Genomic DNA, 57671 nt, shown 5'->3' with positions numbered 1-57671 from the left:
TACTTTTAGAGCGGCCGCTGTTGAGCAACTGAAAGTATGGGGGGAACGTAATGGTATCCCTGTGATCGCTCAACAGACCGGAGCTGATAGTGCCTCGGTCATTTTTGATGCTGTCCAGGCGGCTAAAGCCCGTCATATGGACATCCTCATTGCCGATACAGCAGGGCGGCTGCATACCCAGGGAAATTTGATGAATGAATTGAAGAAAATTAAGCGGGTTATCCAGAAAATTGATCCTTCCGCTCCTCATGAAACGATGTTGGTACTGGATGCCAGTGTGGGGCAAAATGCTTTGAATCAGGCACGCCAGTTTAATCAGGACATCGCCATTTCTGGTATTACCATGACAAAACTTGATGGCACGGCTAAAGGTGGGATATTATTTGCCATAGCTAACGAATTAAGGATTCCATTTCGTTATCTCGGAGTGGGTGAGGGTATAGAGGATTTAAGACCCTTTGATGCGGCACAATTTGTCAGTGCAATATTTGAAAATGATTATATTCAATCAAGTCAGTAAGCGTTATCCGGGAGGCTTCGAAGCATTAAAGCATGTCGATTTTGTCCTGGAAAATGGTGAGATGGCTTTCCTGACGGGGCATTCTGGAGCAGGCAAAAGTACTTTGTTGAAGTTAATTGCCCTTCTTGAACGACCCACCTCAGGACAAATTATTGTTAATGGTACTCGCCTTAATCAATTGCAAAAACATGAAATTGCAGCCCACCGAAGTCGTATCGGAATTACTTTTCAGTCCCCTTACTTACTAAACGATCGTTCAGTATTTGAAAATGTTGCTCTTCCTTTATATATCCAAGGATTGTCTTATCCCATGATAATTAAACGCGTGCATGCTGCACTGGATATGGTTGGGCTTCTTGTTAAGGAAAAAATGTTGCCCTTCCATTTGTCCGGCGGTGAACAGCAAAGAGTTGGGATTGCGCGAGCTGTTGTTCATAAGCCTTCATTATTGCTGGCCGATGAGCCTACCGGTAACTTGGATCCTAAATTGTCAACTGAAATCATGAATTTATTTGAACAATTCAATCAGGTCGGCGTCAGTGTATTGGTGGCAACGCATGATTTGGCATTGATTGCCGGTAAAAAACATCGCATCGTCATGCTTAAGGAGGGATGTTTATGTTAAATACCCTCCGTTCATTATTTTCCTGCCATTGCAAAGCGGCAAGCCACAGCCTGAGTCAATTGTGCCAAAAACCGTTTTCAACCTTCATGACCGTGTTTATCATTGCTGTTGCTATAACCCTGCCTACATTGTTTGGCGTGTTTATCGACAATATGGGTCGTCTGACCCAAAGCTGGCAACGTAATGGAAATATTTCCTTGTATTTAAAAACCACTCTTTCTGAGGCAGAACAACAGGCTGTTTTAACGCGTGTGCAAAATATGCCCGGAGTTGGACAAGCCACCCTGAAATCAGCCGATAAGGGTTTGCAGGAATTAAGTCGACAGGAAGGAATGCAGGACATTATTCGTTATCTGCCAGCTAATCCCTTACCAGCAGTTGTTGAGGTTGTTCCGGCACTTGCCGTTCATTCTCCTGCCCAAATAGAAAAACTTTACCTTCAGTTGAAAGTAGAGCCAGGCATTGAACTGGCAAAGCTTGATTTGCAATGGATCAATCGACTGTATGCCTTGCTTGATTTAGTTGCAGATGTGGCAAACGCTTTTATTCTCATGTTATCTTTGGCGGTGATCTTAATTATTGGCAATACCTTAAGACTTTCGCTTTATCATCAGCGCGAGGAAATTCAGGTATTAAAATTAATAGGAGCTACGGATCCTTTTATTCTTAGACCTTTTTTATACGCTGGTATTTGGTATGGCTTAGGAGGAGCTGTTATTGCTGTTTTACTCGTTAATATTTTTATTCTCAGCCTGGGAATAGCTGTTAACGCATTTATCGGCACTTACCAAATGAGCTATCCATTTTATGGAATGTCAATAAGACAAATTTTGTTCGTGGTGATTTTTGCTTCTATACTGGGTTGGTTCGGTGCTCGTTTGTCAGTGAAACGTCAATTAACCCTGATTGAACCTTATAAATAGTTTTAGCGTGGAACTTTAAGTCAAGCCAGGCATTTCTTGTCTTATTCAGGGCAAGTATGATTTTGCCCTGAATATTTATTATAAAAAGACGTTTCAGAAGTTGCATGAATATTGTATAATTTAGGATGATCTAAAAACCTGTTATGAAGTGGATAACCGGAGGAAGAAAAATGAGTCAACAATTGCAACTTGCTGCAATGAACCTGCCCATAGGTAATCTTGACGCATATATTCACCGCGTGAATCAGATTCCTTTGCTATCAGCTGAGGAAGAAATTGATTTTGCCCAGCGCTTTCATGCACAGGGAGACATTGAGGCGGCTCGAAGGCTGGTTCTGGCTCATTTGCGTTATGTGGTTCGCGTGGCTCGCGGTTATCTGGGGTATGGCCTTCCTTTAAGCGATCTGATTCAGGAAGGAAATATTGGCTTAATGAAAGCGGTAAAGCGGTTTGACCCAACCATGGGTGTGCGTCTTGTTTCCTTTGCCGTTCACTGGATTAAAGCCGAAATACATGAGTTTGTATTGCGCAACTGGCGAATTGTAAAAATCGCTACCACAAAGGCTCAGCGCAAATTATTTTTTAATCTTCGCAACATGAAAAAGCGGCTGGGTTGGTTCAGTGCAGAGGAAGTGGATGCTGTTGCCAGAGATCTGGGGGTTAGTCGTGAAGATGTACTACAGATGGAGCAACGGCTCAATGTCATGGACTCACCTTACGATGCGCCAGATGCCGGCATGGAGGAGGCTTTTAAAGCTCCGGAACATTATCTGCACGATGCCAGTCACGATCCTGCTGTGTTACTGGAGAAAGAGAACAGTGGTGAAGAAGGTCGGGAACAGTTAATGCAGGCTTTTGAACGCCTGGATGAGCGCAGTCAGGATATATTACAGCAACGTTGGTTAATTGAAAACAAAACCACCCTTCACTCTCTGGCCGAAAAATATGGTGTTTCCGCTGAAAGGATACGTCAGCTTGAAAAAAATGCCATGAAAAAGCTGCGTACATATATGGAAGAAGCCGCAGTATAGCGTACTATTTCACATCCTGAACGAAATCATTCTGAAAAAATACTCAAAGCAGCCATTAGATAACATTTTGCTGCTTAAGAATGATTTTGTTCACTACTCGCCTTCCTTAATAACAGCCTATCTTTATCATCCGCAAAACTTCAAACCTTTAAAATCTAAAACTTTCTATTTAAAAATTCACTTGCATGTTGTTCAACACGCTCATCCAGCAAAACACTGACATGTGTGGCATCTTTTAGCATTTTTAATTCGCCATGATGGTAATTTCTGCAAAAGATGATCGATTCTTTCGGGTGAACGGTAAGATCTTTTTCACCGTGGATGCAAAGGAAAGGGATTGTCCTGCCTTGAACAAGAAAATTCTGCAGTCTTACCAGGCGAGGATCAATGTCGGCTTGTTGATAAATCACATCGCGCAGACATTGGAATCCGGCTCCATTTAATTTGAATCGTCTGGCAAGACGATGAACGGGAGAACGCATACGTGTAGGAGAGGCAATCAAGATGAATCGTTCTGGCGTATATTTCAGTTGCCAGTCAGGTAGTTGACCAGCCAGATTCAAGGTATTCAACAACATTGAGCCTCCAAATGAATGACCAATGACGGCATAAAAAGGTCCAAATTGATTGATAATATTTTTCAAAATAAGCACAGCATCAGTCCATGGAAGTTGAAATCCCTTAGCTTCACCATGTGCAGGAAAGTCTGGGATATAGACATCATAACCCTGTTGATGCAAAGTGTGCGTTAAGCGGATCATATAGGCTGCTCGCGACATCCATCCATGAGCAATAAGGATTTTTTTCGCTTGCGGGCGGTGTGCTTGGGCAAAATGATGAATGATATGATGACGAGGGTATTGTTGATGGATGGCTTCACTGCGTTTATCCTCAAAATATTCGCAGGCTCTACTGGCAAAATGACGATATTGTTTTTCCACGGGTAAATGAAGGGGTGTAATAAATAATTGATAACAAAGTTGAGCGTGAAGAAAGTTTCTTGCTTCAGTAATGGTTGTCAACATAATTAATTTCCTTCGGACTATATTTTTTAGCTTAGACGATCAACCGACATTCCGCACCCGTGTCCTTTTTTTGCTAAAAATTGAGTAAATTTGAAATACAAACGACCACTTTCTCGCAGCTAAACCGCACCATCAGCACAAAATTAAATCAATTTTTATCTAAAAATACTATGATGATGAATGTCGGCTCAAGACGAAAAAGCCTGCTTGTCCCGGGACTGGATGGGAGTTCCTGCATAAAACAGGTTGCGAGGCGTGACATATAGGAATAGACTGATGATTTTTCACCAGACTTCTTTCGAAATTCTATTGGAAAGAAGAGTGGCTTTGTCGATACGGTGTCTGATCTCATATACTGAAGGGTATACTGTGGTTCAACGCTTCGTTTATCTTCTGCGACAGGTTTTGAAAGAAAACGGTTGAAGGTCAGCTCGATATACAACAGCAATTGACATCGCTGATGTCGAGCCCGATTATTTTGATTGATTTTGGCGTAAAAAGCTTTGCTTTTTACGGGATAAGATTCGTTTTGCGATATCAAAGGCACGAATACCTTTGATGTTAAACTCACCTCATGTCAACTTAGGGAATAAAAACATGCACACTTCAAATTTTGTTTATCATCACGGAGCACAGCCTATGCATGGTTTTCTGGCCTACGATGATTCTCATAGAAAAAAACGTCCGGCGATATTGGTTATTCATGATTGGAGTGGTAGGAATGAATTTGCCTGCAAGAAAGCGGAAATGTTGGCGGATATGGGTTATGTGGGCTTTGCCGTCGATATGTTTGGTGAAGCTCGTTTGGGTGAGACCTTGGATGAAAAAAAAGGCTTGATGCAGCCTTTAATTAATGATCGGGCTTTATTACGAGAGCGCATTCAGGCGGCTTTGGATACGGTTAGGGAAATTCCCGAAGTGGATAGCCAGCAAATTGCTGCCATCGGATTTTGTTTTGGTGGACTTTGTGCGCTTGATTTAGCAAGAAGTGGTGCTTCAATCCAAGGGGTAGTCAGCTTTCATGGCTTGCTAAATAAGCCTGAAAATCTTAAAACAGAAACCATCAAGGCAAAAGTTTTAGCGCTGCACGGTTATGATGACCCCATGGGAAAACCAGAGCAGGTGAATGAATTCTGTAATGAAATGACTCAGGCAAAAGCTGACTGGCAGGTTCATATGTATGGCCATACCCAACATGCATTCACCAATCCAAAGGCAAATGATAAGGATTTGGGAACGGTGTATGATGCGGTGGCGGAAATGCGTTCCATGCAGTCCATGCGAAATTTTTTAGCTGAAATCTTTGCCTGACAATCCATCCATTTTAATTTGCCTGGCTTAAGCGAGAGAAAACTCTATATTCTTGATGGTTAGCGAGTGAGAACAGTAAGTGTCCCGTTAAGCGCTTACTGTTTTTTCCAGATGCTTGCATCATACGTCCGATGGATGGCCTCTATAGTGGATTAAGTCGTCTTGGCTACCCAATGAGTAATCATAATGTGAAAGAGGAAAATATAGTTGAGCAGGCTCATCTTGTTGTTTCTCTGCTTAAGCTCTGATTAATCGGAACGCTATATGGTGGTATCAGCCACAAGAATCTATCTTATTACTTGAATGAGTTTTCTTTTAGATTTAATCGAAGAACATCCTCTTCACGAGAGGAGCTTTTCCTTCGACTAATAGAGCAAGCCGCTTGCGATTGATCCAGTGCCGGCAAAATCGTTAAACACTATATGTAGTGGGTAAGTTAGCCAACTGCATACCCACGAAAAGGATAATAAATGGTATCATTTATATTCAAATAGGACGAATTATTAAAACCATCTTGGTTAAAAAATAAATTCGCATTTCTACTGTGAAAGATTTTATTGATCAATTCTAAACAGGTTAAGAAACAGTCAAAAAAAGCTTATTTTTGTTCAGATGAGAGTGCATTTTATTTTCTTTCTGGTTTATATAAGATCTTTTCGATCCGATAAAAAACCTAATTAACGTGAATTCGATGTAACTGTTTAAGGATTATCCTGCAAAGAGAAAATATATTGAAAACCCAGACCTTTTGTGATCTTATTTGTTTTTTCTAAGAACAGTAATAGGATACAAGAGGCCTGGAATGGATAAGTTAGTCGAATTATTCTGTATTGTCGATGATTTTTGTCAAAAGTTTTTACCAATCTTTGAGCAGCAACTTATAAATATTTCAGGCAAAGTCAGGAAGAAACCCTGTAGCCTGTCTATGTCCGAAATAATGACGATAGTGATACACTACCACCAATCCAATTATCGAAACTTCAAAAGCTATTATTCTTATGTTTTGCAGAAAGATTTACGTCCCTATTTCCCAAAACTGGTCAGCTATAGCAGAATGACTGAGCTGATGCCATCTTGTATAGTGCCATTAACGGCATTTTGCCACAATCAATCAAAGACTCTAACTGGCATTTATTTCGTAGACTCAACCCCTATTGAGGTCTGCCACGTTAAAAGAGCGCAACAGAATAAAACATTTAAGGGGTTAGCGGAGAAGTCCAAATCAACTATGGGATGGTATTTTGGTTTTAAACTTCATTTGGTGGCCAATGATAAAGGTGAGCTAATGGCTTTTAAAATAACCTCAAGCCGAACAGATGACCGAACGGTTGTGCCCGATTTAAGTAAAAATCTGTTGGGTAAAATGATTGGAGATAAGGGATATATTTCCCAAAATCTGACCGAGAAACTTGCTGAAAGAGGCTTGCAACTACTGACCAAAGTCAGAAAAAATATGAAGCAAAAAGTGCTCGATGCCTTTGACAAAGTCCTGTTGAGAAAAAGAGCCATTGTTGAATCTGTTATTGACCAATTAAAAAATATTTCAAATATCGAACACTCAAGGCATCGTTCTGTCTTTAATTTTATGGTCAATATCTTGGCTGGTTTGGCAGCTTATGCACTTAAGCCAAAGAAACCTTCCTTGAATATTGAAAAAACATTCGTGGCTGTCGTTTGACCAGTTATATCGAATTCACGTTAATTAATTCCAAATTCTAGTGCGGAATATCGGTTGTTTTAAAATATGGTTGGTTTTTACGCGAATCAACAATGCCTTAAGTCAGAACAGATTTTTTAAAACGCCTTGTATCCAAAATGCATTCAAAAATGTCGCTATTACGACAACCCGATAATGTTCAACAAATAATCGAATGGTATAATAAATGAATTAGTAAATGTAAGAGGTAAGCGAATGGATGCTAAGGATATTTTAAGCCAATATAATGAAGCTCAAGCACTATTTAGACAAATATATGGCGAAGTCACACAAAATCAAAGTTCTTTAATTGCCGACGATTTCGATTTCCAAACCTTCATGCCAGCATTACACTCTGTAACCTTATCAAATGATGGAAAGTTCAACATATCTCAGATACAACACATGCTTAAAAGCATTAAACGAATGGAGGATTTTATATCTAATAACAACAGGATTGACTTTAAAAGAGAAGATTATATTGTACTTTGCAAGTTACTTGACGATTTACAATCAAACTTATCTGACCTTTCTGGATTTAAAACTCCAAATCTACAATTTGAAGGATTTGCACTCGGGGCAGATGAGCCGAAGAAAGAAAGAAAATTAGTTAAAATGAAATATAATTCATCAGTCCCATTTAACAAAAAGCGGACGGCGCTAAATGGTTTTAATGCCGCAAAGGATGGTGTAAATATCGCGCTAAAAGGAAAAAGTTTGTACAACAATATTGATCGGATTCTGACGGACACCTTAAATCTTATTGACGAAGAAACAGTGGATAATAATACTCTAGGGGTTGGATTTTTAGCATCTACCGGCACCGGTATCTTAATTGAACTATATAATCTTAAACCAAGATTAATGGGACTGGAAAGACTGCTGCAGGCCGAAATTGATGATAATAATGAAAAGGCTCAAGAAGTTATAAAGTTAGTTCGATATTTAATAAATATTGGACATACCTTTATGGCAATTTTTGAAAAAATTGAAAATATTGCCAAGCTGCCATTTAACTTACCACTCAAGGAAATTTTACCTATTATTGGCCTGATGTCTAATATTTGTGGTTTAGCCTTAACTATAATGGACTTGGTAACGATTATTCATGAGATGGACAAGTACGGTGCTGTAAAAAGCCAATTGCAAGCGCTTGAAGATAACTACCCAGAGCTACTTTCTTGTGAACGTGATGTTTATTTTCTCGATAAATATCTTGAAAATTTAGATAAAAAATATTTTGAAAAACTAATAGGATTGTTCAAAAATATTTTTGATACTTCTGCCAAAGTTTGTTTAATAGTTGGCAATGTTAATCCATTAATTTCAGTCACTGGCCCTGTGGCAATAGGTGGAACCATACTTTCCTTGCTTGGAAGTATTTCACAATTGGGATTGTCCTTGCAGAGGAGAATTAAAAATGATGAAAATATTATTCGCTATAATCAGTGGAAAATGGAAAACAAATTTCAAACCCAGAAACAAAAAATTATTGGAAGATACGCTGATATATTATCATGCCATATCAGAAATCCAAATTATTTTATAGAGACAGAGCAATGGGATGTGTTAAATTTCATTTATCAGATGCGAAGCATGACAACAGCAGATGTTGTCATTGAATTATTAAGCAACTCCACTGAAAATAGCGGATCAAATAATATAATCAGAATTTTAAATCAATTAGCTGAGCAACAATGTTTGGGTATCAATGATGATTATCCATTGGTAGATATAATTATTGATGGGCTAAACAGGTTTGATTTTAAAAATAAAGAGGAAATTATAGACTTTATCGTTGATATTGATTTTTCCAATGGTATACAAAAAATGATAGATGAGGATGTATCTGGTTTAATAGAGCTTTTAAGTGCCCCACAGACGGTTGCTTGTTTGTTGGAAGCTGATATAGAAGACCATGATAATATGGATGTTACTCTGCATAGTCCTATTAATTCTCTTGTTACAAAAGGGTTTAATAAGCTAGAAAGCGCCTCCCGTGCGGTGCAGAGCTTTTTTAATCAAAATAAAAGAGAGAAGTATATACCATTAAAGACTTGTTTAGAACTGGAAACCAGAAAACCACATGGTGAAAATGACCCTCTAAATGAGGCTACAAAGTTACTGAATGGGACAAACTTCAGATTATATAGGTAAAATTTCAACTTTAAATGAAAGATTTTCCAAGTCTTTTTTGCCTCCCAAGGGAAGATTAAGGTTTTTTTGAGCGAATCGACAACAAGAATCTAGATTTAATCGAAGAACATTCTCTTCACAGGGGAAGCTTTTTCTTCGACTCATAGAGCAAGCGCTTGCAATTGATCCGGTGCCGGCAAAATCGTTAAACACCATATGTAGTGGGTAGGTTAGCCAACTGCATACCCACGAAATTTTAAATAAAATATTCATTAATCTCATATAAACTGCTTTAAAAACTCCAAAATGCATCCAGGTCGGCTAAAAAACTGTGTTACATATGATGAGTTTTTCAGCTAAAAAAATTGCAGTAAATACTTCAATATAAAAAAGTAGAAAAGTGCTACGCAATGCTGCAAGTTTTTTGACATATCGGCTTAATCTTTTTTATTAAAGCAGTTAGACTATGCATTATTTTAAGTTGCAGGAAAATCGTTTTGGCTAATAAGTTACCTCAACACATTGCTATCATTATGGATGGTAATGGGCGTTGGGCTGAAAGTAAAGGCCTTGCACGCATTGAAGGCCATCGTGCTGGCATAAAAACTGTTAAGGAAATAGTGCGGGTTTCTCTTGAAAAACGTATTTATTGCTTAAGTCTTTTTGCCTTTAGCAGTGAGAACTGGTCCAGACCCTATGAAGAAGTGAGTTTTTTAATGCAATTGTTTCTTGAAGTTTTGAATCATGAGATGGAGGAATTGCATCATCAAGGGGTCTCTATTCGTTTTACCGGAGACAGATCAGCCTTATCAGACTCTTTACAACAGCAGATGAAGCACGCTGAATCTCTGACGGCAGATAATCAAAACATGATACTGAATGTGGCTGTAAATTACGGCGGTAAATGGGATTTGCTTAATGCTGCTAAAAAAATAATTACCGCTGTCAATAACGGTGATTTGAGAATAAGTGAGTTGAACGAGGAAGTGTTTGCGCGATTTCTGGATACCGGAGATTTGCCGGAACCCGATTTGTTTATCCGCACCAGCGGGGAGCTGCGTATCAGTAATTTTTTTCTTTGGCAGATGGCTTATACAGAGCTTTATTTTACAGAAGTACACTGGCCGGATTTTACAGCCGCAGAGTTTGAAAAAGCCTTGCAGGCTTATAGCAAACGACAGCGCCGCTATGGACGGTTATCCGAAGTTCTGATTGATAACAAGGAAAATGTTCATGCTTAAATATCGTTTAATTACTTCCCTCATACTAGTGCCCTTGATTTTGGCTATACTTTTTTATGCCGGCCCTTGGTTTTTGCTCGGCATTGTTTTTATTATTTTGATGATGTGCGGCTGGGAATGGACTAGATTGATTGTTATTAAACAAATGTTTTATCGAATTCTATTTATACTCCTGTTGGCCTTATCGTTTTGGGCATCCAGCCAATGGTATAATTACTGGTTGGCAGCAGGCCTATGCATGTGGTTTATCATATTGTTCGCTGTTTTATCTTATCCTTCCTCGGAAAACATCTGGGGGAAAAAGAGCGTGGTCAGTATTTCAGGTTTAATCCTTCTGCCTTTGTTTGTACAAAGCCTGATAGGGCTTTATCAATTGCCGGAAGGAAAATGGCTCGTGTTGTATTTATTGTTATTGATCTGGGCTGCTGATATTGGCGCTTATTTTGCTGGTAAGCAGTGGGGTGGGCATAAACTGATTCCGCGTGTCAGTCCTGGTAAGTCCTGGGAAGGTGTTTTGGGTGGCTTGAGTTTAGTTGTTCTCGTTTCTCTTTGCGGTTATTTTTGGCTAAAACCTGAACCAGTTTGGCTTTGGATTGTTTTGGCTCTAGCCATAGCCTGGGTTTCTATTTTGGGTGATTTATTTATCAGTATGTTGAAGCGGCGTTGTCAGTTAAAAGACACAGGCGCGCTTTTGCCTGGCCATGGGGGAATACTTGATCGCCTGGACAGTTTAATTGCCGCGCTCCCTTTTTTTTATTTCGGTTTAACCCTGTTTTCATTTAGGTTTTAAGATGCTATCAGCGCTATTTTATTTCTTACTCGCCTTATTATTACTGGTGGTTATTCATGAGTACGGCCATTTTCAGGTGGCTCGCTGGTGTGGCGTAAAAGTACTGCGTTTTTCCTTTGGTTTTGGCAAAATACTTGCTAGCTGGCATGATAAAAAAGGCACGGAATATGTCTGGTCTTTGTTTCCATTAGGCGGTTATGTCAAAATGCTTGATGAAACGGAAGGGGAAGTCAGAGAAGAGGAAAAACATCTTGCATTTAACCGGCAACCTATGTGGAAGAAGATTGCCATTGTTGTGGCGGGCCCCTTATTTAATTTTCTTTTTGCTTTTTTGATGTTATGGTTGGTTGCAATCATCGGTATCAAATCGTTAGCTCCAATGATTGAGGCAGTAACACCCGGCAGCATTGCTGAAAAAGCCGGACTCTCAGCACAACAGGAAATCATTGCCTTAAACGATGTCCCTATAAGAAGCTGGCGTGATTTTCAGTATGCCATAATGCCTTATATAGGCTCTGAAGATAACCTTCGATTAACGGTAAAATCTTTGAAGAACGGTGAGAAAACCTCCTTGATATTGCCTCTGGCCGATTGGCACTTAGACAGTAAAAAACCTGATTTATTGGCCAGTTTTGGCCTTATACCCTTTATTCCTTCTATCCCGCCTGTGATCGGTGAAGTTCTTAAGGATACCCCGGCTGCCAATACTCCTTTGAAGATCAATGATGAGATCGTGGCTGTCGATGGAAAACCCATAGAGGATTGGTTAGAGCTGGTGCGGTACGTTAAAGAGCATCCAAATGAAACCATCCAACTGAAGGTGAAGCGGGATGGTCGTTTGTCTTCTTTTGCGCTTACCATTGGGAGTAAGAAGATAAATGGCAATCAGCAAGGATTTCTCGGATTGAAATCCAAAAAAGTGGATTGGCCTGAAAATTGGCTCAGGATACAACGTGAATCAGTTCTCGACGCTATTCCTGTGGCGATGAATCAGACCGCACATTTAACCGGTGCGACGCTCACTTTAATCGGGCGATTAGTGATGGGGGATATATCGTTAAATAATATCAGTGGGCCTGTTGGTATTGCCAAGGGAGCAGGAGACTCTGCCCGTAGCGGTATTGTATATTATTTTTCCTTTCTCGCCTTGGTCAGCATCAGTTTAGGGGTGTTAAATTTACTTCCTGTGCCTATGCTGGATGGTGGTCATTTACTTTTCTATGCCATCGAGGCCATTCGAAGAAAACCTTTGACGGATGAATTTAAGGCGGCAGGAATTTACACTGGATTAATATTGTTGGTTGCTTTGATGTTGGTAGCGCTGGTCAATGATATTTCGAGATTGACTTATTAACTTATGAGTTATTAGTCCTTTTTTATCAGACAGATAGCCTTGGATTATTAACAAAAAGCGTTCACTTTGTCTAAAGCTTTTCTTGACAGAGGCTGGAAGTTACTATAAAAGGGTTGCAAATTTTTGTTATGATCGAATCCTTTTTAGCTTCGATGATACTCGCAGTACTGGATGTAAAATAATAATGAAAACAATCAGCAGAAATTTTGTTTTGGGGGTATGTTGTTCTACAGCCCTGGCATGGTCAACCCAGATTTCAGCCGCAAATGGCTTTGTTGTCAAAGGAATAAAAGTAACGGGTTTACAGCGTATCAAAACAGGTACAGTATTGAACTATATTCCCGTTCAGGTCGGTGAGGAGATAGGGCCTGAATCTACTGCTCAAATCATTCGCGCGCTTTATGAAACGGGGTTTTTTCAATTGGTCACTCTTGAGCGTCAAGGGAATATTCTTATTGTGCGTGTGGTCGAGAGGGCGACCATTGGTTCGGTCAATGTTGTTGGTAATTCTGAAATTCCCAAGGATAAAATGAAGGAATTACTCAAGCAATTGGGTTTGGTAAAGGGTCGCGTATTTCAACGCTCATCCCTGGAGCGTTTGGAAAAAGAACTGAAGCAGGCTTACAATGCACGGGGTAAATATAATGCTCGAATTACTTCTTCTGTAACCCCGCTGACAGAAAACCGAGTGTCTATCCAGGTGACCATTTCCGAAGGGCGTGTTTCACGCATTAAAGAAATAAAAATCATTGCCAACCGTGATTTTACCACCAATGAATTGCTGTCCCAGCTTAGCTTATCTTCCAGCGGCCTGTTGACCTATTTTTCTAAAAAAGATCAATACACGAAAGAAGGGATGGATGCTTCCCTTGAAGCATTACGCTCCTTTTATCTTGATCGTGGATATTTGAAATTTAATATTGTTTCTTCACAGGTTTTGTTGTCGCCTGATAAAAAAGATGTCTACATTCATATTCATATTGAGGAAGGACCACAATATCGGTTTGCCGGTTATGAGGTGATTGGCGATAGAGTGTTACCCAAAGAAAAACAGGACTCTTTGATCCAAGTCAAAAAAGGCGACGTTTTTTCCAGAAAAAAAGTAACTGAAAGTATTTCGGCGATAGGTCTTGCTTTAGGCGATAAAGGCTATGGCTTCCCTGCAATCAATGCCGAACCACGTATTAATGAGCAAGATAAAACCGTTTTTATTACTTTTATTGTCCAGCCAGGACGTCATGTGTATGTTCGCCGAATCAATTTTCATGGAAATACAAAAACCGGTGATTATGTTTTGCGTAATATCATTCGTCAGGATGAGGGTGCGCTTTTATCCTTACATAACATTAAAGAATCTGAGCGACAATTACGCTTGTTAAGTTATTTGAAAAACATTGATATTAAAACCAACCCGGTACCTGGTACCAATAACCAGGTTGATCTTGATGTTAAAATGGAAGAAGCTCCCTCTGCTGAGGCAACGGCTTCTGTCGGCTACGGCACCAACGGGCCACAGTTTAATGCCTCTTTTAATCAACGTAACTTTATGGGAACAGGACGCTCAGTAGGCTTAGCGTTCAATGCCAGTTACTGGGGACAGAATTATTCTTATAACTATTACAATCCTTTTTATACCAAAACCGGCATAGGACGTGGTTTCAATCTTTATTACCAGCATGTTAATCCTAAAAAGGAACTTGATGTCAGTACCTACACTTCCAATAGTTTCGGTGGTGATGTCAATTACAATATTTTATTGAGCGAAAAAAGCAGTCTCCAGCTTGGTTTTGGATATCAAGATCTGGATATTCGGTCCACAGGAAATGTCCCGCAGATTCAAAGCTTTGTGGCTCTCAATGGAAACCGCTTTCACCAGATTCGACTGACAAGCGGCTGGAATCGTAACAGTTATGATCAATTTCCTTACCCAACAAGCGGAATAAATCAGCAGGCTACAACATTACTTGCCTTGCCTGCCGATTCTAAGTCATTAAAATATTATAAAGCATCCTACCAGGCTCATTTATTCTATCCTTTGACGCAGGGTTTTATTCTTTCTCTGTTGGGTAATATTGCCTATGGAAATACCTTTAATAATCAAGGCTTACCTTTTTACGAAAACTATATGGCAGGGGGTATTGCGCAGCCCGGCCAGGTTCGAGGCTATGACAGTTTTTCATTGGGACCTCAGGATAGCTTTGGTAATTCTCTTGGGGCAAATTTTTTGGTGAATGGCAGCATTGGACTTGTTCTTCCTTATCCTTTAAGCCGTGATACAATTCGAACAATGGCCTTTGTCGATGCTGGAAATGTATTTGCCCGCGGCACACCGGTTATACTACGGGGAACATCCGCAGGACCTATGCGCTATTCAGCAGGCTTATCAGTGGAATGGCGTTCGCCTTTCGGTCCTTTAGCATTTAGCCTTGCTAAGCCTTTAAATAAACAGCCCACAGATATGGAACAGATTTTTCAATTTGCACTGTCTTCAAGTTTTTAGGAGAGTTATTTCTGCTTGACACATTTTTTTTCCCAGCGCCTGTTTAGGGTCTGTGGAAGCGTAAGATAAATAAACGATGAAGTTCTTCCATGGTATATCGTATGAGCTTTAAAATATGCTAGCATGTATGGGCGGCGCGAGCAGCCATAGACAGCGGTTAAAACGTATTCATTACAACTGCTGCTGTGTAACTTTTTATCTCGGAGAAAATTATGAAGCGATTAAGTTTGTTGTTTATCGCATTGGTTTTAAGTTTTAGTGGAACCAGTGTTTTTGCTAATTGGTCAAAAATAGGTGTTGTGGATTTACAAAAAATCATTCAGACCTCCCCACAAATGAAAAATATTCAGGAAAAACTGGAAAAGGAATTTAAACCTCGTCGTGATAAATTGGTTTCTATGGAGACAGAATTAAAAAATGACATGGAAAAATTCAAACGCGACGCATCCGTAATGAGCGAGGCGCAAAAGAAAGAATTGCAGACGAAAATCATCGATGCTCAAAAGAAGTTTGAGCGCGAAGGCCAACAATATCAGCAGGAATTAAGTACCGCCCATAATAAAGCGATGGAAGGATTGTATAACAAAGTGCGTGATGCGATTGCCAAAGTCGCAAAGGATCAAAAATACGATCTTATTCTGCAGAAAGATGCCGCTCCCTATAGCGTACAACAATTAGATGTGACGGATAAAGTCGTTGAGGAAATCAGCTAAGCCTGCGGTTTTATCGTGCTGACTTTAGTGCAACTTTCTGAGCACTTGGGAGGCGAATGGCAGGGAAACCCTCACATTCAACTCACAGGCGTTGCCTCGCTTTCTCAAGCCACATCCGAGGATGTGGCTTATTATGATAATCCTGTGTTTTACCCTCTTTTGCAGTCGACGAAGGCGGGTGCGGTTATCGTTACCCCTCATCAAATGTCAGTATGCCCCCGCAATGCTATTGCTGTTTCTAATCCTTTTCTGGCCATGGCTGCAGCAGCAGAACTCTTACTGGCTTCTCCCTCGCATTTTACCGGTATTCATCCAAGCGCCAAAATTGCCGAGTCAGCAATTTTAGGTAAAAATATTGCTATAGCGGCCAATTCAGTGATTGAGCATAACGTGCAATTGGGCGATAATGTCAGGATTGCTTCCAATACCGTTATTGAAGCTAATGTTTGTATTGGTCAGGGATGCCAAATAGAGAGTGGTGTTTTTGTTCGTCGAGGAACTCGCATCGGCCAAAATGTCCGAATTGACTCTGGCACGGTTATTGGTGCCGTACCTTTCAATTTTTCCAAACAACAAGGAGTGTGGAAGGCTGGACCTGCCGTTGGAGGGGTCGTTATTGCAAACTCGGTAAAGATTGGCGCCAATACAGTGATCGACAGAGGTTCTCTGGGGGATACTTATCTGGCCGAAGGTGTATGTGTGGATAATCTTGTTCAGATCGCCCATGATGTGCTGATTGGTGCTAACACGGCAATCGCAGGATGTGCAGCGATTGGGGCTCACACTCAAATCGGTTCGGATTGTATCATTGGCGGAGCCAGTTCTATAGCAGCCTATATCAGGCTTGCTGACAATGTTGTCATCAGTGGTATGTCAACGGTTGCTAAAACACTACACAAATCGGGCGTATATACATCAGGAACTCTGATAAGTGAGCATCGGCACTGGCGAAGAAATGCAGCAAGATTTCGTCGCCTGGATGATTATATTGAACGGCTGAAAGCCTTGGAAAAAGATAAGATGAGAAAAAAATGAATGAACCAGTAGATATTATTAAAATTCTTGATTTGATACCGCATCGTTATCCATTTATTCTGGTGGACAGGGTTCTCGATTATCAAGAGCTCAATTATTTAAAAGCCATTAAAAATGTGACGATCAACGAACCTTTTTTTGAAGGTCATTTTCCAGGTAATCCTATCATGCCCGGAGTACTGATGTTAGAAGCGCTGGCTCAGGCTTCAGCTATTTTATTCAGTCTATCTCATACAGCAAAAGAGGGGTATGAATTTCTACATTTCTTTGCCGGCATTGATAATGCCAAATTTAAACAAATAGTGACACCCGGTGATCAGTTGCGTTTAGAAGTGCAATTAGTGGGTCAGAAAAGGGATTTCTGGCGAATGCACGGGGAGGCTTATGTGGGTGATAGACTGGCCTGTTCAGCTGACTTGTTAAGCGCAACAAAGGAAATTAAAAGTGATAAGTAAAAACGCAATCATTCATCCTTCAGCCAAACTTGCCAAAGACGTAATAGTAGGTGCCGGAACCGTTATTGGGGCTGACGTGGAAATCGGCGAAGGCACCTGGATTGGTCCTCATGTGGTGATTGAAGGACCCACTGTCATTGGTAAGAATAATAAGATCTTTCAGTTTGCCTCCATTGGTGATGAGCCGCAGGATATCACTTATCAAGGGGAACCTACCCGCCTTGAGATTGGAAATAACAATGTCATTCGCGAATATTGCATGATTAGTCGTGGCACGGTGAAAGGCGGAGGCGTTACAAAAATTGGAAATCATAATTTTTTAATGGCTTATTCTCATATCGGACATGATTGTATGGTAGGAAATCATATCATCATGGTGAACTACGCGGCTTTATCAGGTCATGTAATTTTGCATGATTATGCCATTATTGGTGCTTATGCGGCTGTTCATCAATTCTGCCATGTTGGCGCTTATGCTTTTATTGCCCGTGCAACCTATGTCACTAAGGATGTTTTACCTTATGTCATGATTGCAGGGCATACGACATCGGCTTGTGGAATTAATACCGTAGGTCTTAGACGTCGGGGATTTTCCTCTTCTGTGATTGATCAACTGAGAAGAGCTTATAAAATCATTTTTCGCAAGGGCTTAACGGTGCAACAGGCCATTATGGAACTGGAGCTTATGCAGCAGGAGTGTCCTGAAATTGTGCCTATGATTGATGTATTAAATCAATCTACACGCGGCATAGTGAGGTGAATATATGCTCACGCCCTATGGTGCTGTAGCATTAGGAGGCGCGCTCGGTGCAATTTGTCGGTACGTAACGAAAACAGGGGCGCAGACATTTTGGGGAATCTATTTTCCCTACGGGACGCTTATTGTCAATAGCCTCGGATCTTTTATTGGCGGGCTCTTACTTGCAGTGCTTTCTGACCGCTGGAGTGGTACAGAGGGCGCGCGTTTGTTCATTTTTTCCGGTTTTCTTGGTGCATACACGACGTTTTCCAGTTTTGCCATGGAGTCATTGTTGATGTTTGAAAAACATCAATGGTTTAAACTGTGCATGAATGTTCTTGCGAACAATGTCGGAGCGCTGTTTATGGTGTATTTAGGATGGCAGTTGGGCAAATACATACGATAAATAGAATAAATCATTGCAAAAGGTAGATTATGCTAAACAGTCAATTAATGCGAGATGAACCTCACTGGGTTGCCGCTCAATTACTGAAACGAGGATTTAAGTTTGATGTACAATCCTTCCAGAAGCTTGAGGAAAAACGCAAAACTCTGCAAGTCGCAACGCAGGCATTGCAGAATGAACGTAATCAACGTTCAAAAGCCATAGGTCAGGCAAAAGCTCGAGGTGAGGACATCTCTTCCATGCGAGAAGAAGTTAGTCGGATTGGCGATGAACTGGAACAAAAAAAATTAGAGTTGGATGACATTCTTCATCGGCTTGATGACCTCCTGTTGAGCCTGCCTAATATTCCACATGAATCTGTGCCTGTAGGACAAGATGAGAATGGCAATCAAGAGATTCGCCGTTGGGGAGATATCCCTCATTTTGATTTTTCCCCTAAACCTCATGATGAGTTGGGAGAAAAGCTTGGACAGATGGACTTTGCATTAGCCGCTAAAATCACCGGTAGCCGTTTTGTGGTGATGAAGGCTGAGTTGGCAAGGCTGCATCGTGCTCTAATCCAGTTTATGTTGGATATCCATGTGGCGGAACATGGATATCAGGAAATCTATGTGCCTTATATTGTCAACGCTGAGAGTTTACTGGGAACAGGGCAATTACCCAAGTTTGAAGAGGATTTGTTTAAGCTTACGGGCGAGCATGGCTATTATCTGACATCTACCTCAGAGATTCCAGTCACCAATACAGTCCGTGACACAATACTTTCACCCGATGTTCTCCCTTTGCGCCATGTATGTCATTCTCCCTGTTTTCGCAGCGAAGCAGGTTCTTATGGAAAAGATACTAAGGGCATGATTCGCCAGCATCAATTTGAGAAAGTCGAACTGGTATGGATAAGCAAACCTGAATCTTCTTATGAGGCATTGGAACAGCTGACGCATCATGCTGAAATCATCTTGCAACGGCTAGAGTTGCCTTATCGCGTCGTGGCACTTTGCACTGGAGATTTAGGTGCGGGCTCAGCCAAAACCTATGATCTGGAAGTCTGGCTGCCCAGCCAGAACACGTATCGCGAAATTTCCTCCTGCTCAAACATGGAAGCTTTTCAGGCTCGCCGTATGAAAGCAAGATTCCGCAACCCCGAGACTCAGGAAATTGAACTGGTCCACACTTTGAACGGTTCTGGCCTGGCTGTAGGACGCACCTTTGTGGCAATCATGGAAAATTATCAGGATAAGGAAGGCAATATCCGTATTCCCAATGCTCTGCGTCCGTATTTATCTGGGCTGGATATAATTCGGATCTAAAGGTTACGCGGGGCTTTACATGGTCGGAGTGACAGGAATTGAACCTGCGACCCCTGCCTCCCGAAGGCAGTGCTCTACCAGGCTGAGCTACACTCCGATAGTGATCTGTAAGTGCTCAGCCCTGCTCGATAAACGGCAATTTTGGTCCATTTTGAAGAAAATTTAACTAAAAAGTGCTTGCATAGGTCAATCTCGATTTTGTGAATTTTTTCCGCTTACGAATCACCGCAGCACCCGTCTATTTATCAAAATACAGTGTTTTCTAAGTCTTTGATAAATAATAAGATTGGCCTTTTTTATGGACCTCGTGGTCAAACCACAGGGATTCGTAAATTTTTCACAAAGTTGTGCGGTCACTATGCTGCGCTTTTTTAGCGAAATTTTCTCGCAACTTGAACTCAAATCTGTCCGTTTTTGCTATCGTTAACATAGGGTTGAGCTACTAGTGATCTTTAATAAAAATCACAAATTTTTTAGCCTTCACGCACTTATAAGTAATATTAAATAATATAATTTTGCGTTGACGTATTATAACATAGCATTATGGTTAATGCTTGCGATCAATGGCAAAATTTGCTAAATCAATCAGAGCCGTTTTATACAGAGATTCAGGAAGAACAGCTAAAGCCGTCAAGGCTTTATCTATCTCTTCTCTGGCACATTGATAGGTAAATTCTATGGCTTTGGTTTCTTTAATGGCCTGATGTATTTCTGGCAGGTATTTCAGGCTTCCTTCTCGCAGACTTTCTTTAATATGTTCCTGCTGTCTGGGCGTTCCATTTTTCAGTGCATGAAGCAATGGAAGAGTGGCTTTGCCATCGGCCAGGTCATCACCAATATTTTTACCGATGGTTTCAGCATCAGAACAATAATCAAGGGCATCATCAACGAGTTGGAATGCATTACCTAGGTGTAATCCATAGGAATAGAGACTGTCGATGGTTTCCTGATTTTTATGGGTCAAATGAGCTCCAATGCAGGCTGCAGCGGCAAACAAGAGTGCCGTTTTTGCTTTTATCACATCCAGGTATTCGTCAAGGCTTAAAGATGAATTGTGGCGGTTTGCCAGTTGCTTTACTTCGCCACAACTGATTTGATGTGAGGTGTCTGCAAGCAGTTTCAATATCTCGCTTTTACCCACTTCCACCATCAACTGGACCGATTGCGTAAATAAATAATCACCGACAAGAATACTTGCTTTAGAGCCCCATATGCTGTTTGCCGTTTGCCGTCCACGTCGCAAGGTTGACTCATCAATGACATCATCGTGCAAAAGAGTGGCTGTGTGGAAAAATTCAACCATCGCTGCCAGGGTAATATGATCCTTTCCCCGATAATTACAGGCATGACTAGACAGTAAAACCAGAAGTGGGCGCAGTCTTTTTCCTCCGCTTTGAACAATGTAATGAGACAAATCGTCTATTAAGCCGACTTGGGATTGAATATGGTGGATAATGAGTGCGTTCACAGCATCAAAATCTTCGCTGACCAAGGATTTAATTCGGTCAATTGTCATTGCATGCTCCCTGGATTTGAAATTACAGCATGCTAAGATGCAGCGCTTTGAAAGTCAAGTCTGAAGAATTCAGGCTCAGCTCCCCTCCCTCAAACGATCAATGTTTCACAGATTCATCTTTTTTACTTTTTATACTTTTTCAAGTTAAGCTAACGACATGTGTATTGAGGAGCTTTATGGCATCAAGGTTTTATACGTTAAAACGAAAATGCATAACATCTCCATCCGCCACTACATATTCTTTTCCTTCCAGACGTAACTTTCCGGCTTCTTTTGCTCCTTGTTCTCCTTTATAACGGATGAAATCCTCATAGGAAATCACTTCAGCGCGAATGAAGCCTTTCTCAAAATCGGTGTGGATGACGGAAGCTGCTTGCGGAGCGGTTGCTCCTTTTGGAATCGTCCAGGCACGAACCTCTTTTACCCCGGCAGTGAAATACGTCTGTAAACCTAACAGTTCATAACCTGCGCGAATCACTCGATGCAAGCCAGGTTCTTTCAACCCCAGCTCGGCCATAAATTCCTGACGCTCCTCCTCATCAAGTTCAATTAACTCCGACTCAGTGGCGGCACATAAGGCAACCACACTCGCCTGTTCATCTTTTGCCAGTTGAGTGACTTGCTCGAGATAGGGGTTATTTTGGTAACCATTATCATCGACATTGGCAATATAAAGCACAGGTTTCGCCGTAAGCAGGAAGAGGCGGCGAATCAATGCATTTTCTTCAGGCGTCAGCGTTAAGCTGCGAACCGATCTGCCTTCATTCAGATGATTTTGTACCTTCTCCAGAGTTTGCTTTTCAAACAGGGCTTCCTTATTACCGCTTTTGCTTTGTTTACCGGCCTTAAGGATGGCTTTTTCAAGGGTTTCCATATCAGCAAGGGCAAGTTCAGTGTTAATGACTTCAATATCAGATAAAGGGGCCACCTTGCCTTCCACATGGACAATATCAGCATGTTCAAAACAACGCACCACGTGGGCAATAGCATCCGTTTCACGGATGTTAGCCAAAAACTGATTTCCCAGACCTTCACCGCTTGCTGCCCCTTTGACCAGTCCAGCTATATCTACAAATTGCATCGTGGCGGGTACGGTTTGTTGGGGTTTTACAATTTCGCTCAGTTGGTCTAGTCGCGGATCGGGAACAGTGACAATACCCACGTTAGGTTCAATGGTACAAAAAGGATAATTTGCTGCATCAATGCCTGCCTTTGTCAGTGCATTGAATAAAGTTGATTTGCCGACATTGGGTAAGCCAACGATTCCACATTTAAACCCCATATAATTAACCTCTAATGAAACGGTGTTGGTTTGAAAACCTAACTGTTAAGCTGATTCATTGCTTCAGCCATATCTCCACCAATGGCTGTTGGCATTACAGCAAGGCCGCGATCAATGGCATCGACGATAAGTTGCCTGTCATGAACGGAAGGTTTACTGAGCACATAGCTATGGACCAAGTCCTTATGGCCAGGATGTCCAATGCCTATTCTCAAACGATGAAAATCATTACTGCCCAATTTATTAATAATATCTCGCAAACCATTGTGTCCGCCGTGACCGCCCCCAGTTTTAAGTTTAATACGTCCTGCGGGTAAATCCAGCTCATCATGGGCTACTAGAATTTCATGTTCTTTGATCTGATAAAAATGACTCAGAGCCTGCACTGGCTGCCCACTGTGATTCATAAAACCCAGGGGAATGACGAGTTTACAGGATGTGTGATTAAGGTTTAATTCAGTCAATTTACAATGAAATTTTTTTTCGGCTTTAAATTGAAGGCCATTATGCTGCGCAAGAGCTGCAACAAACCATCCTCCAGCATTATGACGGGTATGTTCGTAGGCTGAGCCTGGATTCTGTAATCCGATGATCAATTTGATGGCAGGCATATTCATTTACTGGTTTTATGAGTCAGCAGGAAAGAGAAGTAATCCCTCTCCTGCTCCTATGACTATGGTTTGTACCGATGTCCCTGTTTATTATTCAGCACTTTCTTCAGCTTGTTTATCACTGGCGATGCTCTCTTTTGCAGCGGCTTCCACTTTCTCTTCTTCAGCAGCGGCTTGCTCTTCTTCTATTTCTTCCATAGAGGCTTTAGGCATATGGATACTGGCTACTGGCAGATCATGACTATGGTCACTCACATCAACGGTTAGCTCTACTCCTTTAGGCAACTTAAGATCTGAAAGATGAACCACATCATCAATGGCAACGTTTGCCATATCAACTTCAATGTATTCCGGTAGATATCTTGCCTGGCAACGAACTTCTACTTGAGTCATGGAGTGAGTGAGAATGCCTCCTGCCTTAACGCCTTTTGCTGACTCCTCATTAATAAAATGCAGAGGAACCATTTTTTCAAGGACATATTTTGCTGAGACACGTTGCAAATCCATGTGAAGAATGACGGGCTTGTAGGGATGTCGTTGAAGATCTTTCAAAATCACCTGCTCCGCTTTGCCATCCACTTTCAAGTCAAATACACTGGAATAAATACTTTCGGTCTCCAATGCCTTTAAAACTTTTTTATGCGTTAAATGAATAGCGACAGGCTTTTTATCTCCGCCATATAAAATACCAGGGATTTTATCTTCAAGACGACGCAGGCGGCGGCTCGCACCTTTCCCCATGTCGGTTCTTGTTTCTGCTTCTAATGTAATGGTTGACATATAAAACTCCAAAAAAATTAAGTATAAGGATATGTAAAATACCGGCAGCAACTTTTTTCACCTTATCCTATATGTATACCAAACATGATATCAATTGAAATTATGAGGTATAAAAAAAAACCATCACGCTTCCGGCTTGCGATCATGCTTGGTTTAGCTCGCGACCAAGCTAAAAATATCTCCACTAAAATGGTGAAGGGCGGCAAATTATACAATATTTTAAAATCAACTTGAAGTCATCGCGGTAATTTCATAAAATATGCCACTTTGTTAAATTCATGAAGCCATACGGCAAGCTGGAGAAGAGTTATGTATGCGGTAATTAAAACCGGCGGTAAGCAATACCGCGTAAAAGAGGGTGATGTGCTAAAATTAGAATCATTACCTGCCGAAATTGGCAGTGAGGTGAGTTTTCCTGAAATTCTGATGCTGGCTGATGGCGATAAAATATCCTGCGGCTCCCCTTTTGTAGCAAAAGCTACGGTGAAGGCAGAGGTTCTTGAACAGGGTCGTCATAAAAAAATAAAAATCATTAAATTCCGTCGTCGAAAGCACCATATGAAACAGATGGGTCACCGACAAAATTATACAAAGGTAAAAATTACCTCAATCAGTCAATAAGAGGACATAGCAATGGCTCATAAGAAAGCAGGCGGCAGCACGCGCAATGGTCGTGATTCAAATCCAAAGTATCTCGGCGTGAAACGATTCGGTGGCCAATTTGTCAATGCCGGTGAAATACTGGTCAGACAACGTGGTACACGTTTTCATGCAGGCAAAGGTGTGGGTTGTGGGCGTGATCATACTTTATATGCCTTGAAAGATGGTTTAGTTCAATTCGTCGTAAAAGGTGAAAAGAATCGTAAATATGTGAGTATCCTTGCAGATAAGGAAGAAACGGCTGCAAATTAGAATTAGATCCTTCTTAGATACATCCCGGAGCTATCCTGGACAAAAAATGGTGCTCTTGGTTACACTATGTTTTTATCAAGAGTACCATCAGTCCTCAGCCCTGTTCGGGAAACGACCATATTTGTTCCATCCTGCGAGAAAACTTCACTGTTCACATAGGTAACTATGCTGTGCTTTTTTAGCAACGTTTTCTCTTAACCTAAACTCAAATCTGGCCGTTTGTGATGCCGTTAACTTAGGGGGTTGGGCTAATACAGGATACCAGTAACCCATGTGGTGCAGTACAGTTTTGTTACCGATTCGAGTATATTTGCCGTTTCAAAACTCAGTTTACGTGGGATAAATGAGCACTTGAAATTGCAAAATATGTCCATAGATGTAAACGAAGCTCTGTAACATGAGTTCCCCTTCTAAATATTTAGGTTGCCCATGAAATTTGTAGACGAAGCCCTCATTAAAGTAGAAGCCGGACATGGTGGCTATGGCTGTTTAAGCTTTAGGCGAGAAAAATACATTCCCCGTGGTGGACCGGATGGCGGTGATGGTGGCGATGGAGGAAGTATCTATTTTGTGGCCAGTCATGACTTGAATACATTGGTGGATTTCCGTTATCAGCGTCATTTTAAGGCAGAAAACGGTCAACCTGGAATGGGGAGTAACCGTACCGGTAAAAAAGGCGACGATTTATACATCAAAGTTCCTGTTGGCACCATGGTTTTCGATGCGGACAGTGGCGAGCTGCTGGCAGATATCCACAAGCCTGAACAGCCTGTGCTGATTGCCAAAGGCGGCTTTCATGGCCTGGGAAATACTCGTTTTAAAAGCAGCGTTAATCGAGCGCCGAGACAAACCACTCCAGGTACGCCTGGTGAGAGCAGGCATCTGCGACTTGAATTGCGTGTTCTGGCAGACGTTGGTTTATTAGGCCTGCCGAATGCCGGTAAGTCCACGCTTATACGCGCTGTTTCCAGCGCCAAGCCGAAAGTGGCTGACTATCCCTTTACCACATTACATCCGAATTTAGGCGTAGTACGTGTTTCATCACATAAAAGCTTTGTGATGGCTGATATTCCAGGATTAATAGAGGGGGCGGCCAGCGGAGCAGGATTGGGGCATCATTTTTTAAAACATCTATCGCGAACGTGCATTTTATTACATGTCATTGATATCGCACCGATTGACGGTAGTGACCCTGTTGAAGCGGCAAAATCCATCATTAACGAACTGTCTGAATACAGTACTGATTTGCTGCAAAAGCCCCGTTGGTTGGTATTAAATAAAATTGATACAATAACCGATGAAAAAAACCGTCAAGACCTCGTCAAGAGTATCATTGAGCGTTTGCACTGGAAAGACCGGGTTTTTGAAATTTCGGCCATCAACGGCGAAGGCACTCAAAAGCTTTGTTATTCACTGATGCAATTTATCGATGAGATGAGAGAGGCGAAAGCATAACCATTCTGTGCTATATGGTATAACCAGCGGGCTACGGTAAGGAATCTGATGCATCTCCACCCCTGCATCTTCCTTCGTTTGATAGTGAATAAACATCTTGCTTTTACCTCCGTAGGCTTGCTCTTGCCAGTATTCCCCAAGACCGGTTAGATGAAAACGGAAGTCTGGAGAGTCGTTGTCTTCATAAAACTGAACATAAGAGTAACTCGCTGGCCGCTGGATCAATGTTTGTAAATGTCCTCCTGTGACCTCGTCGATAATAGCCACTTGAATTTTTTCTTTGACCAGTTTTTCATAGAGGATTTCAGAGGCTTTTTTATCTGGTGGAGAAATAAGATAAGGATGCAATAAAGGTTCTATGCGCTTTTTTACCGTGTGAATGAGTTCTTTTTTGCAGCGTACCTTAAATTCAATATATGGAACGTCAAGGCGATAACCGGTCTGGCAGTCAAGATCAATTAGCGTATTGTCCAGTTTTTCAGCAATTTCACTTTCGGGTAAGCCAAAAATGAGCCATTTGCTGATTTCTTTTAAACTTTTTTGCCTTTCCTGTAACAGGGGAAGGATGTAATGATTAAACATGGGTGAGCATTCGCGCGGAGGGCCTGGCAGAAGAATGAATAACTTATGGTTCCAATGACCATAACAGCCCATGGCTGTTCCCAGCGGATTAGGAAGCAATTGGGCATCATGAGGAAAAAGGGCTTGTTGACGATTTCCTGGAGTCAGAGGAATATCACCACGTTGCAATATTTTTTGCACATGTTCGATGGCCTTATGATGCTCTATTAAAGGTTGTCGGATGGCTTTTGCGAGAGCAAAACGAGTGCGGTCATCGGATGTTGGGCCTAACCCTCCTGTTATGATGATAATATTATGTTCCTGTTGTAAATAGTTCAGGCAATTTATAAGATCCTCTTCTTTATCACCGCAGGAAAGGTGCATCCCTAGCGAAAAACCTTCTGAGCTTAAGGCACGGGCAATGTAATGGCTGTTGGTATTTAAAGTATCACCGTGAACAATTTCGTCGCCGGTGGCTAATAAGGCAATGCTCATGGTGTAGGTTCCAAGGCAATTCTTCGTGTTTTTTCAATGTGTGCCTGATTGGGATTGAAAAGGATACCCCATAAGGCTACAGGTTTATTTTGACCCATTAAATAGCGCCCATCAACCAAATGCAAAGGATTTTTTTGGGCAACGATCAAATAACCGTCAGTGAACCAGTTAAAAATATTAAAATCGCGTAAAAGTGTCGGTGAATTTTTAACAAATGAAGGTAAGTTTTGACGATGAAAGGCAGAAAATTTACCGATTCTGTGGATACGTACACTTTGGAACAGCGGTGTATGAATTTTTACAAAAACAAAATTATCTTCCCCGGTTTGATAAAGCCCATGCCAGCGTGTTGAACTTGCCAAGGTTGGAAAAGCGCGTGCTTTTCGGATATTGGAGTTTTCTTTTTCGCTCTTTCGATAGATGGCATGAAGGGCACGCTGATGCTGAATCGTATTGAAAGCGATAAAGAGAGCAGCAAGAATCAATCCGATAAGAACACCTCTTCGCTGATTAAAAATAAGTGTCCAGCTTAAGCCAATGGCAAGAGGAAAGGTAAAAAAAGGATCCACGATAGATACAATATCCAGACTAAGGCGTTGATGGGAAAAGGGCCAGAAAAACACCGTGCCGTAACTCGTTAAGATATCCAGGGGGGCATGGGTTATATAACCAATGAAACTGGCCATGAAAATCAATCGCCAGTTCGAACGAAACGGTTTGAATAACCATAAAATGGCGGCAACAATAAAGGCACCTATTGGTATAAAACATAGGGCATGAGAAAATTGTCGGTGATAAATTAAGAACAATAAGGGATCCGTTTTGCTTTGTATCAGGATATCAAGATCCGGTGCCATGGCTGAAAGCCCACCTACAATCCATGCCCGCTTTTTATCGTAAGAAAACAATACGGCTTCGGATGTGGCGGCTCCAAGAATTCCCTGGGTAATGGGATCCATCTTATGCTCGATGCAGAGTCATTTGTGGGAAAGGAATATCGATGTTTGCTTTATCAAATTCCATTTTAATGTTTTCCTTCAATTCATTTTTAACAGTGGAATTATCGGTTGTTTTCGTCCAGCACATCAGTTTCAATTCAATGGCCGAATCGGCAAAATTATTGATGATAACCTGCGGTTCAGGTTGGGCAAGAACTTTTTCATGGACACCGGCCAATTTAATAAGCAGATTTTTTGCCAGATTGATATCTGTGTCATAAGAAACGCCAATAAGTATATCGGCACGTCGTGTAGGCAGCCTGCTGAAATTGGTGATAGCGGATTTGATCAAGGTTTCATTGGGAAGTCGAATCAGTGTATTATCGGCAGTTCTGATTTTTGTGGACAGGAGATCAATGGAGTCTATGTTTCCTGTCATGTTGTTGACTTCAATGAGATCGCCGACCTGAAAAGGGTGCTCAATCAGTAAAAAAATTCCGCTGATGAGATTGGAGGCTGCTGTTTGAGAAGCAAAACCAATAGCTACGGTAAATATACCTGCTGCCCCAAGCAGTACGCCCAATTGAAAGCCAATTTGATGTAAGGCGGATACCAGAAAAAGAATGAATAAGCCATAAAAAATAACACGTCTTAGGAGCATTGCCTGGTGACGGGAAAGCCGTTTAAGCATGGAATTTTCAGAGAGAATGCTCAACCATTTAGCGAATAAAAAGCCTGCAAGAACAAGAAAAAGAGCATAAACGATTTGTATCCAGGTAATGTCCTTCATCATTTCCATAACTCTGTCTCCTTTAAAGATTTACAGCCCTCATTCCACACATGTCGTGATTTTGTTTGATTTTTTAGCTAAAAAATTTGGTGCGGAATCTCAGTTTCAGTCAATTTTACCTGGTGTTTTTCTTTGCCTGGAAAAGGGTAATTGCTTAAAAAATGCTGCAAATCTTCAGGTGTACCAAGCCCCCACATTTTATCCACGGCATAGGCTTTAAACTTCATGCCGTCAGCAACGGCTTCATTATAAACAGGAGCAACATAAAACTCATTATTGACCCGAATATTCTTGGAAATCATTTGTTTGGCGTAATGGACATAGTCCTTACCATGAGACCAATAATAAATCCCTACTGTGGCTTGATTGGAAATGACTTCTTTTTCTCTGAGTATTGTTACATTACCGTGTTCATCCAGTCGAACATAACTCCATTTTGGATGAGTGTTTTCAAAAGTAAGGATGCCGCCATCGACATTAGGCGCATTCATAGCATGAAAAAATGCACCACTTTCCCACTCGACAAACTGATCGGAGTTGGCAATGAGCAGAGGGGCTTCTGTATTGATATATGATTCAGCAAGTAGAGTGCTGCAGCAGGCTCCTTCCGTTACACCTTCAGTAATGATAATTTTACAGCCTGGGGCAATAATTTTCAGCATGGATTCAAGATTATAAGTTTCATAATGATCCCGCCTGACAATAAAAATAAATTGGGCCTGAACATTAAGATTCTCCACCACCAGTTGCACCATGGGTTTTTCACCGATGCTAATCAAGGGCTTAGGGAAAGTGAACCCAGCATTGACAAAACGGCTGCCAGCTCCAGACATGGGAATTAAGACATTAAGGCTGTCATCATGCCATTTCAGTGATTTTATTTGTCGGTTCATCTCTGAGTATATCTTGTCGATACATACTTCTGCAGGGCTTTTGACCGCACAGAGGTTGGCTCCTGATGAAAGGGCGGCGGTGCGGCCCACATAGGAATCCTCAACGATTAAGGTTTCTTTAGGAAGAACTTTTTCCTTAATCATTGCTGTCCAGTACATCTCTGGATGAGGTTTTGCGGAGGCTACATCTTCATTTGAGAGAAAGTAGTCAACATAAGGCATCAGTTCCATCTTCAGTAAAATAAGCTTGATGGTTTCTCTAATGGAGTTGGAACAGACGTAGATTTTCAAACCGTCGGCTTTAAGTTGTTTGAATAAGGCTGTGATTTGTGGATCGGGTTTAAGCAGTTCGTCAATCACCTGAAAGGTGAATTTTTGTTTTTTTTGCCAGATTTTTTCATGTAAGGCTGTATCCAGCCCCCGCTCCTTCGTTAACATTTGCAGTTTACGTTTTGTGCTTAAGCCATCGTATATTTGCAAATGCTCTCTTTTACTGATAACAAAACGCTCATCAATGTCCGCCAAGGCACGGTTAAGAGCGACATAATGATGCTCCCGCGAATCCACCAGTACGCCATCCAAGTCAAACAACACCAGTTTTATACTCATTCACTGACTCCTGTAGATATAGCCTTGGTAACGCATGTTACGCAGCTTCTAAAAAATACTGCGCTGCGTATCATGAGTTGGTAAAAAAAATGGATTATAACAAGATAAAATAGCCAGCGAAAAGAAAAGAATCCACAGTCCTCATCTTTTACGGTTTTTCATACAATATTTTATTAAGGCTGGATTAGAGCGATAGATGATGTATCTTGAAAGAAAACATTCCTGTATCGAAGGTTTAGCCATATAAAAGATGCTTCTATGCTTTTATATAGAACTCGTGTTATTTATATAATTAAATATCAGTACATGCATTAAGTCGGGGAGGATTTATGGAGTTTGTCAGTCGATATGTAGCGCATCGTCCCGATGAGCAGGGTTTTGTTCGGTACTCAAAACAGGAAAACCGGGTTTGGCAAATTTTGTTTAACCGACAGATGGAATTGCTGGAAGGAAGAGCGTGTAAGGAATATATGCAAGGTCTTAAGACGCTGGAATTGTCAGCGGAGCACATTCCGCAACTTCCTGAGGTGTCCAAACGGTTGAATGCAATGACGGGTTGGAAGGTTGAGCCGGTAGAAGCTTTGATCTCGGCGCGTGCGTTTTTTGAATTATTGGCAAAAAGAAGTTTTCCTGCGGCGACCTTCATTCGCAGTGAAGAAGAGCTGGATTATGTGAAAGAACCAGATATATTTCATGAAATTTTTGGCCATTGTCCAATGTTAACGGATCCGGTTTTCGCTGATTTTGTTCATAATTATGCAATGAAAGTGTTGGGCTTTTCCGAAAAAGATTGGCCATTGCTGCAGCGGCTGTTCTGGTTTACGGTAGAATTTGGTTTAATCAAAACATCCAATGGACTGCGGGCCTATGGCGGAGGGATTTTATCTTCTATCAGCGAGACGGTATATAGTGTGGAAAGCGAAATACCTTTGAGGGCGTTGTTTGAGCCGGTGGCTGTTTTTCGTATGCCTTATCGGATAGATAGGCTTCAACCTGTTTATTTTGTGATTGATGATTATCAAGCGCTTTACGATTTTGTATTGTCTGATATTGCTTCCTTGATGGAGCGAGCAAGAGAGTTGGGAGAGTTTCCTCCTTTTTTTCCTGTGGACCCGGATAATCCTAACATTCATATTCGAGCTTGTTAAACAGAGTCTTATACCTTGTGCACTACATTGCTAATCAAGGTAAATCTGCTATTTTTATAGTGAATAGAGTTGAAAAATATCGAAAATCATTTTGCAGAAGGCATATTGTAAAGCTTTGTGACTCCTGCTAACATCATTCAACTTTATTTGTTCATTGACTTTGTTGTCAAGGAGCATGATTTGATTAAAGTGTTAATTGTTGATGACCATGCTCTGGTTCGGATGGGTATTCGGCGATTATTGGAAGATTTACCTGATGTTGAGGTCGTAGCCGATGCTGAAAGCGGCGAGCAGGCCTTGTTGTTGGTTAAAAAACATTCGCTGCGCGCCATGGAAGGCTGAAAGCCGAGGCGCGTAGTCCGCGATAGGCTGCGATTTTTTTAAACAGCCCGAAGGGATGTTAAAAAAATCTTTCTGCAGCCGTTAAGTCATTGGTGAAGGCGTACGCTTTGCTCGTTCAGAGCAAACGTGCCGTAAACAGGACGCTCGCGGCCCAAACACTTCGCGCGTTGGCGAGTCGATTTTGGGGACTTGGATGTCCCAAAATCTTTCATGAGGTAGCGCGACTCTTGTTCCGGATGTGCTTCTTCTCGACATGAAAATGCCTGGTATTGATGGTTGGGAAGTGACGCGGCGCTTAAAAAAAACCAATCCTGCCATAAAAGTTATCGCAGTAACGGCGATGAGTACCGAACCTTTGCCTGCCAGAATTTTACAACTTGGAGCCATGGGATATTTGACAAAAGAGTCTGGGGCAGAGGAAATGGCTTCTGCCATTCGTACGGTCGCCAAAGGCAAAAAATACCTCAGTGCTGAGATTGCCCAGAGAATGGCGATAAACAGCCTTCAAGAGCGGGGTTCTCCTTTTGATCGTTTGTCTGAACGAGAAATGCAAGTCATGCTCATGATAACAAGCGGCATGAATGTCCAGGAGATTGCTGAACGTTTGTTTTTAAGCTCTAAAACCATTAATGGTTACCGATATCGCATGTTTGATAAACTGGAAATCACTAATGATGTGGAACTGACTTATTTGGCGATGAAACATCGCATCATTGAACAACCGATTGATTTTCAGGACGAAAACTGAGTGCTGTGAGCGCATTCTCATTTGTTTTGTTCTCACTGCTAGAGTGCTATATGATTTAAATGGGTACTGCCTGAAGGGTTTGGTTTAAATTTAAACAATCTTCCTCTATATCGAATTCCCGCGTCTTGACTGCTATCAAGTAGCGGGGATTCGATCCCTAAAAAAATGGCTAAAGTCGAGTAAATGACATGGTGTTCCAACACCATTCTTTTTAATATTGAAAGATGAAAAAACAAACTGTCGATTTAAATCGATTTATCCGCGGATTAACCACAGAACCTGGCGTGTACCGGATGCTGAATGCAGAAGATGTGGTGTTGTATGTCGGTAAAGCTTCTAATCTGAAAAAACGAGTTAACAGTTATTTTACGCAAAAAAACCAATCCGCTAAAACTCGCTCCCTAATGAAACAAGTAATGCGTATTGAAGTTTCTGTGACTCGCAGTGAAACGGAAGCTTTATTGCTGGAAAGCAGTCTTATTAAACATTTGCGGCCCAAATATAATGTGCTTTTGCGTGATGACAAATCTTATCCCTATATCCGGGTAACGGATCATCCTGAATTTCCTCGCATGGAGATTTTCAGGTCGAAAAAAAAACCCTTAAAAGGCCGGTTTTTCGGTCCCTACCCGAATGTTCTTGCGGTTCGTGATACTTTAAACACCATTCAAAAGGTGTTTAAAATTCGCAATTGCAGTGACAGTTATTTTAATGCGCGTTCCCGTCCTTGTCTGCAATATCAAATCAAGCGCTGTACGGCGCCTTGTGTGGATTTCATTTCGCCAAAGGACTACCAGCAATCCGTGAATGATGCAATACGTTTTTTACAAGGAAAATCCCAACTGATCATTCATGAACTTGAGCGAAGAATGGAGGAAGCCGTAAAGCAATTGGCATTTGAAGAAGCAGCGCGGTTACGTGATCAAATTAAAAGTTTACGCGCTGTGCAGGAGCAGCAGGGAGTGGTTCATGTTCGCGGCGACGCAGATGTGATAGCAATTGCTGTTCGTAACGGCCTTGCTTGTGTACAATGCGTAACCATTCGTGAAGGGCAGGTGACGGCAAGTCAATCTTTTTTTCCCAAGCTTCCCAAAACCATGGGCGAGGCTCAGATGGATGAGGAAGAAAATGACTTGTGGCAACAAACTTGTGCTGCTTTTATCGGATTTTATTATCTTCATATGCCTGAGCGAATTCCTGCAACGATCATTACTCAACGGAAAGTATCGGATCAAAAAGCGCTGGAAGCAGCTCTTAGCAGTCAGAGAGGCAGTCTTTGCTCTATTCAATTTCGTCCACGTGGCGTGAAAAAAAGATGGTTGGATTTCGCTGAGGATAATTTACGTCTCGCTTTCTCCGAACATCTCTCCTCCTCTTCATCTCTTGAATCACGTTATCGGGAACTTGAGCAGTTATTAAATCTTTCACGCCCGATAACATGGATGGAGTGTTTTGATATCAGTCATACTTCAGGTAAGGCTACGGTGGCTTCCTGTGTTGTGTTTGACCGACATGGGCCGGCAAGAAGCCGATACAGACGATTTAACATTAGCGGAATAACGGCAGGCGACGATTATGCAGCCATGGAACAGGCTATCCACCGTCGTTTTAAACGATTGTTGTCAGAGCAGTCTTTACCTGATGTGTTAATTATTGATGGTGGTAAAGGACAAGTGGAAGTGGCTCATCGGGTTTTGAACGGTTTAGGGATTCATGAAGTTAAAATTATAGGTATCGCTAAGGGCCCATCGCGTAAGGCAGGTTGGGAACGTTTAATCCTTCTCGATGAGGATAAAGAAAAGGTTTTGGCAGAGGATTCTTCAGCCCTACATTTATTGCAATATATTCGCGATGAAGCGCATCGTTTCGCCATTACCGCACATCGTAAAAAAAGATTAAAGACAGGATTTGAATCCTCTCTGGAATCCATTGAAGGTGTCGGCGCCAGGAGGAGACAAGCCTTGCTGCACCGCTTTGGCGGAATTAAAGAATTGTCCAGAGCGCCGCTCGAGGAAATTGAAAAAGTGGATGGGATCAGCAAGGTTTTGGCTGAAAAAATTTATAGGCATTTTCACAGCTTTTAAATATCTTCAGGAGGATTTCTTCTTATCATCTCTAAGGCTTGCCTCTTAATATTCATATATGATTCTTCAGCTGAATCGCGAACATTTTCAGAAGTAATACATGTTGTGTAAATAGTGTATGCCAAAAGGCTTTCCAGGACATTCAAAATATCGAGGGCTTTTTGCTTATCATCATAATCGGGATCTTCTTTTCCTATATTTTCAATGGTATCGGAAAGCGATTCAAAAAGTTGATCAGCATAACTTATATCTTTAGTCATATTTTCATCCTAACGTTAATCATTTAGTTTTAAATTTAAGCACAGATAGAAGATATTTGCATACTTTTACTAAATAAGTACGGTTTGTCCATAATCATTGATTCTTTCAGGATTATGATGTTTTTGATCATTTTGAGCGAATAAACCGATTCTGGACAAGTTATTTGCTTGTTCAAATAATTCTTTTTCTTCCAGGTTGCGTTCAAGCGAATGAGTGGCTTGACCCAAATTTTCTCCAGCACGATACATCGCTCTACTGAAAGTTTCTAAAGACTCGCGGGCGTGATAGCCTAGCCAGCCTGCGGTACGATAAATGGCACGCCCTGCAGTAGAGAGCGCTTCCCCTGCATGACGGGCTGTATAGCTAATGGTTCTGGCCAGAGGACGACTTATCGTCTGCAAGGTCTCAAGGCAATGATGCCCAATCCAGGTTGTCGTCCGGTAAAAGGCTCGAGCTGTGGTTTGTATAGCTTCTTTAGCATGATGCGCCAAAAAGCCACATGCTCTGGAAATCGGTCTGGCAATGGTTTCAAGGCATTCGCGTAATTGATAGCCTAGCCAGCCTGCGGTACGATAAATGGCACGCCCTGCAGTAGAGAGGGCTTCCCCCGCATGACGGGCTGTATAACTAATAGCTCTGGCCAGAGGACGGCCTATCGTCTGCAAGGTTTCAAGGCAATGACGGCCAGTCCAGGTTGTCGCCCGGTAAAAGGCTCGAGCTGTGGTCTGTATAGCTTCTTTAGCATGATGGGCCAAAAAGCCACATGCTCTGGAAACGGGTCTTGCAATGGTTTCAAGACATTCGCCTAATTGATAGCCTAGCCAGCCTGCTGTACGATAAACGCCACGTCCTGCAGTAGAGAGCGCTTCCCCCGCATGACGGGCTGTATAACTAATGCCTCTGGCCAGAGGACGACTTATCGTCTGCAAGGTCTCAAGGCAATGACGGCCAGTCCAGGTTGTCGCCCGGTAAAAGGCTCGAGCTGTGGTTTGTATAGCTTCTTTAGCATGATGGGCCAAAAAGCTGCATGCTCTGGAAATGGGTCTGGCAACGGTTTCAAGACATTCGCCTAATTGATAGTTTAGCCAGCCTGCTGCACGATAAATGGCACGCCCTGCAGTAGAGAAGGCTTCTCCTGCATGCCGGACTGTATAACTAATAGCTCTGGCCAGAGGACGACCTATCGTCTGCAAGATCTCAAGGCAATGACGGCCAGTCCAGGTTGTCGCCCGGTAAAAGCCACGAGCTGTGGTCTGCATAGCTTCTTTAGCATGATGGGCCAAAAAGCCACATGCTCTGGAAATGGGTCTGGCAACGGTTTCAAGACATTCGCGTAATTGATAGCCTAGCCAGCCTGCTGCACGATAAATGGCACGCCCTGCAGTAGAGAAGGCTTCTCCTACATGCCGGACTGTATAACTAATGGCTCTGGCCAGAGGACGACCTATCGTCTGTAAGATCTCAAGACAATGGCGACCAGTCCAGGTTGTCGCCCGGTAAAAGCCACGAGCTGTGGTCTGTATAGCTTCTTTAGCATGATGCGCCAAAAAGCCACATGCTCTGGAAATGGGTCTGGCAATGGTTTCAAGACATTCGCGTAATTGATAACCTAGCCAGCCTGCTGCACGATAAATGACACGCCCTGCAGTAGAGAGCGCTTCTCCTACATGACGGGCTGTGTAGCTAATGGCTCTGGCCAGAGGACGACCTATCGTCTGTAAGATCTCAAGGCAATGACGGCCAGTCCAGGTTGTCGCCCGGTAAAAGGCTCGGACAATAGTCTGCAAAGCTTCCTTAGCATGATGGGCCAAAAAACCACATGCTCTAAAAATGGGTCTTGCAATGGTTTCCATACATTCCTGGGCTTGTCGTTTCAGCCATCCACATGAGCGATAGGTAAATCTTGCGACGGTGGAAATACCCTCGCTAGTATGTATCGCACCATTTTGCAGGAACCGGTAAGTTTTTGTGAAACCTCTTCCTATCCATAAAATTGCTCTATATATCCTTGAAGAACGTGCGCGTTCGAGGTTTCTAGTGAAGGCTTTGTCTTCAGTTTCTCTTTCCTCTCTAAGCATCCTCCAGCGTTGGGCATAATATTCTTTTCTGGAGTCATCCTCTTTTTGATGCATTTGAGTTCGGTTTTGCCAGTATTTTATCCGTTCAAGTCGCCTGGTTTCATTTTCCTGTTTGTGCCTGATTTGTCTGTTTTGCCAAAACTGCTGGCGCTGTTGAACTCGGTCTTTATCTTCTTTGGCATGGCGTTCTTGTCTGTTTTGCCAATACTCCTGTCGCTCCTGAATGCGAGTTTGGTCTTCTTGAATGTGGCGCTGGGTACGATCCTTCCAATATTGATGGCGTGCATCTTTTCTGTCTTTATCTTCCTGAAGGTGGCGATCTGTACGCTGCTCTCTGAACTGGCGGCGATTGCCCTGCCTTTGTTTATCTTCCTTTTCGTGCCTGGCTTGTCTGTTTTGCCAAAACTGCTGACGCTGTTGAGTTCTGTCTTTATCTTCTTTGCTATGGCGCTCTTGTCTGTTTTGCCAATACTCCTGTCGCTCCTGAATGCGAGCCTGGTCTTCTTGAATGTGGCGCTGGGCACGATCGTCCCAATATTGACGGCGTGCATTTATTCTGACTTCATCTTCCTGAAGGTGACGATCTGTACGTTGCTCTCTGAACTGACGGCGATTGTCCTGCCTTTGTTTATCTTCTTTTTCGTGCCTGGCTTGTCTGTCATGCCAAAACTGCCGGCGCTGTTGAGTTCTGTCTCCATCTTCTTTGGCATGGCGCTTTTGTCTGTTTTTCCAATACTCGCGTCGCTCATTAATGCGATCCTGATCTTCTTGGCCATGGAGGTGGGCACGATCCTTCCAATATTGATGGCGTGCATCTTTTCTGTCTTCATCTTCCTTAAAGTGGCGATCTGTACGTTGCTCTCTGAACTGGCGGCGATTGTCCTGCCTCTGTTCATCTTCCTCTTTGTGCCTGGCTTGTCTGTTTTGCCAAAACTGTTGGCGCTGTTGAGTTCTGTCTTTATCTTCTTTGCTATGGCGCTCTTGTCTGTTTTGCCAATACTCCTGTCGCTCCTGAATGCGAGCCTGGTCTTCTTGAATGTGGCGCTGGGCACGATCGTCCCAATATTGACGGCGTGCATTTATTCTGACTTCATCTTCCTGAAGGTGACGATCTGTACGTTGCTCTCTGAACTGACGGCGATTGTCCTGCCTCTGTTCATCTTCTTTTTCGTGCCTGGCTTGTCTGTCATGCCAAAACTGTTGGCGCTGTTGAGTTCTGTCTCCATCTTCTTTGGCATGGCGCTTTTGTCTGTTTTTCCAATACTCGCGTCGCTCCTGAATGCGATCCTGGTCTTCTTGAATGTGGCGCTGGGCACGATCGTCCCAATATTGACGGCGTGCATTTATTCTGACTTCATCTTCCTTAAAGTGGCGATCTGTACGCTGCTCTCTGAACTGGCGGCGATTGTCCTGCCTCTGTTCATCTTCCTTTTCGTGCCTGGCTTGTCTGTTTTGCCAAAACTGTTGGCGCTGTTGAGTTCTGTCTCCATCTTCTTTGGCATGGCGCTTTTGTCTGTTTTTCCAATACTCGCGTCGCTCCTGAATGCGATCCTGGTCTTCTTGAATGTGGCGCTGGGCACGATCGTCCCAATATTGACGGCGTGCATCTTTTCTGTCTTTATCTTCCTGAAGGTGACGATCTGTACGTTGCTCTCTGAACTGGCGGCGATTTTCTTCTTTTTCTTGATTTTCTTTTTCCCGGCGTTCATAAATTTCAATATCCCTGGCAAGGATGCCATATTCTTGACGTTCCTGGGCCCCTAATGCATTGAAACGTTCTTTAATAGTTACAATATTTCTTGTTCTTCCAAGCATCTTAGTTTGCATTATGACCAATAGAATAGAGACAGGGCGATTTCATCAAAGTTCAAAAATCAAACGATAAGAGTATCTCAACTGTAGAAGAGAGAGTTGATTTATCTGGCAAATTAAAATAGAAAGTGTTAATAATCAGGCACCTACGTTGACCGACGTAGATTATAAAAATCTTAAGAAGGAGCCTGATTGTGTTAGAAAGTACGCGTAAATTTGGAAAAAATCAATATTTGTTTCATTGTTTTCTGTCCATCCGCGATCCACGAGTTGGAGGTCGTTGCACGTATTCACTTTTAACGATACTGATTATTGTTTTATGCGGATTAATATGTGGCTGTGACAGTTGGAAAGCCATGGAGATTTTTGCCAGGTCGCGCAAGCGATGGTTAAGCCAATTTATTGACGTCAGTGAAGGTTTGCCAAGCCATCACACATTGGCACGGGTATTTTCTCTGATTGACCCTTTAGAATTTGAGCGTTGTTTAAGTTCATGGATAGAAGGAATCAGTCAATTTTTTATGGATGAGCTGATTGCGATTGATGGTAAGACGAGTCGCGGCTCCTCTTATCAAAGGGGCCATAAGAAGGCGACCCATCTGGTGAATGCTTACTCCCCACGCTTATCCGCGACGCTTGGAAGCACGGTTACACCTGACAAGTCTAATGAAATAAAGGGGATACCTGTACTACTAAAAGCACTCAATATCAAAGATAAAGTAATAACGATTGATGCAATGGGAACGCAAAAGGGAATTGCCAATTTAATACGTCTCAAACAAGCTCATTATGTGCTTGCTTTAAAAAAGAATCATAAACGCATGCACCGGAAAGTGGATAACCTCTTTCAAAAAGCGGACTCCCTAAATTACAAAGCCATGGTTTTCCAACAGAAAGACACCAATAATTATGACCACAGCCGTTTTGAAGAAAGAACATACACCGTATTACCAGCCATGTACCTTCCTTCCTGCGGTCAACAATGGAAAGATTTAAGCGCCTATATCCGTGTGCAATCCACGCGGCATCTACCCACAGGAGACATTGAAACGGCTACACGTTACTACATGACATCCCTGCCTTATAAAAAACACAACTTAATGCGTCAGGCGATTCGCGACCATTGGAAAATAGAAAATGGCTTACACTATAAGTTGGATGTCGGTATGAACGAAGATCAATGCCCCATATATCGCGGCTATGCAGATAGAAATTTGAGCATTATGCGTAAAATAGTCCTTAAATTATTAACCCAAGATACTTCAAACCAAGATGGCATTGCTTTAAAACGAATGAAAGCTGCCCTTTCTACGCAATATTTGAAAAAAGTGATTGGATTTTGAACTTTGATGAAATCGCCCTGGAATAGAGAATATATCAACTAAAACTTAAGACAAGATTAATTATATTATTATACCGTAGGACAAACCACGGCCTACGCACTTCAATTTTTGACCAAACTGAATAAATATTATAAAAAAAATAATTGTCCCATCCAGCGATGTTTCGTTTTGCCTTTTAATCTTTATAAAACTGCTTAGCCCCACCCACTTTTCTTTAAATTCGGCGCATACATTACATGGAAAACTGTGCATCTTATAGTCTTTTGATTATAAAATTGCTGCCCATATTTTTGTCTAAAAACTTTCACTTTGCATCGTTGCTTCATGCTCGCGGATAAAATCCTGTAATTCCTTCAGTCGAAGAGGAGGACAATAGTAATTTCCCTGAGCATATGGACACCCTAATGATTTTAATAATTCATGCTGTTCTTTCTCTTCCACGCCTTTTTGAATCACTGCGATATTTAATTTTTTGGCGAGTTCTATGATACCGCTAAGCAGAGAGCGTGATTTTTGTTGATGTTCAATGTCATCTAATAATTTTTTATCCAGTTTCAAATAATGAATGGGCAAGGCGGCGAGTCTTGTCAAGGATACCTCCAGACTGCCAAAATTATCCAGACTTAATTTGATTCCATGACGATTAAAAGTATTCAGCTTGCTTATATCTTCTGCACCCGTAGCCATTATATGCTCAGAAATGTCAAGAACAATATGATCGGCACTGATACCGTATTGTTCTATGCTGCTTAACAAAGTGTCCATGAAACGGGCATCACTGATTTGTGTCAGAGATATATTGAGAGATAATTTTATTTTATCCTTGGACATCAGTGTGGAAGCGTATTCAGAAATAGCTTGCTCAACGCTCCATTGACCAATGGTATGAATAGTGCCATTTTGTTCGGCAATAGGTATAAATTCGATAGGAAAAATGAGTCCTTCTTTAGGGTGTAACCATCGTAAAAACGCCTCAAAACCAGACACTTCTGCTGTTTGCATATTGAAATAAGGTTGGTAGGTGACAAACAATTCGTTTTTTGCTGCCGCGGTTATCAGTTCTTTTTTCAAGTATTTCTGACGTCTTTGAGTCAGGCCATGTAGTTGATTTGAGAAAACCGCATATTGATTTTTTCCTGATCTTTTCGCCTGATACATGGCAATATCGGCTTGTTTCAACAAGTTACTGGCATTGGTTGCTGAATCGGGAAAAAACGAGATCCCTATGCTACAGGTCACATCGAGGCTGTAATCACCAAATTGAAAAGGTTTAGCCAGCACATCATTAATCTTTTCAGCCACAATGGTGGCGGATTCATTGGGATTGTTGCATAACATAATGATAAATTCATCTCCACCAAGCCTGGCAATAAAATCATTTTCTCTTAAGCATCTCTGCATTCGCTTGGTGGCGATTTTTAAAAGACGATCGCCCACAGGATGCCCTAATGTATCATTGATAATTTTAAAATTATCAATATCAATAAGTAATAAAGCGAGCTTTTCATGGTTTGCTATATGAATCAGCAATTTCTCTTCAAAATATTGCCTGTTGGCAATTTGTGTAAGAGCATCATATCTTGCCAGATTTAAAATGTTTTGCTGGGCATTTTTTAAGTTGGTGATGTCTGTTCCGTAAAGATTGATTTGATTGAAATCTGAGATCCAGACTAAGGTGAGTAAATAAGTTTTGTTTTGTACAGTTATCTCTTCCGTGATGATTTGACCTGTGTCTCGTGCTTTCATGATGCTATTTAAGATTTTTGCTGGTGGACTCGAGTTACCAGCTTGCCAGTGATTAAGGATCTCTTTGCCTTTATGATTAGCAAATATAACTTCTCCGTCAGTGTGCATGCGCATAACAGGATTTGGATCTTGTTTAGGGATACTGGCTAAAAACTGTAATTCTTTCTGATACAGAAGTTTTTCTATTTCAAGACCGATTCGATCCAGAAAAAGGCGAAATAGAGTGTCATTCAAATCACTCACGGGTATAGCTTTTTCTGCAATCAAAGTTAATAACCCGACTACTTTATTCTGGGCATTCGTGATTGGACCGCCAATATAAGACTCGGCATTGAGCTCTTGAAGCAAATGATCTTTGGGGAATTTTTCCTGCACATGTCCAGGATAATGACAGATTTTTTGTTTTTTACGGGCGATTTCACAGGGCGTGTTTTCTAATGAATACGATATATTACCTGTTTTTTTTCCTTCATGATAATAACTGACAGAACGAGCAATTTTTTTATTTTCAACCAGACTGACCATAGCATGGTCAGCATCAAAAACACGATTGGCCAATAGCAAAATCTCATCAATAATCTCAGTAATTTTTTCATAATTACTGATTTTAGCCAAAGACCATAAAACCCACTCTGTTAATTTAAGCTGAAGAATATCCTGCAATTGAGCAATATAGACGAGTTCATCATTAAATGAAGTTTGGCTTAAGACAATGTTTAAAGCCAGAACCGGTTTATCCTCTTTTTTCTCAACCCAGGTAAATTGCTGTGGAAGACCTTCTTTGACGGATCTGAAATAACGTCTTGCACGTACAAAAAGGCGTTTTTTGGCAAAACTATCTAAATTCAATTGAGACCATAATGATTGCTCGACAAGTGGCTTTGGCGAAGAGGAAAACAGTCGTGCGGCCTCATTACTGATGGCAATGATTTTGCCGTGCTCATTAAAGACTATAGCGGCTTCGTGGCATTTATTTATCCTTTGTATGAGTGGGAGATTCAAGTCAGTAACCTTTTCGAAATGGTTGAAAGTGGCCTTATTTTTCTTTTTTTTCATATCTCAGCTATATATTTTAATTATACTATAGCAATAATTTTGTGTTTTTGTAGAAAAGCTAAACTTATTCAATCAACGACCGACAATAGAGTAACAAGCTACAGAAAAGCATCAAAAGGGCAAATATTGCTCATGAAGAAAGCATGCTGAGGAGCGCTGGAATGAAACGGATAATGTTAATGATATCGTTTATATTGTTGGTCTCGACAGCCAATGCCGCCTATTATGGCACGGAGCTTTGTGCTTATCCTCAATACGAATGTGTTAAGGTTGGGAAAGGCCAAAACTGGACAAAAATGTTTCCCGATCCTGCTCAAAGAGATTTGGTGCAACGTTTAAATCGTACTTACAATTCGATATGGTATGGCAAAGTCATTGTTGTGCCGAAAAATCTGGAAAATCTTACCATTTTTGATATTTCACCCTTCCCACTTAAACTCGATAAGGCTCATGAAAAGCAAATTATCGTTGATCAGGATAAATTAGCCTGGGCAGCTTATGATGCCAGTGGAAACTTAGTGAAATGGGGTCCCATTTCTTCCGGTAGAGATAAGTGTGTCGACAGCAATGGTTCATGCCGCACCATTACAGGCATTTTCCGTATGTTCAGCAAAGAGAATCAACATTGCCGCTCTAATACTTTTGATAATGCAAGAATGCCCTATTGCATGTATTTTTACAAAGGTTTTGCCTTACATGGATCCAATGATATTCCCGGAGTTCGTGCCAGCCATGGTTGTGTGCGCATCTTCACCGACGATGCCAAATGGTTAAATCACCATTTTGTTGAGCTATCCAATGAAAGTAATAACCACTTAGGAACCAAGGTTATTGTACGTCCAATAACGCTTAGAGAGAAAAACCGATGAAAACACTAAAAAATAAGAAAACAGGTTGCTTGCTTGGGGTTGTAGCTTGGATATTGATAGCCGGAGGAACGTACGCTGAGGAAAAAGAAGATGATCGATTCCCTTTAGGTTGTCATGATACAGGATATAAAAAACAGCTGCGTATTTTAACCTTGCTGCCGGGGGCAGCAGGTGAGCGAAATTCAATGTATTTTATCTACAATAAGCTGCCTGAGTCGGTTAATCTGTATCATATGCATGATGATGAGCAACATTTTAATGTTTATCTTAATCACAAACTTTCTTCCAAACGATGGGCGGTATTTTCCACGAATGAGAAGAAAGTCAAGTTTATTTGTACGGTAGCCGATCGTCATCTGGATTATGGAAAAATTATTGACTGCAATGATGCTTTGGCCGTTTGTGAGTATACAAAGGTTAAATTTGGCTTAAATAATCGCGGTAATCTCTGGATTGTTAACGGCAACACAAAAAATGGCGCTATAAGAGAAGTTGTTCGGTATGGGATTATACCTGCCTATTAATCTCTATTGCATTTTAACGAAGTGAAAAATGATGAGAGGGGCAGTTTATGGATAGGGGAACTTCATGAACATTTATAAACCTTGGATTTATATTCTTGCTGTTTCATTAGGCCAGTATTCTTACGCAAAAACAGATTATGATGCCTATCGTCTGGGTCATTATGATAAAGCCTTTGAGACACTTGACATGAAGTCGGGCAAAGATCCTGTGGCAGATTATTATTTGGGAAAACTGTATTTGTATGGTTATGGACAGTTAAGAAATGAGAGCCTTGCCATTCGTTTTTTTAAAAAATCAGCTGAAAAAGGGTATTTGCCGGCACAATTGTTCATGGGCAAATATTATTTACAGATTAAGAATAATCCTGAGAAGGCCTTTGTCTGGTTTAAAAAAGCAGCCGATCAAAATGATTTATCCGCACAAATGTTTGTAGCCGCTTCCTATCTTTATGGCTTTGGAACCAAGAAAAATCCGGGCCTGGCAAGACGTTATTATATCGAGGCGGCTAAAAAGGATAATCCCATTGCCCAATACACTTTGGCGGAGCATTTTTTAGAAAGCCGGTCTTCTTCAAATCATCGTCTGGCTGTGATTTGGCTAAAAAAAGCCGCTAATGAGGGCAATAGTTTTAAAGCACAGACTCTTTTGGGGGAATTGTATGCAAATGGTCGTTATGTTTCCCGTGATCTGTCAGTGGCTAAGGATTATCTTGATAAAGCTGTTTCCCAGGGTTTTGTTCCGGCAATGGTTGTTTTAGGTGACATTGCTTTAAAAGAAAAAAAGCCGGAAGAAGCTGAGAGCTGGTATCAAAAAGCGGCAAACCAAAAAAACGCCAATGCCCAATTCAAGCTGGCACAGTTGTATCTTGATAAAAAAAGCTCTTTATATAATGAAAAAAAAGGGTTTTTATGGATGCTGAATGCTGCTCTTTCCGGTCTTTTAGAAGCTCAGAAAGAAGTGGCCGCATTGTATAAAAAAGGTATAGGAACAGATGTTAATGAACCACTGAGCGAGCAATGGCTGAAAAAGGCTGAAAACACAGCAAAGAAAGATGAAGAATTAAACGCGAAAGTGCAGGTGGCTCGCTGGCTGTCAAATGATGCGAGTGATACCTTAAATTTGCCTCAGTATCAGGCTACGGGAATTTATACCGCCTGGAAGAATGATGCCTCTTTGCGCGATACAATTTATAATCAATCACCACAAATAGAAGAATTTGGCCGCAAGATTTTGTTTAAGCCTCAATTTGTTTTAACTCAGCCCAATGAAGTACCGCTTCATGATTATTATGATGCCCTGGTCAGAACAATATATAAGGCAAAAGCCTCTGAATGGACTTATCCCGAATATCCATTAAGCAAGCATCTGGAGGCAGAATTATTAGCGAACAGTTATGTGGTATATCATTCCGATTTGACGCTTCCCTTTGCCGACATCTATACCCTTCCAAAGCAGAAAAGTTCAAAAATAGATTGGTTTTCATACTGGCTGCCTGATGATACAAAGGAGCGAAACTTTTTATCCCTTTTTAATGAAATGTACGATCAGGCCATTTTGGGTAATTCAAAAGCACAATTTCATATTGGTCAAATGTTCCAATACGGTTTAGGCGTTATGCAAAGTGATCATCAGGCCATTGTGTTTTATGAAAAAGCAGCTATGCAGCAACACTTGCCTGCTCAGTATTCGCTGGCTGTATTGTACTTAAAACAGAAAGAAGATCCTGAATTATACACTCAAGGGGTAAAATGGCTAAGGGATACCGCTTTTAAAGGGAATCGTTATGCGCAGTATGTCATGTCCAAAATTTTAAAAGGAAACGCTGATCCTCATAAAACCGTTCAAGCTCATCAAGAGCAAGCCACCTCAATGTTATACCTTTCTGCAGCCAATGGTTATGGACCTGCACAATATGAACTGGCTGAAAAGCTGACTCATGATAAAAACGTCAGCTTGTCTGTGGTCAAACAAACCAAGCGAAGGGCCTTAATTCGACGCTTATATCAGGAGGCAGCAAAACAAGGTGTCGTTGAAGCTTTATTACCTCTTGCCTTTTTCAATGCGATGGAAAAAGATCCTGTTCTGCAGAAAAAAGCGTATCGTATTGCAAAACATCAAGCCGATTTAGGCAATCCTGAAGCTGCTTTATTATTAGGTCTATTATATGATCGCGGGATAGGTGTTCCCGCTGACCAGAAGAAAGCTTTAGAGTGGCTTGAGAAATCCGGTGCCAATGTGGTCAGCCGCTTTGTTGTCGGAACTTATCTCAGTGAAGGAAAAGGAATTGCAAAGAATGAGGAAAAGGGCCAACAATTATTGAGGCAAGCCGCTTCGGAATCCTTTTCTTATGCTGACCTTAATCTGGCCGTTTTGGCGGAACAATCTCATAAAGAATTTTTACCCGCTCTGATTAAGGCTTATCAGTTAGGAAATAGCAAAGCTGGATTGCTACTGGCTGATTATACATTGGCATCGGAGGATAGTTTTGAAAGTTTACAAAGAGCACGTACTATTTATAGTGGCCTGGCAGAAAAAGGCGATCAGTTTGCTCAACTAAAATTGGCCTATATGTATGACAAGGGCATCGGCGCTTCAGAAAATCCCCAATTGGCTCAGCAATGGTATTTGGCTTCGGCTGAACAAGGCAATACCCTGGCTCAGTATCAATTGGGACAACTCTATCAATCCGGCAGGTTATCGCAACCGGATTATGCAAAAGCGCTGGCCTGGTATGAAAAAGCCTCCCAAAAATCTCCTGAGGCCTTTGTTGCCATGGGCTTTATTTATGAAACGGTGGAGGATCAGTACGTCAAGGCAATCCAAGCTTATCAGAAGGCCGCAGAAGAAGGTAATGCACTGGGAGCCTATAATCTTGGTTTAATGTATGAATATGGAAAGGGAACTGAGGTGAACAACCTTCAGGCAAAAAAATACTATCAGGAAGCGGCTGACAAAGAAATGCCCTCAGCCATGACCCAACTCGCGGGATTATATTTTAATGGTGCCGGCACACAACGAGACGCTCAAAAAGCCTTGGCCTGGTACAAAAAGGCGGCGGCTTTGGGCGATGATAAAGCTTTATATCAATTAGGCTTGTTGTCAGAAACCGGTTTAGCAACCAGGTTAAGTTATTCCGATGCCATCCATTATTATCAACAGGCAGCCGAGAAGGGAAATGAAAAAGCAATGATTGCTTTGGCAAGGATGTATCAATATGGTCTGGGTGTTGAAAAAGATATTTCTAAAGCCAGGCAATGGTATGAACAGCTGGCACTTCGTCATAATGGTTATGCACAATACCAATTGGCTACCTTTTACCTGGAAGGTCTTGAGGGTGAATCAATGATAGATAAAGGGCGCCAACTGCTAAAACGTGCCAGTGAGAACGGTAACATGGAGGCACGCCAGCTATTAAGGTCAATTCAAGCACAGTCTCAGGAAAAAATCAGCTATATTGAGCCGGCTTTAATGAATCAGGTTCCGGTGCTCACCAGTCAGCCTGCTGATTTAATTTATTTTGATGCGCTGGCTGAATGGAATCGAGGGGATGAAACCTTGTCCAGAATGATACTTCAACGTTTGATGATAAAATTTCCCCACTATATGCCAGCAAAACGTGCTTATGAGCAGTTGAATAAATCAGACAGTGGTGTGCTGTCTATGGTGAGCCTGAATCCATGAACATCAGGCTTCTTTCAAAACGCCATTGCAAAGAAGAAAGGCTTTTGTCTGATGTTTGAAAAGCTGAGGCGCCTGCGATAATATAACTGCAGTATAGTTATTTTGTGAGCAGGCAGCATGAGTTTAACAATGGAAGAATTAAGGCACAGGGTAACTCTTACGTGTCAATCCTTGCAGCAGGAAGTCGAAAAATGGCTTAATCAACAAGCCGATGCCTCTTCTTATATGGACTGGTTACAAGTCATTAAAGCCGATGGCCTTGATGCCATGACAGAAATGCTCGAGCAGTATCAGATTCCTGTGATGCGGGAAAAGGTGGTTGAAGAGCTATACGGAACCGTTCTTTATCACAGCAATGCATTTCAATCCCCACCCTATATTCTTTCGAGCGATTCCGAAAACAGTGTTCTGAAAAAATTATGCTTATTTATTAATATGTTGGAAAAATTATTTCTTTTGCAAGGTTTGTTAAATTTACCTCTGAACAAACATCATTTTCAGTGTTTAGAACTGGTTAAAGTTATGGGGGATAACATACGTACGGAACTATCTTTGATGGATGAACCTAATGAGACTGATATCCAGGATTATCGTCGTCGATTGTCTATAGCCCAAAAGAAACTGAAACAGGGAATGGACAAGAACACCACGGCTTTCCATAGCTATCGAGAAGAATTTCAATACGCTACTCATGTTTTTGCCAATACCGTTGGTGAACTGGCCACATTTTTCGCTAAATGTTATGTTTTGGAGAAAGATGATCGTTATGTAACCAGTTTTCGCTACTATCTTCCCTGGCATGCACTGCTCATTCGAATCGCAGCTTCTTTTTTTGGTGTAAACCAGGTGTATGGTTCTTATCCTGATACTCTGGTGATCTTGCCAGATGCTCAAACCGAGCTCGTTAGTGATTATGAGAATAATTTAAAAGCCCAATTGGAACACATAGAAAGAGATTATCAGCAATGCTTGGGCGAGGCTCAACAATCCCTCAAACAAGCAGAGAACTCAGGCTTTTTTAAGGATTTTACAAAAAATAATTCACGCAATCTGGCATTGTATTTTCTCATGAATAAGAGCTTTGCCAATAACAGCCCAGAAACACGCTATGAGCATGAGGTGTCCGATTCTCCATATAACTTCCAATAGTCCCTGCTTTCATCTCCTGGAGAGAGAAAAACACCTAATTTATAGTTGAACGTTACGTTATGCATAGCGTCTCTTGCACTTGTTTGTATGTGCTATAATGTATTTTGAAGTGCATTAATAGCTCACTTATGACAAATATATTACAATTTATTTTCAATAGCATACAGTCAGGATGTACCCACATAATTATTGGGGAAACGCATGGTAGCCAAAGTGGCCTTAGAGCTTTGGCAGAAATTGCAAGTCAATTACGTTATATAAAACAACAAACAGGAAAGAATATAGTTGTTTTAAGTGAATCTTTACCCGCCATCTCACAGACTGAGTCAGTTTCATTTTCCACAAACACTTTTAATGCTTATAAAGGTAAGAAATCGTTTGATTGGGAAGATGCTGAGGTTATGTCCGTAAACTGCTGTAAATTCAGGTTGACTTTTTAGGAGTGGAGTCATCGCTAAAATTCGGTACTATTGAGTTGTGAAAAACAATAACTATCGAAGGAGATTAGCGATGACGGATTACAATATTACAGTTGGAAAGGAATTGCTTCCAGAACTTTTATCAAGCCAGGATGGGCTCGCAAAGCTTGTTGAAGGTGTATTGAATCAGGTATTGGAGGCACAGGTGTCAGAAAGTCTGGGAGCAGACAAGCATGAACGTTCAGGTGAACGTATAGGCTATCGTAACGGTTACCGTCCAAGACAACTATACACTCGTGTGGGACCAGTCACTCTTCAAGTGCCGCAGACACGTGATGGCTCTTTTTCTACCGATATTTTTAAGCGCTATCAACGCAGTGAGCAGGCTTTTGTATTGGCTCTGATGGAAATGGTTGTTAATGGCGTATCAACCAGAAAAGTTAATAACATTACTGAAGAACTTTGCGGTGCTAGTTTTTCAAAGTCAACCGTCAGTCAACTGTGTTCTGGTCTTGATGCAAGAGTCAGAGCCTTCAACGAGCGTCGGTTTGATGGTGACAACTACCCATTTATCATGGTTGATGCGATGTTTATCAAGTGTCGTGATGGTGACAGAGTCGTGTCTCGAGCAGCCTTGACCATCTCGGGTATCAGAAGTGATGGCTACCGTGAAATACTGGGCCTTCGCATTGGTGACACTGAGAGCTATGCTACATGGGATGAAGCGTTTAAATGGCTAAAATCTCGTGGGCTAAAAGGCGTGATGTATGTTGTGTCAGACCAGCATGCAGGGCTTGTGGAAGCGGCTAGAAAGCACTTTCAAGGTGCAACCTGGCAACGATGCCAAGTTCACTTGATGCGCAACATCCTCGGGCACTGCTCTGTCAGACACCGCAAAGATGTTGCTGAAAAGGCAAAGCTTGTTTTTCAGGCACCTGATATGGAAGAAGCCAGGCGTAGACGCGATGATTTTATTGATGCCTTTGAGAAAAAAGCACCAAAATCAGTTACCTGCCTTGAGGAGGCTTTTGACGATGCCATGGTAGTTATGGCGTTGCCGGAGAAATACAGGAAGCGACTTCGCACCACCAACATGCAAGAGCGAATTAACGAGGAAATCAGGCGCCGAGAACGAGTGATAAGGATATTTCCTAATGATGATTCTGCATGGCGGCTGATTGGCGCTTTATTAGCTGAACAAAACGAGCAGTGGCAATCAAGGCGTTATCTTAATATGGACGAATTTAATGACTGGCTGGCTGAGAATGAAGCCGGAAAGTCTAATGTTGTAGGGATGAATGCTTTGACTAAATAACGTACTAACTTGATAGGCTGAATTAATGGGAATTTACAGCACTTTTTGGACTTGACCGATGCTGAAATTTTACATCATCATGGTATAGGGGTTTTTGGTTTAGAAAACCATCAAACAAACCCGGCTTTGAACTGCAAAACAAAAGAAGACATTGACGCTTTTTTGTTAGAGTTAGATGAAGAGTTATACCACAATTTTATACAGCGCTATGTCAAGGATAAGCCGCCTCTGGATTTTGAACTTTACTCTCTGTATGCAATGGTAATGTATAACAATTCTATATACAGAACGACCATCCCAAATGAAATTTTTTGTCAATATATTGCACAAATCCCTGATGATACAATCTGCATCGTCTCCTGCGGGGCTGCTCATATTCCAGCAGCATTTCTTGAAAGTCAAATCATTGATACAGGTATTGAAAGTCGGTTGAATGATTTTGGAAATGCTATATCTGCTTACATTACGATCTTTGATCGTAAGTCTATGGATTTATACACTCCGAAAAATGAGGGCGGATTATTATATGAATCAATTGATCATGTAATACGACCAACTGATAATAATATTGCTCATGTTATATTAAAAACTTTACAAGAAAACATTTTAAAAATACAAAAAAGCAAGCATAGAAACTCAAGTTCAAATCTAAAAAAATTGAATGCGCTGTTACTTTTAGACAACTTGATAAATCAAGAAATTGTCTATGAAACTTCTCAATATGATACAGTAAATGATTTATTTGATGCCTGGCTTGAAAAAAATATCAGACTCAATGATAAAGATTATTTTGTAAAAGATATTATCCAAAAGAAAAGCAATCGTTTTTTTAATAAAAACAATCCTATAAAAAATATGGTACTAAATTTAAGAGCCGAATTTGGAGAAATGAACCTGCAAGATAAGATTGATTTAGACCAAGGTCTGGTATATGGGTAGTTTCTCAGGGCAGTTCTTATAGCTTATCACCGGCAGTAAACTTATAGTAAGAGAGCAACCGCCTGCTTTGAACGGCCCTATTTGGTCCATCTTGAACGAAAATAAGCCTTTAGAATGCTTCCAGGGTTATCTGCCTTATATGACATAAAAAAAACCGAGCCGTGTAAGACCGGCCCGGATTTTTTTGGACTTAGAGCGACGGAAAAACGGTTTAAGCAGCCATTGCCTTGATTTTGGCGACAAGACGGCTTTTAATACGGGCAGCTTTGTTTTTATGTAAAAGGCCTTTGCCGGCAGCTTTGTCAATGACAGGCTGGGCTTTAGCGTAGGCCGAACGAGCCGCTTCCTGATCACCAGCTTCAACAGCATTGATAACATGCTTAATATAAGTGCGGTACATGGAACGTGCACTTGCATTGTGTTTGCGCAATTTTTCATTTTGGCGGGCGCGCTTTATAGCTGATTTAATATTTGCCACTTAAAAATCTCCACTCGTTGAGAAACAACAAAAGATCCTAATCATGCACAATGCATTAGAATTTGTCAATCTTTCTTATGCAAATGTGGTTTTATTATTGCTCATCTTTCTTAAAAACTCATGTTTGCAGCATTTTTCCATTAGAAAATATTGTGCTGGATAACACGGGTTAAAAATCAAAATGAAAATAGGTGTAAATAAGTATATCATAACGTGCATGATGTCGTATTGATAATTGTATGTCCATATCGGAAGCTATGATCTCAAAACAACAAAGCCTGCTGCACTCTACCTCACTGGTATCGGTGATGACCTTATTTTCACGTTTATTCGGATTCGTGCGTGATATGGTCATTGCTCATTTTTTTGGAGCGCAAGCAGGTATGGATGCCTTTTTCGTCGCCTTCAGAATCCCTAATTTTATGCGCCGTTTGTTTGCCGAAGGTGCTTTTTCCCAGGCCTTTGTTCCTGTTCTAGCCGAATATCAGCAGACTCGAAGCGATGCAGATGTCCGTCTTTTTCTCTCTCGTGTTGCCGGGCACCTGACAGCAGTGTTGTCGATGGTAACATTCATTGGCGTATTAATAGCACCAGTGATCATTTTTATTTTTGCACCCGGTTTTAGTCAGGATTCCGGACGGGCTGTTCTTGCCACAGAAATGCTGCGCCTTACCTTTCCTTACTTAATGTTCATTTCCATGACGGCTATGGCCGGTGCTGTTCTCAATACTTATGGTTATTTTGGTGTACCGGCATTTACCCCGGTTTTGCTGAACATTACCATGATCTTGGCTGCCGTTTATTTAAGCCCTCAACTTTCTTTGCCGGTAAAAGGATTGGCCTGGGGGGTATTGATTGCCGGTATAGTTCAGTTTTTGTTTCAACTCCCATTTTTATATCAGCATCGATTATTGGTCAAACCCAGTATTTTCTGGGGGGACTCCGGTGTACGGCAGGTGTTAAAATTGATGGTTCCTGCTTTATTCGGCGTATCAATTGCGCAGATTAATCTAATGATAGACACTATTTTTGCTTCATTTTTAAAAGTGGGTAGCGTATCCTGGCTTTATTACACGGACAGGTTAACCGATTTTCCACTTGGAGTATTTGGGGTTGCTGTCGCTACGGTGATTCTTCCGCACCTCTCACGCCGACATGCTGAGCAAAGCCAGGAAACCTTTTCCCGTTCTCTGGATTGGGCATTACGACTTCTGTTATTGCTTGGCTTACCTGCGGCTTTAGGATTGGCATTTTTCTCCATGCCATTAATCGCCAGCTGTTTTGCTTATGGTAAATTTTCCGCCTATGATTTGCTGATGACACAGAAAAGCCTGATCACACTGGCTCTGGGAGTCCCAGCTTTTATGATGGTGAAAGTTCTGGCTTCGGGTTTTTATGCCTGTCAGGACATTAAAACTCCCGTTAAAATCGGGGCTTTAGCCATGGTGGTTAACAGCATTCTCTGTGCCTTATTGATCTGGCCCTTAGCTCACGCCGGATTGACACTGGCCTCTTCTTTGGCCGGTTATGTAAATAGCGGCATTTTACTACTGCTATTGATTCGTCGTAACATTTATCAGCCTTTAGTCGGCTGGTTTAAGTTTATCCTGCAATTGTTCTTTGCAAGTGCTGTAATGTCATTATATTTAATATGGATGCAGGGAGATGTGAGTTTCTGGTTGAAACAGTCGTTATGGTGGCGGCTGGTTTTACTTTTAGGGCATGTGGCAATGGCCATGATGATTTATTTTATATGTTTGATGCTGGCAGGGATCAGGCCTTCACAATTTCGCGGACAGATTAAGGGATAAAATGAGGATGAAAGCAGAGCAATTTTACCAGGCCAAAAAAGAAAACACCGCTATCCCGTTATCTTTTATATCGCCTGAAGAACTAAAAAAGCAATGGGCTAAGATGTCTGAAAAGGAAAAAATACTGATTCAGCATCAGCAATTTAAAGCAAGCGCGGGTCAGATAGGCTGGTTTATAAATCAGGAAGGCGCCATTCAAAAGATATATATCGGAGTTGAAAAAAACAACAAGGCTAAAGCCCTGGCTCAGGCTGCTCAGCAATTATCTCCGGGGCTCTATCAATTAAGTGAGCCTTTGCCATGTTGTGATTTAATCTACTGGGGGTTAGCCCAGTATTGTTTTAATGTTTACAAAAAAAACGAGGATAAGCCGAGAATTTTACTGCTTGAGGAAGCGGAAAGCTCGGAGGTTTTGTCGCTGGTGGATGCGGTATTCCTGGTTCGTGATTTAATTAATTTTCCCACCAGCGATATGGGGCCTCGGGAATTGGCAGAGAAAGTCATGCAGTTGGCTGAAACCAATGGTGCTGAATTTAAACAGTGGGTAGGCGAGGAATTGCTTAAAGAAAATTATCCTGCCATACATGCTGTTGGGCGTGCGTCGTCATCTGAACCAAGGCTTCTTTCCTTAAACTGGGGAGATAAGAAAGCGCCATTGTTGACTTTGATTGGCAAAGGGGTATGTTTCGACAGCGGTGGTCTCGACATCAAGCCAGCCCAGGCCATGCGTTTAATGAAAAAGGACATGGGTGGAGCAGCACAGGTGTTGGGATTGGCGCAATGGATCATGAGCTCGCAATTGCCCGTACGATTACAAGTATACATCCCCGCCGTTGAAAATGCTGTGGGTCCTGATGCTTTCAGGCCAGGCGATATCATCACCATGCGCAACGGGACTACGGTGGAAGTGGATAATACCGATGCAGAAGGACGCCTGGTTTTAGCCGATGCCTTGGTGAAAGCCTGTGAGGAAAAACCTGAGCTGTTGATTGATTTTGCCACTTTGACAGGCGCCGCCCGCGTTGCAGTGGGTACAGATATTTCCGCTATGTTTTCCAATGATGAAAAGCTGGCAAAAGATATCATGGAAGCTTCCAAGATCGTTAACGACCCTGTCTGGCAGTTGCCTTTATATGAAGCGTATACTGATTTACTGCGCTCACAAATCGCTGATTTATCCAATGGCAATGATTCGCCTTATGCTGGAGCTATTACGGCCGCCTTATTTTTGAAACATTTTATCAGCGAAAATTGTCCTTGGGTTCATTTTGATGTCATGGCATGGAATCTAAGTTCCAAACCCGGTAAGCCTGAAGGAGGAGAAGCTATGGGAATACGTGCGATAGCGCAATATTTGAGACAGCGATTTCAGAATTAAATACATATGCAGTCTTTGGAAAAATATAACCCGCTGAATTACCGCGGCATCGACGGCGATGTCCACACGAAGCTCTGTATAGACCCCGCTATCAAGTAGCGGGGATTCGATCTTAAAAAATGACTTTGGAAAAAATACCATCTCTCGAAATACCGCAGCATTGACCGCGGTATTGTAAGTTACAAAAAATTATATAATGGCCATTAAGAGAGTAGCCCCTTATTGTAAAAATAAAGGGCACGGGCGTGAGCGACCGTCGCGGAATAGGTTTTAACAACCGTCTGGATCAAGGTACTCTAGCCCTGCTCTCGAAACGTTTGAATAGTTGAAAGGACTCTGATTAAAGAACGTCCGCTTACAATCCTAAACAATAAAATTTCGAGGCGCGCATGTCATTATACAGTAATTATATTGGTATCGATATTGGAAAAATTTCTTTTGTTGTAGCGATGTATGGCTCAAAAAAGATATACGAATATGAAAATAATCCGACAGGTATTAAAGCGTTTATAAACGATTTCAAGAGTAAATTAAAATATGCTTTAACTGTATTAGAAACGACAGGTGGTTATGAGATGCAATTATTGCTCACTTTGTGTGAGTCAGGGTTTGCAGTACATCGAGCTAATACACGTAAGGTCAAACGATTTATTCAATCTTATGGCAATGAGGCAAAGACGGATAAACTGGATGCCCTCTCATTGGCTTTATATGGGTATGAGCGAGCACAACGACTAGAACTATTTACTCCTCAATCAACAAAAGCCCTTGCCTTATTTGAGTTGGTGCAGCGTCGTAATGATTTAAAACAAATGCTTGTTGCAGAAAAGAATAGATTAAAAGCTCCTCGCGCGGACATCATCAAAGCGAGCTGTAATGCAATGCTCGAGGTGCTTAATAATCAAATCAAGACCATTACAGATGAAATAAATACCTTGATAGAGGCTGACTCTGTGTTAAGAGAAAAAAAAGCTATTCTAAAAACTATTCCCGGCATAGGGGATATCATTGCTAATGAGCTTCTTGTCTTATTACCAGAATTAGGTTCCTTAACGCGACGTAAAATTGCTTCGCTTGCTGGCCTTGCACCAAAGGCAAATGATAGCGGGCAGTTTAGCGGTTATCGGTGTATTGGTTATGGCAGATGTGGAATTAAGCCCATATTATTCTTAGCTGCCATGGCTGCAAGAAATTCAAATTCTAGCTTAAAATCTTTCTACAATCAGTTAATTTCTTCCGGAAAGAAAAAGATGGTAGCTTTAACTGCTTTAATGCGAAAAATCATTGTTATTGCAAATGCCAGAATAAGAGATTTTAATTCGGGATTATTTTGTGCATGATGATAGATTAATTAAATTTAAAAAAACGGTTAAGACATAGTTGATCCATCCGAAGCTCTGTTTAGACCCCCGCTATCAAGTAGTGGGGACTCGATGATTCGATTTAAAAAACAGCTAAAGTCCAGCTTGTTATAAAAAATATAATATGGTATTATTTTGCTCAATTTGATTTTTGTTTGTTAACTCCATGCCAAACAATAACAATGTATTTACAGAAGACTTTTTAGATTTTATAGGCGATGAAAAACATTTATTAGAGGCTTTAGAACATGTGGATGTCAGTGAGGTGGAGCAACTGGCTCAGTTATCCTCTATTGATTTAAACGATCATTATGCACAACTTTGTCAGCGGGAAAATATTGAATTACTTGCTCTTAAAGCTTTTCAGTCAGGAAAAATAACACGATTACAGATAACCACTTTCCTTGAGGGTCTATATCTTCACCGGCACTTTTCAAATACGTCGGTTATCGCATTACTGGATAAAAAACAGTGCATTC

At 41.5% G+C, this 57671-nt stretch carries 47 protein-coding genes, 1 tRNA gene and 2 pseudogenes (2 of these 50 cut by a window edge); 36 read left to right on the top strand and 14 right to left on the bottom strand.

Features of this window, described 5'->3' with window-relative positions; translation table 11 throughout:
• From ftsY to rpoH, 4 genes are all read left to right on the top strand, one after another.
• On the top strand, window positions 1-520 hold the 3' portion of the coding sequence (gene ftsY, locus E4T55_RS05285) for a signal recognition particle-docking protein FtsY (protein WP_058502967.1). 548 nt of this gene lie to the left of the window's left edge; the window shows 520 of its 1068 coding nt (coding positions 549-1068); its start codon lies beyond the left edge, outside the window; its stop codon occupies window positions 518-520.
• Window positions 495-1145 carry a cell division ATP-binding protein FtsE gene (gene ftsE, locus E4T55_RS05280; protein ID WP_058502983.1) on the top strand — a complete coding sequence of 217 codons (651 nt, stop codon included), beginning with the start codon at window positions 495-497 and terminating at the stop codon, window positions 1143-1145. Before ftsY ends, ftsE begins: the two co-directional genes overlap by 26 nt.
• Window positions 1139-2068, top strand: a complete 930-nt coding sequence (gene ftsX, locus E4T55_RS05275; RefSeq protein WP_058502968.1) for a permease-like cell division protein FtsX — start codon at window positions 1139-1141, stop codon at window positions 2066-2068. Before ftsE ends, ftsX begins: the two co-directional genes overlap by 7 nt.
• Window positions 2069-2238: 170 nt before the next feature.
• Window positions 2239-3099: an RNA polymerase sigma factor RpoH gene (gene rpoH, locus E4T55_RS05270; RefSeq protein WP_058502969.1), complete on the top strand. Its 861-nt coding sequence runs from the start codon at window positions 2239-2241 to the stop codon at window positions 3097-3099.
• 155 nt (window positions 3100-3254) lie between these two features.
• Here the strand turns inward: rpoH and E4T55_RS05265 are convergent, their stop codons facing one another.
• The gene (locus E4T55_RS05265; protein WP_058502970.1) at window positions 3255-4127 is read right to left on the bottom strand and encodes an alpha/beta hydrolase; all 873 of its coding nucleotides are present in this window, start codon (window positions 4125-4127) and stop codon (window positions 3255-3257) included.
• Window positions 4128-4721: 594 nt separating this feature from the next.
• Here E4T55_RS05265 and E4T55_RS05260 point away from each other — a divergent pair.
• From E4T55_RS05260 to serS, 14 genes and pseudogenes are all read left to right on the top strand, one after another.
• Window positions 4722-5435, top strand: a complete 714-nt coding sequence (locus E4T55_RS05260; protein WP_058502972.1) for a dienelactone hydrolase family protein — start codon at window positions 4722-4724, stop codon at window positions 5433-5435.
• Between the two features lie 248 nt (window positions 5436-5683).
• Window positions 5684-5870 (top strand): annotated as a pseudogene (locus tag E4T55_RS15425) (IS1595 family transposase); the annotation flags it as partial.
• Between the two features lie 367 nt (window positions 5871-6237).
• Window positions 6238-7113, top strand: coding sequence for an IS982 family transposase (locus E4T55_RS05255; RefSeq protein ID WP_115325218.1), 876 nt, complete (start codon window positions 6238-6240; stop codon window positions 7111-7113).
• Between the two features lie 234 nt (window positions 7114-7347).
• Entirely contained in the window at window positions 7348-9288 is a 1941-nt protein-coding gene (locus tag E4T55_RS05250) for a hypothetical protein (RefSeq protein ID WP_058502513.1), read from the top strand.
• Window positions 9289-9764: 476 nt separating this feature from the next.
• Window positions 9765-10508 carry an undecaprenyl pyrophosphate synthase gene (locus tag E4T55_RS05240; RefSeq protein WP_058502515.1) on the top strand — a complete coding sequence of 248 codons (744 nt, stop codon included), beginning with the start codon at window positions 9765-9767 and terminating at the stop codon, window positions 10506-10508.
• Window positions 10501-11298: a phosphatidate cytidylyltransferase gene (locus E4T55_RS05235; protein WP_058502516.1), complete on the top strand. Its 798-nt coding sequence runs from the start codon at window positions 10501-10503 to the stop codon at window positions 11296-11298. Before E4T55_RS05240 ends, E4T55_RS05235 begins: the two co-directional genes overlap by 8 nt.
• A 1-nt stretch (window position 11299) precedes the next feature.
• The gene (rseP, locus tag E4T55_RS05230; protein WP_058502517.1) at window positions 11300-12652 is read left to right on the top strand and encodes an RIP metalloprotease RseP; all 1353 of its coding nucleotides are present in this window, start codon (window positions 11300-11302) and stop codon (window positions 12650-12652) included.
• 184 nt (window positions 12653-12836) lie between these two features.
• Entirely contained in the window at window positions 12837-15152 is a 2316-nt protein-coding gene (gene bamA / locus E4T55_RS05225) for an outer membrane protein assembly factor BamA (protein ID WP_058502518.1), read from the top strand.
• A gap of 212 nt (window positions 15153-15364) precedes the next feature.
• Window positions 15365-15865 (top strand): OmpH/Skp family outer membrane protein, encoded by a 501-nt coding sequence (locus tag E4T55_RS05220; RefSeq protein WP_058502519.1) that lies wholly within the window; start codon window positions 15365-15367, stop codon window positions 15863-15865.
• 15 nt (window positions 15866-15880) lie between these two features.
• On the top strand, window positions 15881-16900 hold the full coding sequence (gene lpxD / locus E4T55_RS05215) for a UDP-3-O-(3-hydroxymyristoyl)glucosamine N-acyltransferase (protein WP_058502520.1): 1020 nt from the start codon (window positions 15881-15883) through the stop codon (window positions 16898-16900).
• Window positions 16897-17355: a 3-hydroxyacyl-ACP dehydratase FabZ gene (fabZ, locus tag E4T55_RS05210; protein WP_058502521.1), complete on the top strand. Its 459-nt coding sequence runs from the start codon at window positions 16897-16899 to the stop codon at window positions 17353-17355. Before lpxD ends, fabZ begins: the two co-directional genes overlap by 4 nt.
• Entirely contained in the window at window positions 17345-18115 is a 771-nt protein-coding gene (gene lpxA / locus E4T55_RS05205; RefSeq protein WP_058502522.1) for an acyl-ACP--UDP-N-acetylglucosamine O-acyltransferase, read from the top strand. The genes fabZ and lpxA overlap by 11 nt, the downstream gene beginning before the upstream one ends.
• A gap of 4 nt (window positions 18116-18119) precedes the next feature.
• Entirely contained in the window at window positions 18120-18500 is a 381-nt protein-coding gene (crcB, locus tag E4T55_RS05200; RefSeq protein WP_058502523.1) for a fluoride efflux transporter CrcB, read from the top strand.
• Between the two features lie 29 nt (window positions 18501-18529).
• Window positions 18530-19807 (top strand): serine--tRNA ligase, encoded by a 1278-nt coding sequence (gene serS / locus E4T55_RS05195; RefSeq protein WP_058502524.1) that lies wholly within the window; start codon window positions 18530-18532, stop codon window positions 19805-19807.
• A gap of 20 nt (window positions 19808-19827) precedes the next feature.
• On the opposite strand, the gene E4T55_RS05190 is transcribed toward serS, so the two are convergent.
• The 5 genes from E4T55_RS05190 to E4T55_RS05170 all read right to left on the bottom strand — a co-directional run bounded on the left by E4T55_RS05190 (window position 19828) and on the right by E4T55_RS05170 (window position 23996).
• Window positions 19828-19904, bottom strand: a tRNA-Pro gene (locus E4T55_RS05190).
• Window positions 19905-20354: 450 nt separating this feature from the next.
• Entirely contained in the window at window positions 20355-21323 is a 969-nt protein-coding gene (locus E4T55_RS05185; RefSeq protein ID WP_058502525.1) for a polyprenyl synthetase family protein, read from the bottom strand.
• Between the two features lie 190 nt (window positions 21324-21513).
• Entirely contained in the window at window positions 21514-22605 is a 1092-nt protein-coding gene (ychF, locus tag E4T55_RS05180) for a redox-regulated ATPase YchF (protein ID WP_058502526.1), read from the bottom strand.
• Between the two features lie 38 nt (window positions 22606-22643).
• A complete protein-coding gene (gene pth / locus E4T55_RS05175) occupies window positions 22644-23216 on the bottom strand; it encodes an aminoacyl-tRNA hydrolase (protein WP_058502527.1) in 573 nt (190 codons plus the stop codon).
• Window positions 23217-23306: 90 nt separating this feature from the next.
• The gene (locus tag E4T55_RS05170; protein ID WP_058502528.1) at window positions 23307-23996 is read right to left on the bottom strand and encodes a 50S ribosomal protein L25/general stress protein Ctc; all 690 of its coding nucleotides are present in this window, start codon (window positions 23994-23996) and stop codon (window positions 23307-23309) included.
• Between the two features lie 309 nt (window positions 23997-24305).
• Between E4T55_RS05170 and rplU the strand changes: the two genes are divergently transcribed.
• The 3 genes from rplU (at window position 24306) to cgtA (ending at window position 26363) form a co-directional block, all read left to right on the top strand.
• The gene (gene rplU, locus E4T55_RS05165; RefSeq protein WP_058502529.1) at window positions 24306-24617 is read left to right on the top strand and encodes a 50S ribosomal protein L21; all 312 of its coding nucleotides are present in this window, start codon (window positions 24306-24308) and stop codon (window positions 24615-24617) included.
• A gap of 12 nt (window positions 24618-24629) precedes the next feature.
• The gene (gene rpmA, locus E4T55_RS05160; protein ID WP_058502530.1) at window positions 24630-24908 is read left to right on the top strand and encodes a 50S ribosomal protein L27; all 279 of its coding nucleotides are present in this window, start codon (window positions 24630-24632) and stop codon (window positions 24906-24908) included.
• A 429-nt stretch (window positions 24909-25337) separates the two neighbouring features.
• Complete coding sequence (gene cgtA / locus E4T55_RS05155) at window positions 25338-26363, top strand: Obg family GTPase CgtA (protein WP_058502531.1); 1026 nt, start codon at window positions 25338-25340, stop codon at window positions 26361-26363.
• On the opposite strand, the gene E4T55_RS05150 is transcribed toward cgtA, so the two are convergent.
• The 4 genes from E4T55_RS05150 to E4T55_RS05135 all read right to left on the bottom strand — a co-directional run bounded on the left by E4T55_RS05150 (window position 26319) and on the right by E4T55_RS05135 (window position 30649).
• Entirely contained in the window at window positions 26319-27419 is a 1101-nt protein-coding gene (locus tag E4T55_RS05150) for a competence/damage-inducible protein A (RefSeq protein ID WP_058502532.1), read from the bottom strand. The genes cgtA and E4T55_RS05150 overlap by 45 nt on opposite strands.
• On the bottom strand, window positions 27416-28378 hold the full coding sequence (locus E4T55_RS05145) for a metal-dependent hydrolase (protein WP_058502533.1): 963 nt from the start codon (window positions 28376-28378) through the stop codon (window positions 27416-27418). Before E4T55_RS05145 ends, E4T55_RS05150 begins: the two co-directional genes overlap by 4 nt.
• Before the next feature lies 1 nt (window position 28379).
• Window positions 28380-29156: a mechanosensitive ion channel family protein gene (locus E4T55_RS05140; RefSeq protein WP_058502534.1), complete on the bottom strand. Its 777-nt coding sequence runs from the start codon at window positions 29154-29156 to the stop codon at window positions 28380-28382.
• Between the two features lie 68 nt (window positions 29157-29224).
• On the bottom strand, window positions 29225-30649 hold the full coding sequence (locus tag E4T55_RS05135) for an HAD-IA family hydrolase (RefSeq protein WP_082636567.1): 1425 nt from the start codon (window positions 30647-30649) through the stop codon (window positions 29225-29227).
• Window positions 30650-30978: 329 nt separating this feature from the next.
• On the opposite strand from E4T55_RS05135, the gene phhA reads away from it, so the two are divergent.
• The 4 genes and pseudogenes from phhA (at window position 30979) to uvrC (ending at window position 34971) form a co-directional block, all read left to right on the top strand.
• Complete coding sequence (phhA, locus tag E4T55_RS05130) at window positions 30979-31797, top strand: phenylalanine 4-monooxygenase (RefSeq protein WP_058502535.1); 819 nt, start codon at window positions 30979-30981, stop codon at window positions 31795-31797.
• Window positions 31798-31977: 180 nt separating this feature from the next.
• Window positions 31978-32139 carry a response regulator transcription factor gene (locus E4T55_RS05125; protein WP_418287823.1) on the top strand — a complete coding sequence of 54 codons (162 nt, stop codon included), beginning with the start codon at window positions 31978-31980 and terminating at the stop codon, window positions 32137-32139.
• A 232-nt stretch (window positions 32140-32371) separates the two neighbouring features.
• A pseudogene (gene letA / locus E4T55_RS05120) lies at window positions 32372-32887 on the top strand (two-component system response regulator LetA); the annotation flags it as partial.
• Window positions 32888-33111: 224 nt separating this feature from the next.
• Complete coding sequence (uvrC, locus tag E4T55_RS05115; protein WP_058502536.1) at window positions 33112-34971, top strand: excinuclease ABC subunit UvrC; 1860 nt, start codon at window positions 33112-33114, stop codon at window positions 34969-34971.
• Here uvrC and E4T55_RS05110 read toward each other — a convergent pair.
• On the bottom strand, window positions 34968-35231 hold the full coding sequence (locus E4T55_RS05110) for a hypothetical protein (protein ID WP_058502537.1): 264 nt from the start codon (window positions 35229-35231) through the stop codon (window positions 34968-34970). The genes uvrC and E4T55_RS05110 overlap by 4 nt on opposite strands.
• 69 nt (window positions 35232-35300) lie before the next feature.
• Window positions 35301-39125 carry a hypothetical protein gene (locus tag E4T55_RS05105; protein ID WP_115325367.1) on the bottom strand — a complete coding sequence of 1275 codons (3825 nt, stop codon included), beginning with the start codon at window positions 39123-39125 and terminating at the stop codon, window positions 35301-35303.
• 191 nt (window positions 39126-39316) lie between these two features.
• Here E4T55_RS05105 and E4T55_RS05100 point away from each other — a divergent pair, with 191 nt between their 5' ends.
• On the top strand, window positions 39317-40465 hold the full coding sequence (locus tag E4T55_RS05100; RefSeq protein ID WP_115325366.1) for an ISAs1 family transposase: 1149 nt from the start codon (window positions 39317-39319) through the stop codon (window positions 40463-40465).
• A 294-nt stretch (window positions 40466-40759) separates the two neighbouring features.
• On the opposite strand, the gene E4T55_RS05095 is transcribed toward E4T55_RS05100, so the two are convergent.
• Window positions 40760-43267 carry an EAL domain-containing protein gene (locus tag E4T55_RS05095; RefSeq protein WP_058502730.1) on the bottom strand — a complete coding sequence of 836 codons (2508 nt, stop codon included), beginning with the start codon at window positions 43265-43267 and terminating at the stop codon, window positions 40760-40762.
• A gap of 161 nt (window positions 43268-43428) precedes the next feature.
• On the opposite strand from E4T55_RS05095, the gene E4T55_RS05090 reads away from it, so the two are divergent.
• The 6 genes from E4T55_RS05090 to E4T55_RS05065 all read left to right on the top strand — a co-directional run bounded on the left by E4T55_RS05090 (window position 43429) and on the right by E4T55_RS05065 (window position 52164).
• Complete coding sequence (locus E4T55_RS05090; protein ID WP_058502729.1) at window positions 43429-44136, top strand: L,D-transpeptidase; 708 nt, start codon at window positions 43429-43431, stop codon at window positions 44134-44136.
• Window positions 44133-44660: a hypothetical protein gene (locus E4T55_RS05085; protein ID WP_058502728.1), complete on the top strand. Its 528-nt coding sequence runs from the start codon at window positions 44133-44135 to the stop codon at window positions 44658-44660. The genes E4T55_RS05090 and E4T55_RS05085 overlap by 4 nt, the downstream gene beginning before the upstream one ends.
• Before the next feature lie 64 nt (window positions 44661-44724).
• A complete protein-coding gene (locus tag E4T55_RS05080; RefSeq protein ID WP_058502727.1) occupies window positions 44725-48342 on the top strand; it encodes an SEL1-like repeat protein in 3618 nt (1205 codons plus the stop codon).
• A 117-nt stretch (window positions 48343-48459) separates the two neighbouring features.
• Window positions 48460-49491: a hypothetical protein gene (locus tag E4T55_RS05075; RefSeq protein ID WP_131780769.1), complete on the top strand. Its 1032-nt coding sequence runs from the start codon at window positions 48460-48462 to the stop codon at window positions 49489-49491.
• A 510-nt stretch (window positions 49492-50001) separates the two neighbouring features.
• Window positions 50002-51225, top strand: a complete 1224-nt coding sequence (locus tag E4T55_RS05070; RefSeq protein ID WP_115325208.1) for an IS256 family transposase — start codon at window positions 50002-50004, stop codon at window positions 51223-51225.
• A gap of 51 nt (window positions 51226-51276) precedes the next feature.
• Window positions 51277-52164 (top strand): hypothetical protein, encoded by an 888-nt coding sequence (locus E4T55_RS05065; RefSeq protein ID WP_058501774.1) that lies wholly within the window; start codon window positions 51277-51279, stop codon window positions 52162-52164.
• Window positions 52165-52375: 211 nt separating this feature from the next.
• On the opposite strand, the gene rpsT is transcribed toward E4T55_RS05065, so the two are convergent.
• The gene (gene rpsT, locus E4T55_RS05060; RefSeq protein WP_058501773.1) at window positions 52376-52642 is read right to left on the bottom strand and encodes a 30S ribosomal protein S20; all 267 of its coding nucleotides are present in this window, start codon (window positions 52640-52642) and stop codon (window positions 52376-52378) included.
• Window positions 52643-52881: 239 nt separating this feature from the next.
• On the opposite strand from rpsT, the gene murJ reads away from it, so the two are divergent.
• The 4 genes from murJ to E4T55_RS05040 all read left to right on the top strand — a co-directional run.
• Window positions 52882-54453, top strand: a complete 1572-nt coding sequence (gene murJ, locus E4T55_RS05055) for a murein biosynthesis integral membrane protein MurJ (protein ID WP_058501772.1) — start codon at window positions 52882-52884, stop codon at window positions 54451-54453.
• A 7-nt stretch (window positions 54454-54460) separates the two neighbouring features.
• Window positions 54461-55831 carry a leucyl aminopeptidase family protein gene (locus E4T55_RS05050; RefSeq protein ID WP_058501775.1) on the top strand — a complete coding sequence of 457 codons (1371 nt, stop codon included), beginning with the start codon at window positions 54461-54463 and terminating at the stop codon, window positions 55829-55831.
• 389 nt (window positions 55832-56220) lie between these two features.
• A complete protein-coding gene (locus E4T55_RS05045; protein ID WP_115325220.1) occupies window positions 56221-57171 on the top strand; it encodes an IS110 family RNA-guided transposase in 951 nt (316 codons plus the stop codon).
• A 187-nt stretch (window positions 57172-57358) separates the two neighbouring features.
• A protein-coding gene (locus tag E4T55_RS05040) for a hypothetical protein (protein WP_058500704.1) crosses the window boundary here: on the top strand, window positions 57359-57671 show its 5' portion. Its footprint extends 707 nt past the window's final position; the window shows 313 of its 1020 coding nt (coding positions 1-313); it begins with the start codon at window positions 57359-57361; its stop codon lies beyond the right edge, outside the window.

The sequence above is a fragment of the Legionella israelensis genome, assembly GCF_004571175.1.
GTDB classification, from domain to species: Bacteria; Pseudomonadota; Gammaproteobacteria; order Legionellales; family Legionellaceae; genus Legionella_D; species Legionella_D israelensis.
Note: the sequence above shows the minus strand (reverse complement) of the source record. Positions and strands in the feature narration are given on the sequence as shown.

Coding starts and splice junctions, on each gene's coding strand:
- ftsE (WP_058502983.1), top strand. CDS start 495: ATGATTATATTCAATCAAGTCAGTAAGCGTTATCCGGGAGGCTTCGAA.
- ftsX (WP_058502968.1), top strand. CDS start 1,139: ATGTTAAATACCCTCCGTTCATTATTTTCCTGCCATTGCAAAGCGGCA.
- rpoH (WP_058502969.1), top strand. CDS start 2,239: ATGAGTCAACAATTGCAACTTGCTGCAATGAACCTGCCCATAGGTAAT.
- E4T55_RS05260 (WP_058502972.1), top strand. CDS start 4,722: ATGCACACTTCAAATTTTGTTTATCATCACGGAGCACAGCCTATGCAT.
- E4T55_RS05255 (WP_115325218.1), top strand. CDS start 6,238: ATGGATAAGTTAGTCGAATTATTCTGTATTGTCGATGATTTTTGTCAA.
- E4T55_RS05250 (WP_058502513.1), top strand. CDS start 7,348: ATGGATGCTAAGGATATTTTAAGCCAATATAATGAAGCTCAAGCACTA.
- E4T55_RS05235 (WP_058502516.1), top strand. CDS start 10,501: ATGCTTAAATATCGTTTAATTACTTCCCTCATACTAGTGCCCTTGATT.
- rseP (WP_058502517.1), top strand. CDS start 11,300: ATGCTATCAGCGCTATTTTATTTCTTACTCGCCTTATTATTACTGGTG.
- bamA (WP_058502518.1), top strand. CDS start 12,837: ATGAAAACAATCAGCAGAAATTTTGTTTTGGGGGTATGTTGTTCTACA.
- E4T55_RS05220 (WP_058502519.1), top strand. CDS start 15,365: ATGAAGCGATTAAGTTTGTTGTTTATCGCATTGGTTTTAAGTTTTAGT.
- fabZ (WP_058502521.1), top strand. CDS start 16,897: ATGAATGAACCAGTAGATATTATTAAAATTCTTGATTTGATACCGCAT.
- crcB (WP_058502523.1), top strand. CDS start 18,120: ATGCTCACGCCCTATGGTGCTGTAGCATTAGGAGGCGCGCTCGGTGCA.
- serS (WP_058502524.1), top strand. CDS start 18,530: ATGCTAAACAGTCAATTAATGCGAGATGAACCTCACTGGGTTGCCGCT.
- E4T55_RS05185 (WP_058502525.1), bottom strand. CDS start 21,323: ATGACAATTGACCGAATTAAATCCTTGGTCAGCGAAGATTTTGATGCT.
- ychF (WP_058502526.1), bottom strand. CDS start 22,605: ATGGGGTTTAAATGTGGAATCGTTGGCTTACCCAATGTCGGCAAATCA.
- pth (WP_058502527.1), bottom strand. CDS start 23,216: ATGCCTGCCATCAAATTGATCATCGGATTACAGAATCCAGGCTCAGCC.
- E4T55_RS05170 (WP_058502528.1), bottom strand. CDS start 23,996: ATGTCAACCATTACATTAGAAGCAGAAACAAGAACCGACATGGGGAAA.
- rplU (WP_058502529.1), top strand. CDS start 24,306: ATGTATGCGGTAATTAAAACCGGCGGTAAGCAATACCGCGTAAAAGAG.
- rpmA (WP_058502530.1), top strand. CDS start 24,630: ATGGCTCATAAGAAAGCAGGCGGCAGCACGCGCAATGGTCGTGATTCA.
- cgtA (WP_058502531.1), top strand. CDS start 25,338: ATGAAATTTGTAGACGAAGCCCTCATTAAAGTAGAAGCCGGACATGGT.
- E4T55_RS05150 (WP_058502532.1), bottom strand. CDS start 27,419: ATGAGCATTGCCTTATTAGCCACCGGCGACGAAATTGTTCACGGTGAT.
- E4T55_RS05145 (WP_058502533.1), bottom strand. CDS start 28,378: ATGGATCCCATTACCCAGGGAATTCTTGGAGCCGCCACATCCGAAGCC.
- E4T55_RS05140 (WP_058502534.1), bottom strand. CDS start 29,156: ATGGAAATGATGAAGGACATTACCTGGATACAAATCGTTTATGCTCTT.
- E4T55_RS05135 (WP_082636567.1), bottom strand. CDS start 30,649: ATGAGTATAAAACTGGTGTTGTTTGACTTGGATGGCGTACTGGTGGAT.
- phhA (WP_058502535.1), top strand. CDS start 30,979: ATGGAGTTTGTCAGTCGATATGTAGCGCATCGTCCCGATGAGCAGGGT.
- uvrC (WP_058502536.1), top strand. CDS start 33,112: ATGAAAAAACAAACTGTCGATTTAAATCGATTTATCCGCGGATTAACC.
- E4T55_RS05110 (WP_058502537.1), bottom strand. CDS start 35,231: ATGACTAAAGATATAAGTTATGCTGATCAACTTTTTGAATCGCTTTCC.
- E4T55_RS05105 (WP_115325367.1), bottom strand. CDS start 39,125: ATGCTTGGAAGAACAAGAAATATTGTAACTATTAAAGAACGTTTCAAT.
- E4T55_RS05095 (WP_058502730.1), bottom strand. CDS start 43,267: ATGAAAAAAAAGAAAAATAAGGCCACTTTCAACCATTTCGAAAAGGTT.
- E4T55_RS05090 (WP_058502729.1), top strand. CDS start 43,429: ATGAAACGGATAATGTTAATGATATCGTTTATATTGTTGGTCTCGACA.
- E4T55_RS05085 (WP_058502728.1), top strand. CDS start 44,133: ATGAAAACACTAAAAAATAAGAAAACAGGTTGCTTGCTTGGGGTTGTA.
- E4T55_RS05080 (WP_058502727.1), top strand. CDS start 44,725: ATGAACATTTATAAACCTTGGATTTATATTCTTGCTGTTTCATTAGGC.
- E4T55_RS05075 (WP_131780769.1), top strand. CDS start 48,460: ATGAGTTTAACAATGGAAGAATTAAGGCACAGGGTAACTCTTACGTGT.
- E4T55_RS05070 (WP_115325208.1), top strand. CDS start 50,002: ATGACGGATTACAATATTACAGTTGGAAAGGAATTGCTTCCAGAACTT.
- murJ (WP_058501772.1), top strand. CDS start 52,882: ATGTCCATATCGGAAGCTATGATCTCAAAACAACAAAGCCTGCTGCAC.
- E4T55_RS05050 (WP_058501775.1), top strand. CDS start 54,461: ATGAAAGCAGAGCAATTTTACCAGGCCAAAAAAGAAAACACCGCTATC.
- E4T55_RS05045 (WP_115325220.1), top strand. CDS start 56,221: ATGTCATTATACAGTAATTATATTGGTATCGATATTGGAAAAATTTCT.